We start from the raw sequence: 57,045 nt of genomic DNA on the forward strand, positions 1-57,045 counted from the left end.
CTTGGACTTCTGGACGACCCCTGGAACGACTTGTTCGGTGAACTCTGCACTGTATTTCGATGCCGACATGATCTAATTCTACCTCACGATCATTTCACCCACTGTCCGAAAAACACCAAGCACTCCACCGACCCCCTGCACAAGTCATGGCCACACTGCGCAACCTCGCCATCAGCCTGATCCGCATGGCCTACCACAACACACAATCCATCGCCTCGGCCACCCGAGCCATGACCCGAAAACCCACCAAAGCCATCAAACTCCTAACAACCCCCTAACCACCCACCAACTTTGCCGACCCCCTGGGCACGCCCCATCGGCGCTCCCATTGTCCCGCGTCATGATTTTTGGCAGGCCGGTTGTGAGGGCATGATCGGCGTGTGATTCCAGGAGGCTGGGATGGGTAGACCGCCGAAGTTTTCGCCGGAGACCAAGACGCGGATCGTGCTGGCCGTGCTCGCCGGCGAGGTGTCCGTGGCGGAGGCTGCGCGCAAGGAGAAGGTTTCTGAGCAGTCGATCGGCCGGTGGAGAGCCGAGTTTCTCGAGGCCGGTAGATCCGCGATGGCGACCGGCCGTTCGAGGCCGTCGACGCGGGAGGAACAACTCGAGGCTCAGATCGAGGATCTGACCCAGGCGCTGGGTGAGGCCGCTGTCGAGCTCCGAGTGTGGAAGAAGTCAGCGGAGGGCAGGCTGGGCCCTTCGAGGACCTCGAGGTGATTCGGGTCGAGTCCGGGATGTCGACCACGAGGTTCTGCCAGATGCTTGACATCCCGGAACGCTCGTGGCGACGCTGGCAATCGAAAGCACGAGCAGGTCAGCCGGTGAAAGGGCCGTGGCCGGCACCTGCTCGAGACGCCCATCGCGACGCGGTGACGGCGATGGCGGCGACGCATCCGGCGTGGGGGCACCGGAAGATCTGGGCCATGGTGCGCCATGACGGGCACAGGGTATCGCAGTCCACGGTCCTTCGGATCATGAGCGAGGAGGGCCTGCTACTCAAGGCTGACTACCAGCGAGAACGCCGACAGATGGCCAAACAACGCAAGGCCGCGTTCGCCGCCGCGCCAACAGGGCCGAACCAGGTGTGGCAATTCGATTTCTCGGAGTATGAGACCACCGGCGGGGGCACATGGCGCGTCGCCGGCCTCGTCGACTACTACTCGAAGTACGAGTTCGGCTGGCATTGGTCACCGACGGCGAACCAGCATGACGCGATCACCGCCGTCGAACTCGCCCTCGCCGAGGCCGAACGCCTGCTCGGTGGTCCACGGCTGATCGATCACCTCACCGACCCGGACACCGGCGAGGTCGTCCCCATCACGCTCGTCACCGACAACGGCGGCCCGTTCCGGTCTTTCAGGTTCGGTGCCTTCATCACCTCCAAGCCCGAGTTGCGGCACGTGCGCACCCGAGTGAAGACCCCCGGGCAGAACGGCGTCCGCGAGCGCGCCTTCTGGTCGCTGAAGTACGAGCGGCTCTACCGCGAGCACATCGACGACGCCCTGGACCTCATCCGCGAATCCGACGCTTTCCGCGTTGAGTTCAATACCGAGCGACCGCACGAGCACCTGGCCTGGAACCGACCCGCCGATGTCCACACCGGCCACGCCAACCCCACCATCCCCACCTTTCCCGAACCCAAAACCCTGCCAACAACTTGACGCGGGACACCATCACCTCATTGTTCAGCCGAGTCGGCGCCTGCGGTGCTTCATGAAGGCCGTCGCCGAGGATCCCGCCAGGGCCAGGCCGCCGGTGATCAGGAGAAGATCACGAGCTAGGCCGCCGCCAGTCAGGGGCAGGGAGGGCACCTCGACCTTCTTGTTGACGAAGGCATCGCTGAACTCGTACCGGCGGGTCAGAGGGTCGATCCTGAACTCGTACTCGTTCTTGTCGGTCGCGTAACCGAACGGCGCTCGTGTCTCGGTCAGGTAGAAGGAGACGGAGGGCGTGGCGGTCAGCCCCTTCACCAGGAACGAGCCCGGGGCAGGATCCTGATCCGCATAGGGCTCCTTGCTGCACTCGTCGGCGCTGTCCGCAACGCAGTCGGCCACATCGACGGAGATTCTGTCCGCCCCGCCTCTGATGTGCCAGACCGAGCCGGCCAGTGGCTCCCCGGAGTCATCATTCTTCTTCCACGCGACCGTGCCCTTGGGATAATTGATGATCTGCCCCTGGTCATTGACCAGCGGGATTCTCGGGTTGTTCCCGGTGCTGCGCGGTTCGAGTCTCACGCCCAGCGCGCCGACCCTGATCGAGGGGAAGACATAGGTGGCCGTGGAGAACTTGTCATAGCCCTCGGGCGCGTTCAGCTCCCTGATCCAGTAGTAGTACAGGCCGAGCCCATCGATCCTGAACTTGCCCGATTCGGGGTCCTGGTCGGCGTAGCCCCCTGGCTGGCAGTTGCCGGTGCAGTCCTCGATCGTCGTCCAGTTCTGGGTGTCGTAGCCGCCCTGGATCTGCCATGACGATCCGGCCAGCAGATTGCCATCGGCGTCGACCTTCTCCCAGGAAATGGAGCCGCGGAGTTCGGCGGGGGTGCAGGCGTCGTTGTTCTCCGGGCCGTCGGCGTCGTCCTCCATGGTGACCTTGTTGTAGAGACCCTTGGTCGGGTCCGGGTCGTCCCCATCGGCGCAGCTGCCGAGGGCATTCTGCCCGCTCGCGGTGATCGCATTGGGCTCCACCGCATAGCGCACGGTGACCGTGTACTGCTTCTCCTGCCCCGGATCCAGGTAGTCGCCCGAGCTGAGTCGATAGGCGTCGCCGCCGAGTGGGGCAGCAGGCTGCCCGTCGACGTCGACGCCACTCAGCCGGAAACCCTCGGTGGGGATGCCCGGATGGTCGATGATCTCGGGGAAGTCACCGCCGGCGGTGCCGATGTTGCGGGCAGTCACCGTGTACTGACGTTGCAGCTCGGTGTCACCGCCGCTGATGATCGCCTTGTCCTCGGAGGTCTTCTTCTCGACGGTGAAGATGGGGATGTTCCCGGGGAATGTGTTGACGGCGTAGATCTGCACGTCCGCGGGAGCGTTCTGGGCGAAGCTCAGGGTCGCCGTGTTGTCGCCGTTGTCGGTGACGGTTGCCCCGCTGTCGGGATTGGCCAAGGAGTACCGCACCGTCACTCCGGGGGGAAGGTCCTTCTCGCGGATGGTGCACGTGGCGGAGGACTTCGTCGATGCCTTGTTGGTGGTTTCCCCGACTGCGATGGAGTGGAACGGCATGAAGTCGGTTCCGAGGCACTTGTACTCGAAGACGAACCCCTGGCCGGCCTCTGGCTGGCCGTCGCCGTCGGCGTACTTGATGATCGAGAAGGTCACGGTCTCCCCGATTCCAGAGCCACCTGAGTGCGGCACCTCGGCATAGCCCTCGATGTGGTCCGTCGTCGTGCCCGGATCGAGCTGGCTGGCCTCCTGCGGGCTGTTGTCGACGTCGACCACATTGTGCAGTCGGTCAAAGTCCTTGTAGTCGGCTGTCAGCCGCCCATTGATGACGATCAGCAGTGTCTCGTTCCACCGTATGTATCGACCGAAACGATCCGGGTTGAAGGTGATGGTGACCCCGCCGTTCTCCTCCTGGCAGGACCAGCGGTCGGTATCGATGTAGTTCTCGTCATCGATGCTCGTATACGGCGAGGGAGTGCGATCGGCGATGGTCATATCGTCACAACTGAGCACATAACCGTCGCCGCCTTGGTCGTGGATGACGGTCGGCTCGTAGACGTCGCCGGCGGTGGCGCTGTTGAGGCCGAGCCACCAGATGACGTTGGAGTCGACCTCGCTGACCGAGCCGTTCTTTCCGCTCTTCTGGAAGTAGCCTGGCGGGGGATCCTGCAACAGATGTGCGGGCAGGGTGCCGCCGCTGCCGTCACAGCCCTGGAAGTTCAGCTGATAATCTCCGGGGTCGGTTTCGGCCTGCCAGTCGACGCTGAAGTTCGCGTCTCCGGAGACATTGCTGTGGTTCTCGACATATTCCGTCAGGGTGAACTTCGTGGTCTGTCCGTCCCAGGTCACGTAGGCGATGTGCTCACCGGTGGGCGAATCCAGCCAGAACGGGGCGAGTGTCTGCTCGCGTCTGATGGGGGCGGGTATCTCCAAGGTGAAATAGTCGCCTGCGCGCGATCCCTCCTTGACCGACCAGTGGAAGGTGACCGTGGCGACCCCACCGCGGCGGCTCTCGAAGACGCCGTTGCTGGTCACATTGGGCCCCTCGCGCCAGGCGAAGTTCGAGAACGAACCGGCACAGGACTGCTCCGCGACGGCGGGCTCTCGGTGTCCCGGGAGCACGGCGAGCATGGTCACGAGGAGCATGACGCCGAGTGCAGCAGTCAGGAGGCGACGCGCCGATCCGAGGATCCCGCCACGAGGACCGTGCCCGATGGCGAGCGAATCGGTTCCGACCCTCATCGCCCACCCCCAGCAGATGCAGGTAAGGCGCTGATCGGTCTCCATCGCGAGTTCAGCCGGCAATGAGTTCGCAGGCACCTTGTCGATCCAGGGGGCATGATGCTCGGTCCTCCTTCAGGAAAATTGAGCCTTCAATCGATCTGACCTACAAAGATTCCCTGAATCAACCCTGACTGTCAAATGATTTCGCCCCTGATACAGCAAAAACCTAAGAAAGTGTGGAATCCCTTATGAAACCCATAACATGACGCTGCGGACATCCCCTGACGGACACCGACATGTCACACGAATGGGCACGCGTCAGCCGCTGGGGGCGTCCTTCGGCGATGAGACATGGCGACCGGTACCGCATCTGGGACGAGTGCAGAAGGGGCCCGGTGCTCACGCACCGGGCCCCTTCTCAGTTCAGATGATCGACGACTGTCGATCAGGTGTCGCGTGACTGGCGGCCGCGCAGCACCGAGCGCCAGCGTTCCTTGTTCACCGTGGCGATGGCGGAAAGCGAGATGTCGGCGGGGCAGGACACCGCGCACTCGCCGTACACCGAGCAAGGACCGAAGTTCTCGTCGAGCATGGCGACCATCTTGCGGGCCCGGCGGCTGCGCTCCTGCTTGCCCTGCGGCATCTTGGCCAGGTGGGCGAGCTTGGCACCGGCGAACAGCATGGCCGCGCCGTTCGGGCAGGCCGCGACGCAGGCGCCGCAGCCGATGCAGATGGCGTAGTCCATGGCCTGCTCGGCCGTCAGGTGGTCCTGCGGCACGGTGTCGGCGTCCGGAGCGGTGCCGGTCATGACGTTGACGTGACCGGCCGCCTCGACGAGCTCGTCGAGAGCCGTCCGGTCGACCGCGAGGTCGCGGATGACCGGGAAGGCCGCCGAGCGGAAGGGCTCGATGGTGAAGTGCGTGACCTCGGGGAACGAGCGCAGGTGCTGGCGGCAGGCCGGCGTGTTGGCCAGCGGGCCGTGCGGCTTGCCGTTGACGAGGAAGCCGCAGCAACCACAGACGCCCTCGCGGCAGTCCGACTCGAAGACGATCGGCTCGCCGCCGGCCTCAACAATCTCGTCGTTGAGCTGGTCGAGCATCTCGAGGAGGCTGAGTTCGGGCTCGACGTCCTCCATGACGTGGGTCTCGAAGTAACCCTCGGCGTTGGGGCCGTCCTGACGCCAGATATCGAGTGTGACCTTCATCGGTAATCCCTCACCTGCAGATCGATCAGCGAGAAGTTGAGCGGCTCGCTGTGGCGGACATGGGTGCCATCGGGACGAGTCTCCCATGCGGAGACGGCGCACCAGTCGTCGTCGTTCCGCTTGGCCTCACCCTCGGGCGTGGCGTACTCGGTACGGAAGTGCGCGCCGGAGGACTCCCGGCGGTCCAGGGCGTCGAGGACCATGACCTCGGCCAGCTCCAGGAAGTCGGCCACCCGGCCGGCCTTCTCGAGTTCCTGGTTGAGCCGGTTGTCGGACCCGACGACCTTGACCTCGCGCCAGAACTGCTCGCGGAGCTCGCGGATCTCGCCGAGGGCCTTGACGAGACCTGCCTCGTCACGGCTCACGCCGCAGCCCTCGTAGAGGATGTCACCAAGACGGCGGTGGAACCACTCGGGACGGCGGGTGCCCTTGTTGTTCATCAGCTTGTTGATGCGTTCCTCGACGTAGGCGATCGACTCGCGCACCTCGGGGGCCTCGGTCGACAGGACGGGCTTGCCGACGAAACCGGCGAGGTAGTTCGGCACCGAGAGCGGCAGGGTGAACCAGCCGTCGACGCTGGCCGACAGGAGCGAGTTGGCGCCGAGCCGGTTCGCGCCGTGGTAGTTGTTCGATGCCTCGCCGCCGACGAACAGACCGGGGATGTTGCTCATCTGGTCGAAGTCGACCCACAGGCCGCCCATGGCGAAGTGGGCGCCGGGGGCGATGCGCATCGGCACCTCGTACGGGTCCTCGCCCGTGCAGTCGAGGTACATGTCGAACAGGTTGCCGTAGCGCTCCTTGATCGTCGCCTTGCCCAGCCGGTTGATGGCGTCCTTGAAGTCCAGGTACACCGAGTTGTGCAGCGGGCCGACACCATGACCGGAATCGATCTGGGTGCGGGCGTTGCGGGAGGCCACGTCACGCGGCGTCAGGTTGCCGAACGAGGGGTACTTGCGCTCCAGGTAGTAGTCGCGCTCGTCCTCGGGGATCTCGTTGGCGGGACGGTCGTCGCCGGCCTTCTTCGGCACCCAGATGCGCCCGTCGTTGCGCAGCGACTCCGACATCAGCGTGGTCTTGGACTGCCAGTGCTGGCTGACCGGGAGAGCGGTCGGGTGGAACTGCAGGAAGCAGGGGCTGGCGAAGTAGGCGCCGTGGCGGTGCGCGCGCCAGGTCGCGGTGGCGTTGGAGCCCTTGGCCAGCGTCGACCAGTGGTAGACCGAGCCGTAGCCGCCGGTGCAGAGAACGACCACGTGGGCGGTCCAGCCGCGGATCTCACCGGTGAGCAGGTCGCGGGTGACGATGCCCTGTGCGCGGCCGTCGGCCACGACCAGGTCGAGCATCTCCATGCGGTTGTGCATCTTCACGGTGCCGGCGTCGATCTGCTCCTCGAGCGCCTGGTAGCAGGCGACCTCGAGCTGCTGACCGGTCTCGCCGCGCGTGTAGTAGGTACGCGAGACCTGCACGCCGCCGAACGAGCGGGTGGCCAGCTGGCCGCCGTACTCACGGGCGAACGGGGCGCCGATGGCGTACATGTGGTCGATGACCTTGACGGACTCGATACCGAGACGAACGGCGTCGGCCTCTCGACCACGGTAGTCACCGCCCTTGACGGTGTCCTTGACGAAACGCTTGAGCGAGTCGCCGTCGATCTTGCGGGCCCGGGCCGAGTTGATGCCGCCCTGGGCTGCCACCGAGTGGGCGCGGCGCGGGGAGTCGTGGAAGGAGAAGCAGTCGACGTCGTAGCCGAGCTGCCCGAGGGTCGCCGCAGCACCGGAGCCGGACAGGCCGGTGCCGACGACGATGACCTTCATCTTGCGGCGGTTCGCCGGGTTGACGAGCTTGTACTCGTCCTGGCGGCGCGCCCAGGCAGTCAGCGGGTCGCCCTCGGGGACCTTGGCGTCCAGCTCGGGACCGACCTCGTAGCCGGCGGCCTTCTGGGCCGGGCCGAGGATGTCGCGGTTGCGCGGCGCGTCGTTGGGGCGGACGAAGGGCCGAGTGGAGGCACTGCCGGACGGTGCGGGAGCAGCGGGGGCCGCGGCCGGAGCAGATGGCACCGTGACATCAAGCTTGTCCGCAACAGCGCCGATGACGTTCTTGATGATGTTGGTCATGAGATCACCCCAGACAGGACGAGCATGGGCAGGGCGCCATTGCAGATCACGATGATCAGCGCAATGAGCAGGAAGGCGACGAGCCAGATCTTGCGCAGACGCGGTCCGGTACCACCGAAGTCGTTGATGGCGTTCCATCCGCCCTGTCCGATGTGCAGGGCGGCGACGACCATGAGGAGCGTGTAGAAGGCCGCCATCCACGGGCGGTTGAAGCTGAGGACGAGGTTCTCGTACGCGTGGGCGTGGACGACCATCTGGTTGCCCACCATCTCGTACGTGGCCTCCTCGAACTCTGAGACGGCGAGACCGCGGCCGATCGTGAGGTCGAGCAGGTGGACGATGACGAACGCGAGGAGCAGGACACCCTCGATGACCATGTACTTGGCGAACCACGCCTTCTTCTGCATGCCCTTGCGGGAGAAGCTGCCGCGAGCCCTGCGGCCGCGGAAGTGGATCGTCAGGCCGGCCCACACGTGCAGGACCAGGCTGGTCGTGAGCGCCAGGCGCATGACCCACAGCAGCCCCTCGTAGGGCAGGAACGGGAAGAGGAAGGTGCGCAGGAAGGCCGCGTAGGCGTTGTAGTCCTCGGCGCCAAGGAACAGCTTGAGGTTACCGACCATGTGGACAAAGACGAAGAGAACGAAGATCGTGCCGGTGACAGCCATGATCAGCTTCAGGGTCACGTTCGACGGATGCTGGTTCAGCTTCTGCCGGACGACCGCGTCCCCCTGTCCTCGCGCCTTCTCGATGACGCTCATGAGTTACTCCAATCGGGTGATGAATTGGTCTTACCATATGCCCTTCACCGGGGGCTCGCAGCACTGGGGCGCACCTTTTGGGACGATTCGCAGACCTATTTTGCCGAGCCGGTCGGATTACCGGGTCTGAGAACCGCAAACGGGTCCGTCACGCAGTATCTGGATGACCCAAATCTATAGGTGCGGGCGGGGCGCCCACCACCGACCCCCGGCGTCGTGAGGCGCCCCGTCGCGACGATCTGACCACGCCTGCTCAGGACCCGCCCCAGGTTCGTCGCGTCGACGTCGTGACCGAGCACCTCGATGTACAGATCGCGCAGCTGGGCCAGCGTGAACTCGGCCGGAGCCAGCGCATAGGCGATGTTGGTGTACGACATCTTCGCCCGCACCCGGTCCAGCGCCTCGTCGACGATGCGGCGATGGTCGAAGGCCATGCGCCCGAGCCCCGCCAGCGGCACCCACTGCCCGGCCGAGCCCTCCCCCGGCTCCACGTCGGGCCCGACCAGTCCGACGTAGGCCGTGGCGATGGTGCGCTCGAAGGGATCGCGCTCTGGTTCGGACAGCGACACGAGCTGTTCGCAGTGACCCAGCCGGGTCAGATCGAGTTTGGTCGCCAGGTGCCGCTCCAGGGCCGCGTCCATCGTCTCGGCGGCGTCGACCGGACCACTGGGCAGGGCCAACTCACCGGTGAACGGCTCACGGGCACGCCGCCAGGTCAGCACCTGCAGCCGACTCTGCCCCGGCGCCACGCGCAGGATCGCGGCGATGACCTCGTGACGGAACTTGGCCACGCCTCGGTCATCCCTGAACGGCTCACTCGACACAAGCAGATGCTACCGGTCGCGCACCATCCAGGTGAGCAGATGGCGCGCGACCGGTACCGCCCGGTGATCAGGCACCAGCACCGGGCACGGGATCGCCCCTCGGGAGTTCCTCAGCAGCCGGCCAGGCGCGTGGCCAGGTAGTCCTTCACCTGTGAGATCGCGATGCGCTCCTGCTGCATGCTGTCGCGCTCGCGCACGGTCACCGCGTCGTCGTCGAGGGTGTCGAAGTCGACGGTCACGCAGTACGGCGTGCCGATCTCGTCCTGGCGCCGGTAGCGCTTGCCGATGGCCTGGGCGTCGTCGAAGTCGATGTTCCAGTACCCGCGCAACTCATCGGCCAGGGAGCGCGCCTTGGGCGAGAGCTTCTCGTTGCGGCTCAGGGGCAGCACGGCGGCCTTGACGGGGGCCAGGCGAGGGTCGAGCCGCAGCACGACGCGCTTGTCGACACCGCCCTTCGTGTTCGGCGCCTCGTCCTCGGTGTAGGCGTCGACGAGGAAGGCCATGAGGGAACGAGTCAGGCCCGCCGACGGCTCGATGACGTACGGCAGATAGTGCTCGTTCCTGGCCTGGTCGAAGAAGGTCAGGTCGGCTCCCGAATGCTTGGCGTGGGTCCCCAGATCGAAGTCGGTGCGGTTGGCGATGCCCTCGAGCTCACCCCAGTCCCCACCGACGAAGCCGAACCGGTACTCGATGTCGACGGTCCGCTTGGAGTAGTGCGAGAGCTTCTCGGCGGGATGCTCATAGAAGCGCAGGTTCTCCTCGGCGATCCCCAGGCCTGTGTACCAGGCCTTGCGGTGGTCGATCCAGTACTGGTGCCACTCCTCGTCGGTACCCGGCTCGACGAAGAACTCCAGCTCCATCTGCTCGAACTCGCGAGTGCGGAAGACGAAGTTGCCGGGCGTGATCTCGTTCCTGAAGCTCTTGCCGGTCTGCGCGACGCCGAACGGGGGCTTCATGCGCGTGGTGTTGAGGATGTTCTTGAAGTTGATGAAGATGCCCTGAGCGGTCTCGGGACGCAGGTAGTGCAGCCCGGACTCGTCCTGAACCGGCCCCAGGTAGGTCTTGAGCATCATGTTGAAGTCCCGGGGCTCGGTGTACTGGCCCCGGGTCCCGCAGTTGGGGCAGGGCACATCGGCGAGGTCGACCGCGTCGGGATCGGCGAGATCCTTGCGGTTCGCATACTCCTCCTGCAGCTGGTCGGCGCGGAACCGCTTGTGGCAGCTGAGGCATTCGACGAGTGGGTCGTTGAAGACGGCGACGTGACCGGACGCCACCCAGGTCTGCGACGGCAGGATGACCGAGGAGTCCAGACCCACGACGTCCCCGCGGCTGGTGACGGTGGAGCGCCACCACTGGCGTTTGATGTTCTCCTTGAGCTCGACGCCCAGGGGGCCGTAGTCCCACGCCGCGCGCGTACCGCCGTAGATCTCACCACAGGGGAAGACGAATCCACGTCGCTTGCACAGGCCGATGACCTTGTCGAGTTTGCTCTCTGCCACAGATGGCTCCTTCGTCACGCCGGATGACCGGCTGCGGGCCGATACCTGGCTGGCACCGACTGTGGGCCCACTGGCCCCGCCCCATCATGCCCGAATCACCCCCACGCCATGTCACCGCCTCACTGCACGGACGCAGGCCCACGCCCGACCATTTCCCGTCATGAATCCGGGCAGAATGAGGACAACCTAAGTTTTTGCGAATCATTTGCATTTTGGAGGCGATCGGTTCAGACTCGTTCTCATGAAAGATCGACTCGTCCACGCTCCCCTGCGAGCCACCGTCATCGTCATGGCCGGGGCTCTCGCCCTGACCAGCTGCTCAACGAGTTCGCCGGGAGGCGGGACGGACACCGACACGGTCAGCGTCGTCGCCGCCTTCTACCCGTTCCAGTTCATTGCAGAACAAGTCGGAGGTGACCATGTGCAGGTCTCCAATCTGACCCAGCCCGGCTCGGAGCCACACGATCTGGAACTCACGGCTCAGCAGACCGCCTCGATCGGCCAGGCCGATCTGGTGCTCTACCAGACCGGATTCCAGTCAGCGGTCGATGAAGCAGTGGCGCAGAACACCCCGAAGAGCGCGCTCGACGCAGCCTCGATCGTGGCCCTCCAAGATCCCGTCGGGTCCACCGAGTCGACAGACGAGGAGGACTCCGATGAAGACCACGACCACGGAGACCACGCAGATCACGACCACAGTCACCACGCAGATCACTTCGCCAAGGATCCTCACCAGTGGCTCGACCCCCAGAACATGATCACGATCACGAACGCCGTGCGCGACCGGCTCAGTGAGCTGGACACCGAGCATGCCGAGCGGTACGCGTCGAACGCCACGACGCTCGTCGAGAAGCTCCAGCAGCTCGACTCCGACTACTCGGTACTCGGCAGCTGCCAGCAGAAGAACTTCGTGACGACCCATGCCGCCTTCGGCTACCTGGCCAGCCGCTACGGTCTGAACCAGATCAGCATCGCCGGCCTGTCCCCCGACGAGGAGCCCTCACCCGCGCGCATCGCCGCAGTGCAGCAACTGGCCAGGGACAACGGCGTGACGACGATCTTCTACGAGGCCCTCGTCTCGGACAAGGTCGCCAGCTCCATCGCCGGTGACCTGGGCCTGACCACCGACGTGCTCGACCCCCTCGAGGGCATCACCGACGAGTCGAGGGGCAACGACTACATCGAGGTCATGCAGTCGAACCTGACCGCGCTCAAGACGGCGAACCAGTGCGGCTGAACCCACCCCACGGATCCCACCCACAGCGTCCTGGCACCCACCCACGGTGGGCCGCCAGGACGCTGTCCCCGTTTCTCCGGCGGACCGGACGGGGACAGCGAGCTCTCAGCAGGAGGAGGCATCGTGACCACTCAGACCGAGGAGGTCCTGACCTGCCGTGACCTGTGCGTCACTCTCGGCGGTCACCAGATCCTCGTCGACATCGACGCGCAGGTGCACCGCGCCGAGGCGGTGGCCCTGCTCGGCGCCAATGGATCGGGCAAGTCGACCCTCGTCAAGGCGCTGCTCGGACTCGTGCCCATCAGCGCCGGCAGCGTCCGGCTGTTCGGCGAGCCCCTGTCGGGGTTCACGCAGTGGCAGCGCATCGGCTACGTGCCACAGCGGGGACAGTCATCGGTGGCCAACGCCACCGTCCGCGAGATCGTGTCCACCGGGCGGCTCGCCCATCGCAGGCCGTTCCGCCGGTTGAGCGCCACCGACAAGGCCGTCATCGACGAGTCCCTGGAACGCGTCGGCCTGCTCCACCGCGCCGGTGACCCGATCGGCATCCTCTCCGGCGGTCAGCAGCAGCGGGCCCTCATCGCGCGGGCCCTAGCCAGTCAGGCCGAGCTCCTGGTGATGGACGAGCCCCTGGCCGCCCTCGACCTGGACACCCAGAAGAACCTCACGGAGTTGTTCGGCGCCCTCACCTCGGACGGCCTGTCGATCCTGGTCGTCCTGCACGGGCTGGGGCCGATGGCCGGGATCATCGACCGCTGCATCATGCTCCACGCCGGTCACAAGGTGCATGACGGCCCGTTCGAGCCGAGCGGCGCCAACGGGGGCGGCGACCACCACCCCGACACGCCCCGGCCGGGCCCCTATCTGCTCAGCCCCAGTCTCATGAGACAGCTCGACACCAGGAAGAGGAGCTGAGATGTCGATCATCACCCTCGCGTTCATGCAGCGCGCGCTCCTCGCAGCACTGCTGTCGGGCATCATGAGCCCCGCGGTCGGCACCTACATCGTCCAACGGCGCCTGTCACTGCTCGGCGACGGACTCGGCCACGTGGCCATCGCCGGCGTCGGCCTGGCCCTGGTCACCGGCTGGGCACCCACTCCCGTGGCGATCATCGTCTGCGTCATCGGGGCGGTGGCCATCGAACTGGCTCGCCAGAGCGGACGAGCACCCGCCGATGTGGGCCTGGCCATCCTCTTCTACGGCGGCCTGGCCGCCGGTGTCCTCATGGCCGGTATCTCGGGCAGGGGTTCCGGGGTGCTCTCCCAGTACCTCTTCGGCTCGCTGACGACGGTGAGCGCCTCGGACGTCATCGTGGTGGCGGTCATGACGGCCATCATCGTGACGCTCTGCCTCGGTCTGGCGCCCCAGCTCTTCGCCGTCTGCGCCGATGAGGAGTACGCCCGCAGCCAGGGGCTGCCGGTGAGGGCGCTGGAATTGTGCATCGTCGTCATGGCCTCGGTGGCCGTCGCGGTCTCGATGCGTACCGTCGGGCTCCTCCTGGTGAGCGCCATGATGGTCGTCCCGGTTGCAGCCGCGAACAACCTGGTGACAGGTTTCCGCCGCTCGCTGGCGGCAGCGATGGGCATCGGCCTGGTGGTCAGCGCAATCGGCGTCATCGGCTCCTACTACTGGAACACCGCCCCCGGCGCGACTATCGTCGTGAGCGCCATCGTCGTGTTCATGGTCAGCGCGCCGATCGGGACCTGGCTGCACCGCAGGAGGTCGCTGATGAGCGAGGATGACCTTATAGTGAGAGCAGCAGATGGGCAATGACTCCGTTGGACACACCGACCCAGCCACCAGCTCACGACCAGCTGGAACAGCACGGACACGATGTGGTGCGTGCACCACGGAGACCATGCGAACCATTCATCCATCGCTGACCCGGGACTCTGGGAGCAGGGCCCGAACCTGTGACACGACACCGCGGACGGAGAGAAAGGCCGATGAGCGCTGAGAGGTCCACGACCCAGGACACCAAGACGCCCCCGCGCAATACACGGCAGCGTCGGCTCATCAAGCAGACCCTCGGCGAGGGCCGGGACTTCAGGACCGCCCAGCAGCTGCACGCCGAGCTGGTCACGGCCGGCGAGCACGCATCGCTGGCCACCGTCTACCGTGTCCTCAACTCGCTGGCCGACACGGGCGAGGTGGACACCTGGCGCACGCCGGAGGGCGAGATGGCCTACCGGCGTTGCCTGACGATCCGCCACCACCACCACCTGATCTGCCGTGACTGCGGCCGAACCGTCGAGGTCAGCGGCGGCCCGGCCGAGAAGTGGGCCGAGTCGATCGCGTCCGAGCACGGTTTCATCAGGCCCGAGCACCACGTCGAGATCTTCGGCACCTGTACCGAGTGCGCCGCCCGGGAATCCGGCGCGGGGTGAACCGCTGGGTGCGCACCAGCGCCACCAGCGAACCGGGCCCGTCGATCGCCCTCGCCCAACGGGGCATCCGATGCGGGAGCCCCCGAATGGGGCCGTCGTGCCCGCCGTGGGACGCCAGGGGATAAGGGGATAAGATCAGCACAACAGAACACATCACCTTTGCGAGGGAAGCCGGTGAGAAACCGGCGCTGACGCGCAACCGTGAGCCAGGCTCCGCCCTGGCGAGTCGGAATGCTCGCTCTGGTGATCCGGCCCTTCTACCGCTGTCGCGAATGCATCGGTGACCGTGATGTCACCGTGCTCTGCAGCGAAAGGATGACATCATGAGCGCCACGACCTGGCAACTCGACGAACCCCGCGAAGGCGGGTCGGGTTCCGCACCGTCCCTCCATCTCCTGCCGGCCACGCAGATGTCCCACCGCCTGGACAGCTATCTGCACGTCTGGCTCGCCACCCGCGCCGGAACCGTCGCCGACAAGACCCTCCGCACCGATCAGGACCTGCTCCGCCTGATCCCGCAGTCCTGCCTGAGCCAGGACCCCCGCGCCCTCACCCAGCCGGCCGTGAGCCGGCTTCTCGCGCACTTCCGTTCCCGTGGTCTCAGCGAACTCTCGGTGCGTCGCTACCGCGCCAGCCTGTCCTCCTTCTTCAGCTGGCTGCGCAACCAGGGTGTCATCGACAGCTCGCCGATGCCCCAGCAGTCATCCGATCAGCCGGCCAGGCAGACCACCACGGCGATGCCGTTCACCGCAGCCGAGCTGCACGCGGCCTTCCGGCTGTGGCAGGCCCGGGACCGCCGCCTCGCACTGGTCATGCTCGTCCTGGCCCACACCGGTCTGCGCTGGGCCGAGGCACGCGCCCTGCTCGTCTCGGACGTGCATCTGCGTGAGGGCCGTCTCATCGTGCGCCGGTCCATGCCCGAGGGCGTGAGTACTCGTGAGTTCAGTCCCGAGTTGATTCGCCGTGTGCCGCTGTCGAAGTGCGCGACCCGTGCGCTGGCCGAGCTCACTGCCGGGGCCCGCCCGGACCAGCTGGCCATGACGACCGACCGGGGCTGTCAGCTGCACCGCACCTCGGTGCTGCGCGCCCTGGACTGGCCGCACACCGGGCAGGGCCGCCGCCTCGTCGACCTGCGTCACACCGCGGCCCAGCTGTGGCTCGACTGCGGTCACTCCCCCGCTCAGGTGCGCGGCTGGATGGGGCACAGCCTCATCACCGGCTGAGTTCCCGCATGACCGCACCCGGAGATGCCGGGGCCGGTGCGCAGAACGCACCGGCCCCGGCCATCGTGGTGACTGGTCATTCGACCATGTCCTGGCTCCTGAGCTCGGGCAGGAACAGGGCGGAGACGGCCGCGATGACGAAGCTCACCGCGAAGACGACGAAGACCAGTGCATAACCGCCCTGCAGGATGAACGGCACGACGAGGGGAGCGATGATGCCAGCCACCCGGCCCACGGCCGAAGCGGCTCCCGTCCCGGCCCCGCGCAGTGCGGTCGGGTAGATCTCGGGTCCGATCGCGTACAGGGCGCCCCAGGCACCCAGGTTGAAGAAACTGAGCGCGCAACCGGCGATCATGATGCCAGACGCGCCGGATTGCAGGCCGAACGCCACGGCCGAGATCCCCGATGCCAGGAGGAAGCTCGCGAGGGTTGGGCGCCTGCCCCAGCGCTCGATGAGCCAGGAGGCCACCGCATAGCCGGGGAGCTGGGCGAGTGTGATGACCAGTGTGTACCCCATGGAGTGGACCAGTGAATGTCCCTGGCGGTAGAGCAGGGTCGGCATCCAGGTGAAGGCGCCGTAGTAGCTCAGGTTGACGAAGAACCAGACCAGCCACAGCGCGATCGTCGAGCGGCGATGGGCCGGTGCGAGCAGCGATCGGGCGCCCACCCCCTTCGGGGACGTGCTGAGCGGCGTGCCGGTGATCGCCCTCGCCTCATCCGTCTCGGGCTCGACGCCGGCCGACCGCTCGAAGACACGCACCGAGGCCTCCGCCTGGTCGAGGCGACCAACCGACTCGAGGAAGCGCACGGACTCGGGCAGGCCGTGTCGGACGACGAGCGCATAGGCGGTCGGGACGATGCCCACCAGCAGGGCCCAGCGCCAGCCGGGCCAGCCACCGATGCTCCGCGGCACGAGGAAGTAGCCGAGCAGGGCGGCCAGGATCCAGCCCAGTGCCCAGAAGCTCTCCAGCCAGACGACCATGCGCCCTCTGATGCGCTGCGGGGCGAACTCGCTGACCAGGGTCGAGGCGACGGGCAGCTCGGCGCCCAGGCCGAGTCCGACGATGAGGCGCAGGACGATGAGCATGGCCACGCCGGTGGAGAAGGCCGCGGCACCGGTTGCGATGCCGTAGACGAGCAGGGTCATGGCGAAGACGTTCCGCCGCCCCAGCCTGTCGGCGAGCAGGCCGCCGACGGAGGCACCGATCATCATGCCGACGAAACCGATCGAGCCGATCCAGCTGAGTTGTCCGTTCGAGAGCCCCCACTGAGCGGCCAGGGCTGTCATGACGTAGCTGATGAGGCCCACGTCCATCGCGTCGAGGGCCCACCCGATGCCGGATCCGACGAGCAGCTTGCCGTGCTCGGGCGAGAAGCGCAGGCGGTTGAGCCGTTCGGCTCGTGTCGGTGGTTCTCCGGTGGTCATGGTGACTCCTTCGGATCGGGCGGGTCCCACCCGCCCCAGGTTTTCGACGATTAGACGATAACATGGGGCGGGTGCCCCCACCCGCAGCACACCATCTATTTTTCGATCTGACAGCGAAAACTTGTCATCCCCGAAACGAATCCGCCCGCCCCTCAATAGCTGAGAGGCGGGCGTTCCGTACACACCGCGGCGAGGACCTCGTTCCGATCAGACCGCGCGTCGTGGTCAGTCGTCCACCGGGGCGGGCTCGGTTCCTTCCTGCTCGACGTCCTGGTTCCCGCCCGCCGAGGGCAGGGACTTGCCGAAGAGGAGCAGCACCAGGGCGACAGCGGTGATGCCGCCGACGGCCTTGCCGACGATGACCGGGACGATCATCGTGCGTTCCGCGCCCGCGACGAAGCCCAGGTGGTCGCCGAACATGAAGGCCGCGCTCACTGCGAAGGCCGCATTGACCACCTTTCCGCGGGCATCCATGTCCTTGAAGATCTGGAACATCGGGATGTTGTTGGCCAGGGTGGCGATGAAACCTCCGGCCGCCGACTCGTTGATCCCGATGAGCCGGCCGATCCTGCCGAGCGGTTTGCCGAGCAGCTTGATGATGAGGTGCACCGCGGGGAAGGCGCCCATGAGCATCATGGCGATCGAGGCAACGATGGAGAAGCCCTCCGTGACGGGAGTGAGTTCCCAGCCCGCGGGCATGACCTGCACCCCGGTCATGAACTCGAAGACGCCGATGGCCAGGCCGATGGTGATGACGACCACGAGGATCCTGCCGAAGACCTCGAACCCGCGGGTCATCTTGTCGGGGAAGCGCCACAGGCCGAGGGCGATGAGGATGGCGAAGATGATGATCGGCACCAGGTTTCGCAGGATCATGACGGGGCCGTACCCGGCGACGACACCGCCGACGAAGACGCCGACCGGGACGGTGACGACACCGGCAAGAATGCCCTTGGACAGATAGCCGCGGTCCTCCTTCTCGATGATGCCCAGCGCCACGGGGATCGTGAAGACGATCGTCGCGCCCATCATTGAGCCGAGGATGAGGCCGGACAACTCGGCGACCTCAGGAGTGGCGGACATCTCCTGCGCCAGTGGCCAGCCGCCCATGTCGATGGCGAGCAGTGTCCCGGCGAACATGCCGGGATCCGCGCCGAACAGCTGGAAGACGGGGTTGATCACCGGGTTCAGGATCTTCGCCAGGTCAGGCGCCAGGCACACGATGCCGACCATGGAGATCGACAACGGGCCCATTGCGTTGAGACCCTCCTCGAACTGCTCGCCGAGGCCGAGCTTGTTGCCGATCATCCGGTCGATTGCGCCGAGCAGCATGCAGATCATCAGGATCCACACGATGACTTCATTGGCGTCCATGTGTCATCACACTCCTCACATCATCTGTGTCGCGATGGGAATCAGGTCTGCCGGGTTCTCGGCCCGGACGGTGGCGAGCGCCACCGAATCGGCGGCCTCGATCGCTGCGCCGCCCCGAGGGCGGGCCGTCGACGCAGCGTTCACCGCCTCGTGGGCGGTGTTCCCGGCCGACAGGTCCGGGAATGGTCGGGACAGGACACGGGGAGGGAGGATCCGTCCCGCCGAAGATCGTCACCGCCCCTCCGACCAGTTGGAGGGGAAGGTGACGTAGACGAACTTGGCCCACGATGGTGTGCCGAAGGTGATGGCGGAGCCCTTGGGGACGTAGAGGACGTCACCGGCATGCCCCACCTGCACGTCCGTTCCCGTGCCGATGCGCAGCTCACCCTCGAGCACGATCTGTACCTCGTCGTAGCTGAGGGTCCAGGGGAAGGTGCCCGCGGTGAGGGTCATGTAGCCGGCGGCGAGTGGACCGTCGTCGCTGGTGACCACGTCGACGGCCTGCACCCTCTGGTCCGGGCCGGGGCCGTCGAACGGGAAGTCCTCCAGGACGGCCTCGGACGCGCGGCACAGCTTGACCCGGCCGGCCCGCCCCCGGGTGGGGACGGTGCCGCCTCCGCCCTGGGTGAGAACGGACGTGACGACGGACCGGACGAGGGCCACCAACTCGTCATCGCCCGGGGATGGCTTCCGAACCGCCGGGCCGGCGACAGGGGGCGCCGCCCGCTGCTCGCCGACTCGCTCGATCCTGATGCCCCTGGTGGCCGCCTCCTCGGCCGCCAGGGGCGTGACGAGGTCCTGCTCACCGATGACGAGACGTCCGTCGCGGGCGCCCTCGAGTTCCCGCACGGAAATGACGTGACGACTCATCTCACTCACTCCGATCGCTCACTGGCCGGGGATGGAATCACTCGGTGGCCTTCTCGCCGGCGTGCGGGAGGATCATCTCGACGTCGGAGTGCGGGCGCGGGATCACATGGACCGAGACGAGTTCGCCCACGCGGCTCGCTGCGGCGGCGCCTGCATCGGTGGCGGCCTTGACCGCGCCGACGTCACCACGGACCATGACGGTCACGTAACCGGCCCCGATCCGTTCCTTGCCGATGAGCCGCACGTTCGCGGCCTTGACCATGGCGTCTGCGGCCTCGATCGCTCCGATCAGGCCCTTCGTCTCGACCATGCCCAGCGCGGTCATCTGGAAATCAGCCATTGTGGTACTCCTTCTCCTGTGTGCCGAGGGGCGGCCCACCGCCCCTGTCGTCTGCTCTGTTTCGTTCGTCTGCGCCGCGGACGGGTCCCCTCCGGCCGGAGAGATTCCCGCCGCCTGGGACCCGGGGTCTTGCCCCGAGGCCTTCTCGGCCGCAACGACCCCCGAGCCGTCCGCAGCCGCGTCCTCACCGGGCTGCCTGGGTCTACCCGTCCTCTGCCCGGTGAGCCCGGTGGACGGCGGTCCTGGATCGGTCGTCATCGGTTCTCGACTCCCCCACGCTTACTGGCGGGCCAGTTCCCTGAGCACCCTGGACACGATGTCGTCGATCGAGGAGACGTCGAAGCCCGCGGACAGTCCCGGGAGCTCGCCGTCGACCCTGCCGCCGTAGGCCCTGGCGGCTGCGGGTGCGTCGTTGAGGTGGTAGGCGATCCGCTTCACGTTGAACAGGTGCTCGACCGAGACGTTGTCGCTGATCACGGCGCCACCGACGCCCCCGGGGGCGAGGGTGAAGGAGGGCGTGAGCCCGGTGGTGAAACCGACCGCGCCGAGCGATCCCCACGTGTTGACCATCATGCGGAAGGCGGGCTTCTGCAGGGCGAAGGCCATGACGACCTCCTCGTCGGTCGCGTGCACCGAGACGCTGTGGCCGGCACCGAACTTCAGGAGCTCGGATGCCTTCTCACAGCCCTCGCGCCAGCCATCGACCGTCGTGAAGCCGAGCAACGTGGTCAGCTTCTCCTGGGAGATCGGGTGCTGCTTGCCGATCTCGGTGAGCGGTGCCACGAGGATGCGCGCATCGGACGGGACCTCGATCCCGACCTGGCCGGCGATCTGCTGGGGAGTGCGTCCGACGAACTTGGCGTGCATGAGACCGTTGGAGCGGAACATGCCGGCGGTGACCGCCTCGGCCTGCTCGGCACTGAGCCAGTAGGCGCCCGCGGCCTGCATGCAGGCCTTGAGTTCCTCGGCGATCGGCGCGTCGGCGAGCACCGACTGCTCGGTCGCGCAGATCGTCGAGCAGTCGAAGGATTTCGACTCGACGATCATCTCGGCGGCCCGCCGCACGTCCGCGCTGCGGTCGACGTAGCACGGGTTGTTGCCCGGTCCCACCCCGATGGCGGGTTTCCCGCAGCTGTGCGCGGCGGTGACCATGCCCGGACCGCCCGTCGCGAGGATGAGCGAGACCTCGGGGTGGCGCATGAGTTCATTCGTGCCGGCCAGGCTGATCTCGGTCATGCAGCTCACCAGGCCATGGGGCATGCCGGCGGCCTCGCCGGCCTCGACCATGACGCGCACCGCCTCGGAGGTACTCCTGATGGCCGTGGGGTGGGGCGCGATGACGATGCCGTCCCTCGCCTTCACGCTGATGAGGATCTTGAAAATGGCCGTCGAGGTCGGATTCGTCGAGGGAGCCAGCGCGGCGACGACGCCCACCGGGTAGCCCACCTCGATGATCCGTTTGGCTGTGTCGTGGCGGAGGACGCCGCAGGTCTGGACGTCCTTGATGGCGTCCCAGCAGCCCTGGGCCGCGAACTCGTTCTTGAGTCGCTTGTGCTCGGCGAAACCGAATCCGGTCTCGTCGTGGGCCATCTGCCCCAGGCGGGCGGCGTTCTTCATCGCCGCATCGACCATGGCCCGGCAGATCCGGTCCACGTCGGTCTGGGCGGTGTACTGGAACGACCGCATGGCCTCCTTCGCGGCCGTCACCAGGTCACGGGCCTGCTGAACGGACACCAGGTCCGAGTCGAAGTGTCTCGTCATGTCATCACTCCTTTGCACCCGGACGCCTCAGTACTGCCTGGGGTTTGCCGCAACGTCCAGGACCGCCTGCTGGAACGCGGCGCAGGCGGCCTGGCAGGCGCTCTGGGAACCGGTCAGCAGCCCACCCGAGAAGTTCGTCTCCGACGGCGGCTCGTACCACACCCTCATCTCGACCTCGGCCGCCTTCAGCGCGAGATCGAGAGCGTAGGTGGCCTCCAGCGGAGGTGCGATGAGATAGGCGAGCGGCTGGCCCTGCGGGATCCCAGCCTGAGCGCTGAGATAGGAACCCGTGCTGGAGATCAGGTGCGGGAAGAACGTGAGATCACCGGTCTCGTCGGCACTGTAGAACCAGGCCTCCTGCTCCGCGTAGGAGATGCAGGCGTCGAGCCCCGAACGGGCCTCGGCGGGGTTGGGCCCGGCGAGGATGCCGATGATCTCGCCCGACAACGGCCCCGAGGGATAGCCGGAACCGGCGTAGAAGCTCTTCGCGTAGACGACCTCGACCTCGGCGAACTTCGTCGCCTCGTCCAGGGCCGTGTACAGGGCGTCGTCGATGTCGCAGGTGACGATGGCGATGGAACGCTGGTCGGGCCGCAGGTTCAGTTTCTCTGCGAAACCACGGTCGACGTTGGCGATGACCTTCGTCGCGAGAATGTTTGGTTTGACTGGATCAAGAATTGCCATGATGAGGTTTCTCCTGTCGGCTCACTCGCCGGACCTGTTGACGATTTCGCGCAGCTTGATACCACTGGCCGAGTACTGGATCATCCGCTTGACGTAGTCGACGATGTAGGCGCCCGCCTCCAGCGGGTTGGTGCCGCCGTGCACCGTGATCATGCAGATGAGGTCCCGGTCCGCATCGCTCTTGCCCGGCTCCGGATCGAAACCCATGTAGGCGCTCATGGCATCGGCGATACCAAGGCCCGGACGTTCACCGAGCAGCAGCACGAGCACTTTCGCGTGAATGATCGAGTTGATGTCGTTCATGATGCCCACCCGGCAGTTCTCCACGAAGAACGGCGTGCCAAGACTCAGGCCTGCCGCCTCGAGCCCCTGGCTGAGCACCGGGAGGATGTTGGGCAGGTTGTTGGTCACGGCGGCCGCGGACAGGCCATCCCCCACGACGATCTGCACGTCGGGGTTCTTCGCGCAGCGTTCTGCGACCACGCGGCGTCCCTCGTCGCTGAGCCGACGTCCGAGATCGGGGCGCAGCAGGTAGACCTCCCGGTCGACGGCGGCCGACTGCACCGTGAACAGGTCGAACTGCTCCTTGACCTCCTCGCCGACGACACCGTAGATCGCGTCCTGCGTCACCCCGTGGTCCGCCTGGAAGAGCAGCAGGGTCTCGGTGCGCGGGCGCGCCCCCGCACGCCCCACACAGATGCGGGCGTTCGTCGAGGCGATCAGATTGCGCGCCCCCTCAAGATCAGCCGGGTCCTCGATGCCGCAGCGGGTACGCATCTGCGGTGTGGTCGGATCGGGTACGTCGATGACGAGATCGGAATCGGCCTTCCCGGCCTGCTGGGCCAGGGCGACACCGCCGGAATAGCTGACGTCATTCGCCGCATCCAGCCGCCGCAGTTCCGCGACGATCCTGGCAACGATCTCTTCCACGTTGTCCATGTCGTTCACCACCCTCATTTCCCAAGAAAGATTGTCGCGTCGCCCGCCTTGGCGGTCAGCTGGCCGTTCTTCCACAGGCCCATGCCCTCCATCCACGCCTCGAACTCGGGCAGCGGACGGTAGCCCGTGGCCTGGCGCAGCGATGCGATGTCGTGATAGCTCGTGGTCTGGTAGCTCAGCATGGCGTCGTCGCCCATCGGGATGCCCATGATGTAGGAGCCGCCGGCGACGGCGAAGAGCACCATGAGGTTCTCTATGTCGTTCTGGTCGGCCTTCGCGTGATTCGTGTAGCACACGTCACAGCCCATCGAGATGCCCATGAGCTTGCCCATGAAGTGGTCCTCGAGGCCGGCCCTGGTGATCTGGACCGAGTCGTAGAGATACTCAGGCCCGATGAAACCGACCACCGTGTTCACCTGATAAGGGTCATAACGCCTTGCCAAAGCGTAATTACGGGCCTCCAGGGTGAGCTGGTCGGCACCGAAGTTCGCATCCGCGGACAACGCCGAACCCTGTCCGGTCTCGAAGTACATGTAGTTCGGCCCGGGCACCCAGCAGTACTTCTTCGCCAGCTCGTGGGCCTCGTCAAGCTGCTCGACGCTCGTACCGAAGCTCTCCATGGCCTTCTGGGAGCCGGCGATCGACTGGAACACGAGCCCGACCGGCGCCCCGCGCCGCAGGCACTCCATCTGGGTCGACACATGAGCCAGCACGCAATTCTGGGTCGGGATCTGCCAGTCATCGATGACTTCCTTGGTCATCTCGAGCAGCCGACTGACACTGCCCACCGAGTCGTCGGACGGATTGATACCGATCACCGAGTCCCCCGAACCGAACGAGAGGCCGTCGTAGATCGCCGCACGGATTCCGTCGACGGAGTCCGTCGGATGATTGGGCTGGAGCCGTGAGGCGATCGTGCCGCGCAGACCCATCGTGTTGTTGCAGTGGGTCACGACCTCGATCTTCCGCGCCGCGTAGATGAGGTCCATGTTCGACATCAATTTGCAGACGGCGGAGACGATCTCCCCCGTCATCGCATTACTGATGCGATGGATCATCGCACCGGTTGTCTCATTCGAGAGAATCCACTCCCTGAACTCGCTGACCGTCCAGTTCTTGATCTCACCGAAAATCGTCTCGTTCACGGCATCATCGATCACCCGGGTGACCGAGTCCTCCTCGTACGGGACGACCGGATTCTCCCTCAGAACACCGAGCGGAACCTGGGCCAGGACTTCTTTCGCCGCGACCCGTTCCGCCGCGGAGCCGGCCGCGATACCGGCCTGCTCATCACCCGACTTCCTCTCGTTGGCCTTCGCCAGCAGCTCCTTGATCGAGCTGAATTCATAGGACTTGCCGAACAACTTGGCTCGGAGCAGCATCATCCCACCACCTTGGCACTGACAAAATGACTTGTTTTCCTCATGGTTTTTCACCCTGTTCGGTGTAGAACACCAGTGTTTTGACGGAGACCGGAACGACCCTGCCGTCGAACATCGGTTCACCGATGTCGATGAAGTCGCCCTCACCCAGGTCCACCTGGTCGACGACGATCACTGGCAGGTCCGGTGCCCTGATGTTGATGGTCTGACCGATCACCTGAGCGAAGTCGTGCTCCGTCACCAGAACGAGGGGCAGACCGGTCCTGATCAGCTTGGTCGCGAAATCCGCGCAGCCCTGAGCCACAGCGACCATCTCCGCGTAGTCCAGCCCCGCCGGCAGGTCGAGGTTCACCGCCCAGGGAATGTCCGGGTCCTGACCCGACCAGCGCTGGACGGCAGCGGTCAAGACGTTCTCGACCTGACCGGCATCGGCCAATGAACTCACCGAATCCACCAGGTGCGGCTCGATGACCGGTAGGCTCCTCAGCGGCAGGATGGCGCGGTCCGCCCAGATCGTGGATCCCGACAGGGTCACGTGCTGGCTGGCCGCACCGAGCACCGTCGCGCGCAGGGTCTGCGCCGGTTCTCGCACCACCAGCCGCTGCAGCCGCTGGTTCTCCCGCAAGGATTTCGCCAGCAGGGGGCCGACATCGCCGTACCGGGCGATGTCGGCAAGACTCTCGGCAGGGCACTTCTCGTAGTAGAGACGACCCACACCCCCGGAGAGGAAGTACGCGGCGATGTGATCTGGAAGTTCCATGGGCGGGCTCAGGGCCAGGTTGTTCCCCATCGGCGTCGTGACACCGGTGATGAGGTCGACGATGACGTCGGCCATCGCATCGGTGAGCCTGCGCAGGGAACGGATCGACGGGCGACGCCCCTCGACGAGATCGTCCAGGTGCAGGGCATCGGCGATGATCCGCCCCGATGGAGCCACGTGAACGAGTGTCCCGGTCTCGGGATCGAGCATCACCTGACGGCCGCCCACCATGGCCGCCGAGGAGCTGACATGGTTTCCGGCTGAGAAGACGGCCGCATTGGCCGAGCCACCGCCGATGTCCACATTGACGACAGCGCAGTAGTGCGAGGCCGACCAGTCACAGGCCCCTGACCCGCGCCCCGCGATCTGGGACTCGAGATTGGGACCGGCCACGGTGACGACGAAGTCACCCGCGACATCGGCAAGGCCGCTGAGGATGGCCTCCGAATTGTGCTTGCGCGCGGACTCGCCCGTGATGATGACGGCGCCGGTCTCGATCCGGTCGAGAGGAATCCCGGACCGGGATATCTCGTTGCGCACAAGTCCCAGCAGCGCGTCGACATCGATTTCCTCGGGACTGATGAGCGGAGTGATCGCCGGCTCGCTCTGGTAGAGGATCTCACTGGAACCGACGTCGAGACGGGGAATCGCGCCCGTCCGGCCACGCTGGGTGACCGTCAGCCGCGACAGGACCACCTGTGTCGTTGTCGTACCGACGTCGATACCGATGCTCACCACGTCATCGAGCTGCTGCATCGCCCCTCCCATCGAGTGGCATGCAGCGACGCCCCCCACGGCTGAGTGGCCGTGCATGGCTGCGCCGGAGGAACGAACCGGCCTCCGGCGCGAGACTCCGCGGCGAATGGCGCCACGAACCCACCGGGAGCACCAGGAAAAACCGCTGTGCACTCGTCTTCCGGAAACGACTCCAGAAATGCATCGGGGAACGTTCACCGAACCAGTTCCAAGGGGATTCCCCGAGTACGCACACCGAACCCGCAAGGGATTCGGCCCGGTTCGTCGCGACGGCCTGACCGTCGGCTCTGGCGATTCGCACTCGGCCCCCTTCACGAGGATGAAAGTGTGTTCAGCGGGCTATCGTGAATGATCGTCTGTCAACAGTTGTCAGCATCCCGGTGTTACCCGGGCTGAATCATTCTGAATGACCTCCTCACTCGATTAGGGAAATATACCCTACGATCTTCCGCAGGTCCAATCCGGAACATGGGCGAGGCAGCGCGAAAAACCCGGCAATGCTGCGGGCATGCCGTCGCATTACCGGGAAAACAGTCCGCTTGTCAAGCGGGGCCTTGCCGTTTCGGCAAGGCCCCGCTGGGTGGAAATCTGCTGGTCTAGGTCAGCGCACGGACAGGCTGCCCTTGAGAACACAGCGGCGGCGGCGGGCGAAGTTCCGGGCCGAGGTCAGGCCCTCGCCCGTCGGGCCGGCGATGGTGAAGGTCGGGTAACCCTCACCCCCGATGCCGATGCCGTTGTAGGACGGGCCGTTCTTCACGAAGATCGTGGTCTGGATCCTCTTGCCCATCTTGGTCAGGGCCTTGACGTCGAGCGAGTGCATGATGGCGGTGTGGCGGTTGCCGTGCTCGGCCTCGACGGCCTTGTCGATGGCCTCGTCGACGTTCTTGACACGGACGACGCCGAGGATCGGCATCATGAGCTCGGTCTGGACGAAGGTGTGCTCGAAGGGAACCTCTGCGATGAGCAGGCGGGTGCTCTCGGGCACCTCCATGCCCGCCTCGGCGGCGAGCACGCAGGCCGGCTTGCCCACCCACTTGGCGACGGCGTGGCCGTCCTTGGCGACGAAGGAGGCGAGCCTGGCGATGACGGCGGGGTCCTTGACCTCGACGGCACCGTGCTTGAGCATCTCGAACTTGAGCAGATCGGCGATCGAGTCGACCGCGATGACCTCCTTCTCGGCGGTGCAGGGCAGGTTGTTGTCGAAGCTGGCGCCGTCGACGATGTCCTTGGCGGCCTGCGGGATGTCGGCTGTGGCGTCGACGACGACCGGCGGGTTGCCGGCGCCCGCCCCGATGGCCTTCTTGCCACTGGACAGGACCGACTTCACGATGCCGGGACCACCGGTGGCGACGAGCAGGCGCACCTTGGGGTGCGCCATCATGGCGTTGGTGTTCTCGATCGAGGGCTTCTCGACGGTGGTGATGAGATTGGCGGGGGCGCCGACCTCGGCCAGGGCCTTGTTGATCCTGCGGATCAGCCAGTGGGTGAGCCCGGTGGCACGCGGGTGCGGACTGAAGACCACGGCGTTTCCGGCGGCCAGCATGCCGATCGAGTTGTTGATGACCGTCTCGGACGGGTTGGTGGTCGGGGTGATCGCGCCGATGACCCCGAAGGGCGAGAACTCGATGGTGGTCAGGCCGTCGTCCCCGCTCCAGGCCTCGGTGACGATGTCCTCGACGCCGGGGGTCTCCAGGGCGGCGTAGCGGTTCTTGAGGTACTTGTCATGGGCGTTGCCCATGCCGGTCTCCTCGACGGCGGCCTCGGCCATGTACCTGAGGGCCTCGTCATCGGAGCAGACGTTGCGGATGGTCTGGATGTAGCACTTGCGGTCGCGCATCGAGCAGTCGAGGTACTGGCGCCAGGCCTTGTCGGCCGCCTCGACGGCGTCGTTCATGTCGGCGAAGATGCCATCGCCGAGACAGTTCCCGGTGACGATCCGCCCGCTGGCCTGCCGCGCGACGACCTCCTGCACGGTCTCACGAACGACCTTCGAAATGAGTTCAGGGCTGATGGTCATGAACGGCTCTCCTTCTGGGCTGTTGCTAGTGCATGCGTGATGATCGACTCGTCCTGGTCCGGCGTGCCGCCGGAGGCGCCGATGCCCCCGGCCAGCTCGCCATCGACGAAGACCGGGAAGCCTCCCCCGAAGACGACCACGCGACCGTCGTTGAAGTTCTGGATCCCTGGGATGGGCCCGCCGGGTCCGGAGAGATCCTTGAGTTCGGCGGTGGGCTGCCCGAAGGCGGCAGCGGTGAACGCCTTGTTCTGGGCCGCCTCGATGCTGACGAGCAGCGAACCGGCCATGCGTTCCAGCAGCATCAGGTTGCCGCCCGCATCGACCCCGGCGAAGACGCAGGGCACACCGATCTCGGTGGCCTTCTGCTCAGCCGCCTCGGCCATGAGCTTCAGCGTGGCCAGGTCGTACCGCGGCAGGTCGTGGGGACCCAGGGTGCCGCTTCCGGCCGGGGTGGTGGACCCGGCGAGGACGGCAGCGCCCTCGGGCGTACCGAGCGCACGCGCGACGGTCTCGAGCACGACCTGTTCCACACGGTCCATGTCGTGGTGGTGCTCGGCCAGGCGGGCCAGCGCGAAGAGCGCGTCGGACAGACGATTGAGGTAGGTGATGATCTCGGGGCGGATGCTGTCGGACTCGGTGGCTATCAGCACGCGGCGTTCGGCGCGCCGCACGACGGTGCGGGCGCGGTGGAGGATGCCGGAGATCGGGTCGCGGCCGGGGACGACGAAGTTGCGCTGGGGGCCGGTGACGGCCAGGCACTCGTCGATGAGGCGCTCGAGTTCGGTGACGTCGTCGGCGCCGATCTTGTTGTCGAGGATCTCGCGGCCTGCTGCGTCGCTGGCCAGTTCGGCGGCCAGCGTGAACATGCGCTGCTGGATGTGGTGCAGCGTGGCGCGGATCGCGGGATCGGTCATCGCAGCCTTGGCCTCGCCGATCGTGGAGTTGGCCTCGTCAACGGTGCCGTAGGCCTCGACGAGCGGAGACTGCTTGGCGACCCGGGTACCGCCGAACAGGCCTGTCATGCCCTTGTCCCCGCTGCGGGTGTAGATGTTGGGCATGCTGATCAGGCTCCCCCGAGTTCGACGGTGTCAACGATGCCGACGATCGTGGAGTCGATCGGCGAGTCGGCGCGGGATGCCGCGAAGCGGGCCGAGGAGCCCTTGGTGACGATGACGGTGGCGCCGATGCCTGCGCCGACGGTGTCGACAGCGATCTCGGGACGGCTGATGGGCTTCTCGTCGGCGTCGATGGGTTGCACCAGGAGCAGTTTGAAACCGACCAGGCGTTCGTCCTTGCTGGTCGAGACGACGGTGCCGCGCACCGTGGCGAGGAACATTGTCAGGCCTCCCTGATGATCGTGATGGAGCGGGCAGCAGCGATGTCCGCGGCCATGGCGGTGATCTTCGCGGTGGCCGGGACCCGGAGCGCCGTGCCCTCGGGCAGGCGCTGGACGACGCGCTGGCTGATGAGCTGCTGCTGGACTGCGACGGCGCCGGACGCCGAGACGGGTACCGGGACGGTCGGCGCCGGGGGCTTGGCGGCCGTGGCGGCGGGTGCCGGGCAGGCGCCGAGCCGGCGCAGCAGCTCGTGCCGGCTCATCCGGCAGGCCGTGGTGATCGGGGAGATCCTCGCGTGATCGATGCGCTCGTAGGCGGCAAGCACGGTGCGGGCCAGGGCGCTGGCCCGAGCGGTGCGCACGCCGAAGCTGCGGAGCGTGCAGAGATTCTCCCGCATCATCTGGGCGTAGCCCTCCGGAATCGCGCCGAACCACCGCTGCTTGTCGGGGTCATCCGGATCGCAGGCGGACGACGAGACGACGACTGGCTTGCCGGCCAGCAGATAGTCGTTCATGAGATTGCTCCCCAGGCAGTCCGCCACGCCGTGCGCCGTCTTCGCCGCGATGTTCTGGGTGAGGGTCGGCACGATGAGCATGTCGTGGCTGCCGGTCAGCTGCCTCGTGGCGGCGCTCATCCCCAGAGCACCGATCAGCTCCTGGTCGAGGATGCGTTCGGCGCTCGGTGTCTGGACGAACTCGAGCGCGACGCCCTCCTTGAGGAGCATGGCGAGTTCGGGGATCGTCTTCTCGAAACCGATCAGCGCTCCGGTGAACAGCACGAGGGCACGGCGGGGAGCCGGGGTCACCAGCTCGGCAAGAGTGCTGCGGATGACTGCGCGCAGATCATCGGCGTTCATCAGTGAATCTCCTTTGCCGTCATCGGAATGCCCAGCGGGGTCACGAACAGGGGTTCGACCGGCCGCAGGACCGGTCGGCCCAGACGCGCGGCGAAGACATCGGGGGCGTTGGGGAAGGAACTGGAGCCGCCCACCAGGTAGACGATGGGCACGTCGATCCCCTCGAGGGCGCACTCGGCGATCGAGGCCATCTTGTCGAGCGTGGGGCGGATGATGCCCACCACCTCGTCACGGCGGGACGGGTCCTTCTTCATGACCTCGGCCTCGTCATAGGGCATCTGGTAGGCGCCCGACAGCACGAGTGTCATGTGGTGCCCGCCGGTCGGCTCGTCGACGGACAGGCTCACCCGGCCCTGCTCCAGGACCGAGACCCCGGTGGTGCCGTGACCGATGTCGATGACGCAACCATCGGTGATGCCGAGCGCACGGGCCGCGGCGACCGGCTCGTCGACGACCTCGGCGACGTCCAGGTCAGCAGCGACCACGACGTTCTCGAAGACCTTGACGTCACCCGCACCGATACCCGGCGGGATCGACACCGAGGCCTTGTCGAAGCGGTGTCCCAGACGGTCCTGCACGTCCCTGGCGAGCTCGCGCACCGCGCTGGTGGCACCGAGCCAGTCGACGACGACACCATCCCGGACGACCGTCGAGTGCACCCACCCCCCGGCAACGGGACGGTCCGCGGCGTCGACCACAGACACGACGATGTTGGCGGTGCCGAGATCGACGCCGAGCCGCAGCTCGCCCTCGTAGTCCTCGACATCGCCCGTGCGCACGAGCTCGGCGAACCGCTGGATCAACCGTTCTCGTTCCGACAGTGCCGTCGTGTCCGTGGTCATCGTTGCCTCATCTGATCCGTTGGGTGGGACCGCGGCCGTGTTCGGCCGGTGCACCGGTCGCCCCTGCGTTGAACCGCCTCAGGCGGGCTGGCTTCTCATCCGTCCTCGATGGTCGGCCTCAGCCCTGCTTCGGCAGCAGCTTCTCCACGTCGCTGTGCGGACGCGGGATCACGTGGCGCGAGATGACTTCCTCGCCCACGTTCGTCGCTGCCGTGTACCCGGCGTCGACGGCGGCCTTGACCGCACCGACATCGCCGCGCACCATCACGGTCACCAGCCCGGCACCGACCTTCTGGTAGCCGATCAGCGTCACATTGGCGGCCTTCGTCATGGCATCGGCGGCCTCGACGGCTCCGATGTAACCCTTGGTCTCGATGAGACCGAGTGCTTCACCCATGGTTCTTCCCTCCTCTGGTTATTTCTTCTCGGCCTGCGGCTTGTCGTCGCCGGCAGACGTCTTCCTCTGACTGGACGAACGGCTGCTCGTCCGCCTGGCGCCGTCCTTGCCCGCCGCAGCAGGCGACTTCTTCACATCGGCGGCCACCTCGTGCTCGGCGGCCTGCTCCGATGGCGCCTGGCCGGTCTCGGCGGCCTGTTCCGGTTCGGCAGCAGGCTCCGGCCCGGCGGGCGGTGTGCTCTCGGCAGCAGGCTCCGGCCCAGCCGCCTGCTTGCTCTTGGCGGCCTGCTTGGCGGCCTGGTCCACCGAGGTGGGGGCACCGAGGCCGACGGTGGCCGGGGACAGCACGACGCCGCCGAGCTGCGGATTGGGACGCGGGATCACCGAGACAGCGAAGACCGTCGACACCCGTGCGGCGGCCGCCCGGGCAGCGGCGATGGCCGACTGGACGGAGGAGACCTGGCCCTCGATCTTGACGGTGACCATGCCGGCCCCGTCCGTGGTCTCGTAGCCGATGAGCCGGACGTCCGCGGCCTTCACCGCGACATCGGCGGCCTCGATGGCCGCCGGGAGACCGAGGACCTCGATCTCGCCCAGGGCGTTCGTGAGCATTGTGTCTCCTTCACTCATTGGTGACCACGATCAGTGGCATGCGTTTGACGAGTCGTGCCGCATTCGCGCCCATGTCGCGGACGTGTGTCCGGGCCGCGTCGACGTCGAGCGTGATGTAGGGCCTGGCGGGGTCGAGTTTCTCCGTCGTGATGACGATCTGCCGGGTGCTGAGGCCGACGCCCACACCCAGCCGGGAGGCCAGCGCGGCCTCGTGGGCCAGCACGGCGGCGTCGGAGGACTCGCCGCGTGTCACCAGGTGCGGGACGCCCTCCTCCTCCATGCCGAAGCCGATCTGCTCGATGATCTCGGCGCTCGCGCTCGAACTGGCTCTGATGCCGATGGTCGGCCTCTCCTGCTCGACGGGTCTCATGACTGGTCCTCCCAGGAGAGCACCAGTCCGGTGGCAACGGCGTTGCGCGGGCCCTCGGTGCCACGGATGTTGGCCCGCCCTGCGACGACGCGGTACTCGCCGAGCGCCTTGGTGACGAGCTGCGGGATCTCGAAGTCCAGGGCCGAGCCACCGACCAGGACGACATGGGCGATGTCGCGCACGTTGCGAGTGGGGCTCACCGAGGCCAGGGCCCGCAGGGCATTTGTCACGAAGACGCGTTCCTTGGCGCGGATGCGAACCTGGCGGATGACCTCCAGCGGCTGCCGCAGGGGCAGCGGGATCATGCCCTCGGGATGAAGGATGACGGTGCGCGCGAACAGCTCGGGTGCGAGCGGCTCGTCGAAGAACTGGGCGGTGCCGTCCTCGTGACGGATGTTGAACAGCGTCTCGACACGGGCCAGCGGGTAGCGCTTGATGTTCTCGGCGACATCGGTGCCCTCCAGCCCGAGTTCGGAGGCGATGAGCAGCGTCACCATGTTGCCGGCGCCGGCCAGGTGGATCGAGGTGGCCCTGTCGCCGTCGCGCAGCACCGAGGCGTCGGTGGAGCCGGCACCCATGTCGAGGATGGCGATGGGCCTCGACGTGCCGGGCGTGGTCAGCGCACCGCGAATGGCCATGTCGGCCTCGACCCCGCCGATCTCGACGCGGATGCCGAACTGCTTGGCCATGTCATCGGCAATGCGCTGCATCTGCAGGCGATCGGCCTTGACCATGACGGCGATGCCAACGGCGGCCTCCAGGGAGAACTCGCCGGCCAGGCCGCCGGTGACGGACTGGGGAACCTGGGTGTCGACGGCGAGGAGGTCGGTGATCTCGACGCCGGAGGGGTCGCGGTCGGTGAGCTGGCCCATCGTGACGCGGACCTTCTCCATCATGCCGCCGATGTTCGTGCCCGGCTCACCCTTGATGTCCTGCAGGAGCCCAGCCTGAGCGCCGACGCGCATGATCTCGTCGGCACCGGCCTCGACGTCGACGTCCGTGCTGCGTTCGCCGATGAAGTGCAGGGTGCCCGCCGGGATGTGCCGTTCGGTAACGTCACCGGCCGGGGTCTTGATGACCACGGCGGAGCGGTTGCCGACCAGGGCGCGCGCCATCGGGACGACCGAGGCGGTCTCGGACGGGGAGAGCTCGAAGAGCGTGGCGATGCCGTAGGGGTTCGACAGCGTCTCGATCACGCGGCCGGCCTCGGCCACCTCGATCGCCGCCGGCATGCCCGTGGGCACCTTGTCGATGAGCCTGACCTCGTCGATGATGGGGATCTTGCGCTCGAGACGGTTGTTGACGAGGACGCCGTCGTCGAGCTGCAGGATCGCACCGGTGATCCTGACGCGACCGGCGTGCGCGTTGATGAGTTCGGCCACGGCTCGGAAACCGTGGGTGCGGTCGGCGACGACGATGTACGACTCCCCCGCCCTGGCGAGTTCGAGGTCATCGACCCTGATCGTCGTGCCGACCGCGACACCGAGCCCGCCGGGCGTGGCGGGATTGTGCCCGATCATGGTTGACTCGGTGATGATCGTCTCGGAGATCGTCTCCATGGCCACATCGCCGATCACCGGTGCGGCCTCGTTGATGCGGATCAGATCGAGTTCGCCGATCTCCCGACCCGCCTTCTTGAGGGCGACGGTGAGCGCCTGGAACACGCCCTGGGTGTTCTGGGGCGTGCCCTTGATCCCTGTCGTCGGGATGGTCGACGCGGACAGGAACCGCGGGGTGGCACCGTCAGAGACTTCTGCCAGTGCCACCTCCGTGGTGGCGTTGCCGATGTCGACGCCGGCGATGAGGGCCATGGGACGAATCTCCTGTGACGTTGGGGTGACCTCGGCGAGCAGCTGTCACTCGCTGTCCTTGAGGCGGCCGCGCTTCTCGTAGACGTCGGCCCCCTCTCGGATGAAGGCCGCGTTGATGGTGCAGCCGTAGTCCTTCTCCAGCTTGTCGGCGATGGCGTACAGCTCGGCCTTGGTCGAGCGGTACGGACGCAACGCGTTGTAGACCTCGAGCAGCTCGTCGTCGGGGACGGCGATGAGCTCGGCGGCACGCCGCATGTTGCGCGCCAGTGAGTCACGGCCGTCGGACTCGGCCACCTGGGCCTGCAGCTCGAGGGTCTCGGGTGCGATGCGGAAGTCCTCGGCCTTGAGTTCGCCGTTCTTCACCTTCTCGAACGAGAACTCGGTGAGCGGGCGACCATTGGCGGCCTTGATCTTCTCCGGCACTTTCTCGCCGAGCGGGTACTGGGACTTGTCGACCCGGTCGGCCCGGGCCGGGGACGGTGCCGCAACAGCCGCGGCGGTGTCCTTCTTGGCGAAGGTCACGTTGTCCTGATTGAGGTTCGCCATGACCTCGCTCATGATCTGGCGGATCAGTTCTTCCGAATCCATGGCTTCTCCTATCGGTACTCGACCCGAAGGGCCTGGGGCTTCTTGCTCAGATCGCAGAGGCCGGCTTCCTTGAGGTGGAACAATGCTGCGATGGCCTGGTACTTCGGACGGGCCATCTGGTCATTGCGCACCGGCACTGGATCGGGTGACTCGCCCTTGGCGTAGCGGGCGGCGTTCTTGCCGATCGCACGGAACGTCTCCAGGTCGATCAGGGGCGCCTGGCTGAACAACTCGAGGTTGGACAGCGGAGGCAGATCCTTCTGGTGGATCACCGTGGTACCGCGGGACTGGATACCGATGCCAACGCCTGAACCGGAGTACTCCGCTGCGTCGTGGGCGATGAAGCCCACGTCGGCCGTGCGGAAGATCCGGATGAAGCGGTAGCTCAGCCCCTCCTCCTCGATGCCGGCGCAGACCTCACGGATCACGTCGGCATGCGGCAGGTCGATGATCGTCTTGTTCATGACGCCGCCGAAGGCGGGCGCGAGGGCGATGACGACCTCACGAGGATTGGTGCCACGCTCGGCCGGACCATCCTCGGTGACGACCAGTTCCTCGCCGTCGCCGAGCGGCTCGGCCGATGCCACGGTGGTGGCAGCGGCAGCCCGGGCCGGTGCGGACGCGACGGGGACCTGACCGCTGGTGAACTCGCTGACGACCTGTTCGATGATGCTACGGAGCGTCTTCTCATCCATGGTGCTCACCTCAGATGCTCTCAGGGCTGATGGCCTGGCGGATGTTCGACAACTGAGCCCACTTCTCGTCGCTGATCTGGTAGCCCGTGAGCGGACCAGCGTAGGTGTTGGGGTAGTTGACGGCGCTGATCACATGGAAGTTCTCGTCCAGGATCGCCGAGGTGTGCAGGTAGTCGCCGGCGACGCGCTGGGTCAGCATGCTGTAGACGTACTCGGCGACGTCCTCGAATCCGCCGCGGATCAGGGCCTGGACGATGTCGACACCGGTCAGGCCACGATTCATGAGATCCTCGGCGGCCTTGAGGTCCTCGACCACGTTGCGGACCGGCATGTCCTCGGAACCGCGGGCGTAGGTGGCGGCCTCGACCTCCTCGTCGGTGATCTCGGTCAGGCCGAGCTCACGGAAGATGGCCTGGATGGCACGAGCGGCCTTGTTGCGAACCCGGACGACCTCCTCCTCGGTGACGGGCACGAGGCCGCCATCGATCTTGAGATCGCGCTGGATGACCAGCCAGTCGTCGAAGTCGTCGGCGTCCCAGTTGGAGCCGGCGAACATGTTGTCGTAGTTCGGCGTGGCGGAGTAGCCCGAGCAGATGAAGTCCGTGCCGGGCACGAACTGCATGAGCGAGCGGGCGACACGGCGCAGGTCCGAGTGCGTGAAGGTCTGGTCGTTGGACGAGGCGCACTCCAGGTCGAGGCTGACCGCGATGAGGTTCTCGGCCAGGACCGCGCGAATACCACCGGGCACGGCAGCCGGAACGCCGATGCAGGACACCGAGCCGTTCTGGATGCCCTGCGAGCCGGCGCCCTTGGTGAAGTAGAGGCAGCGGGCCTCGAGGTACAGCATGGACTTGCCCTCGGCGTAACCCATCTGGACCTCGGAACCGGTGCCCGAGGTGAACCGCATCTTCAGGCCACGGGACGCGTAGCAGGAGGCCAGGAAGGCCTTCGACCACGGGGTGTCGTCGCCGTCCATGAAGACCTGCTCGGTGCCGTACACCGACACGGTCTCGGCGTAGGCGGTGAAACCGCGCATGCCGAGGGCGAGCTCGGTGGCCTCCTCGACGGAGCACTGGGTGAGGATGCCCGGACGACCCACCTGGGAACCCACCATGTTGGCGATGGCGTTGAACGGCGCGTAGCGCACGATGCCGACCGTCGTCTCCTCCTCGGCGAAGCCGCGCAGCGAGCCCTCTGCGGCGTCGGCGGCGATCTGCACCGGGTTGTCCTTGACGTTCGTCACGTGGGCCTGGTTCGCCGGGAACAGCCGTGAACGCATCTTCGTCACGGCCATCATCATCTCGAGCACGTTCATCGTCCCGACGACCTCGACCATCTTGGCGGGGGTCATGGCCGTCGTCAGCTTCACGACCTCGGAGCGCGGCACGCGGAAGTCGACCATCTTGCGGGCCAGCTCCAGCGAGGGGGTCGCGTTGACCTCCACCGCGTTCTCCAGACGAATGCCGTAGTCGGCGATGAAGGTGTCGATCATGTCGAACTCTTCACGCTTCTTGCCGTCGAGCTCGACGACCACACCGTTCTCGATCTTGATCGAGGGAGTGGGATCGGCCGGCGAGTTCATGGCGATGAGGCCCATCTCGGGCCACTCTTTCACATAACCGTCCTGGCTGACTGGACGTGCGTCCAGCGCCTCGAAACGCTTGCTTCTCACGAAAGACGCCTCGTTTCTCAGATGTACGGGGTGGTGGTCGACACGGGAGTATCGCCCATGGCGCCGAGCAGCCCGAGGCCGACCTCACGGGCGGCGACGATGGCCTGGCGCACGGCGCCGGAGTCGCCGGTGAAGGCCGAGATGACCTCGTTGGAGTAGCTGGTGCCGCCGTTGCCCGGGCTGGAGTAGCCGATGACGTCGATCGTCGAGGCCTTGACCGCGGTGTCGGCCAGGACGACGCCGATGGCCGCCGGAGCCCCGACCGTGATGCCGAAGGACTTGCCGAGCGGTGCGCCGAAGGCCTTGTTCAGGGCGTAGGACGCCCGGGCCGTGTACTGGAACTCCAGGTGCCCGGCATCGTTGCCGTAGACGTCACCGAAGGTGCGCTCGAGTTCGCCGAGGGTCACCTCGACGGCGCGGCGCGCGTCGGAGACGTCCTCGGCGCCGAAGACGATGAGCGAGCCGTGGCCGGCGCCGCCCTTGGTGTCACGCGGGAGCTCGATCGAGATGATCTCGGTGTTGGTGGCCTTGACACCCTCGTCAGCGGCGAAGATGTGCGGACCGGCACCGGTGCGGTCACCGATGATGCCGATCGAGCGGAACTTGGGGTCGATGCCCATCAGCTTGTGCAGCTGCGGGTCGACGTTGGGGATGACCAGACCGATGGTGTCGCCGAGCTCGGTGGCCCCCACGAACTGGGTGGCCTCGGGAACGGTGAGCTGACGCTGGACGGTGGGCGCCGCAGCGGGTTTGTCAGCGGAGATCTTGTTCATGACGGCCGACATGATCTGGTCGACGAGCTGATCGTTAGCCATTTTCGGTCAACGCCTCACTTCTGGTCGACGGACGGGAGGATCTTCTCCACATCGGTGTGGGGACGCGGGATGACATGGACCGAGACGAGCTCGCCCACGTTCTGCGCTGCGACGGCACCCGCGTCGGTGGCTGCCTTGACGGCACCGACATCGCCGCGGACGAGCACGGTCACCAGGCCGGAACCGACCCGCTGGCTGCCGATGAGTACGACGTTGGCCGACTTGACCATTGCATCCGCGGCTTCAACAGCGGCGACGAAACCCTTCGTCTCCACCATGCCAAGGGCTTCTTGCATTCTGAACTCCTCCGTTGGACTTGATACGAGCCGCCATTGGCCACCCGGCCACGGGCGGGACATACCAAAAACTTTAGGGCATGAATCCAGAGAGAAGGTCATTCAGCGCTCTACATTTTGGCCCGATGTCGACCGCGGGCCGATGACCAAAAAATCCCCCTCGGAACCAAAAAGGTCAACAACTCGTGACACATCGCACGGCTCGGGGCGGTGCGGACAGATTCATGTCCGAAGGCTTGACAGCAGCGCCCCTCGCCGCGCAAGAATAAGCTCTTGCGTGGTCCCGCCGACCGCGGGTGGTCGGCCTCGGAGTACCCGCCCGAGGCAGCCGACCGGTCACCGGATCCTCGACCCGCCGCACCGGGAACACGTCCACCGCACAACTGGCCCCCTCGTGGCGGGGCCGGCCGGATGAGAGGCGATGATGGCCGAGAAGCAGCGCATCATCCAGGAGTTCGTCCCGGGCAAGCAGGTCACGCTCGCGCACGTCCTGTCGAATCCGGACGACGGCCTGTACGCCAAGATCGGCCTGCCGAACGACGGCAGCGCGATCGGCATCATGACGATCACCCCGAGCGAGGCCGCGATCATCGCCGCCGACGTGGCGACCAAGGCCTCGAGCGTCGACCTCGGCTTCGTGGACCGGTTCTCCGGTTCCCTGGTCGTTCTCGGCCGGCTCGCCGATGTCGAGGCCTCGATCGGCGCGGCAACCGAGACCCTGTGCAGCGATCTGGGATTCGCCCCCGCTCCCCTGACCCGCACATGAAGCGCCTGCTCATGATCGGCAGCGTGGGCTGCGGCAAGACGACCCTCATGCAGCGCCTGCACGGGCGTGAGATCAGCTACGAGAAGACCGAGACGATCAACACCGAGGACAACGTCGTGGACACTCCCGGCGAGTACCTCGAGCTGCCCTTCTACAAGCACGCCCTGCGCCTGGCCTCCTTCGATCGTGACCTGGTCGTCATGCTCGCCTCGGCCACCGTGGCCGAGGCGAAGTTCCCGCCCGGTTTCTCGACCTTCTTCACGGTTCCCTCGATCGGTGTCGTCACGAAGATCGACCTCGCCGAGCAACCCGCGATCGACATGGCGGCCGCCCACCTGCGTGAGGCCGGCGCCACCGAGATCTTCTTCGTCTCGGCCATGACCGGGGAGGGCATCCCCGAGCTCGAGGAACGCCTGAGCTGAACGAGCCGGGGCGGGCTGCCGGCCTCGGGCCGACCTCGGCCACCGGGTGATCGGGGCAGACCCCACGACAGACGGGCCGCGCGGGCCCGCGCGGCCCGTCGGAGAACCATCAGACCAGTTTGCGCAAGATCGCCACGATGTCCTCGCGGGTGGGCTCGACGGGGTTCCCGCTGCTGCAGAAGTCGGCCAGGGCGGCACTGGCCAGGTCGGGGATCGCCTCGAGGAATTCGCGCCTGTCGACACCGGCCTCGGTGATCCTGGCGGGCATCTCGATCTCGTCCCGCAGTCTCTCGACGCGACGGATCAGCTTGAGGACGAGGTTGCGCTCGTTGGTGGCCTGCATGCCGGCATGGAAGGCCAGCTTGTAGTACCGCTGGGCCACCTCGGACATGGAACCGCCGATCGACAGGTCACCCGCGTTGAAGGCCATGACGTGCGGCATGATCATCGCGTTGAGCCGGCCGTGGGCCACGTGGAAACTACCGCCGATCGAATGAGAGATGCCGTGAACGATGCCCAGGCCCGCGTTCTGGAAGGCGACGCCCGCCATGGTGGCGGCGTTCTGCAGGTGATCGCGCGCCACCAAGTCGTCGCCGTCCCGATAACTGCGGGGCAGATAACGGAAAACGATGCGCACCGCCTTCTCGGCAAGGGCGTCGGCCAGATCGTTGTGGCCCTTCGCGACGACCGCCTCGATGGCGTGGCTGAGGGCATCCATGCCCGAGTCGGCGGTGAGCCTCGGCGGGCAGGTACGCACCGCCTCGGGGTCGAGGATCGCCACGTCGGCGATCATGCTCGGGTCGGTGAGAGGAACCTTGGTACGGGTTCCGGGATCCGTGACGACCGAGAAGGAGGTCACCTCGGATCCGGTACCGCTGGTGGTCGGGATGATGATGAAACCGGCCGGCAGTTCCCTGCCCTGCTGCCGGGCCATGTGACGAACGGCCTTGGCAGTGTCGATGGGCGAACCGCCCCCGAGACCGATGAGCGCCTCGGGGTCGAACTCGAGAAAGGCCTTGACGCCGGCCGCGACGGCATGGGTGTCGGGATCTGGATGAACCTCGGAGAAGACGCTCACCTCGGCATCGCCGAGACGTGCCCGCACCTGGTCCATGAGCGGGGCCGCGGCCATGAAGGCATCGGTGATGATGAGGACACGACGGCCGCTCAGGGTGCTCAATGCGCCGAGCGCATCAGGCCCGGAGACGACCCTTGTTGGAACCTGGAACTGCAGCACCGGCATGCCTTTCCTCGCGCGACAGACAATGACGCCGGTACTCACTCGGAGACATTCCAGTACTCGCCCGGAAAACCCTGGAGAAATAATTCACCTGACTGAAGTCAAGCTCGGCAGAAATTTTCTGAACCGGCATCTGGGTCGACGCTAGCATCAGCTTCGCCCGTTCGACCCTGCGACCGGTGACATACGACACAAATGTGCACCCGGTGACTGATTTGAACAACTTCGACAAGTGCCCGGGCGACCAGTGCAAGGAATTTGCGGCCTCGGTGAGCGAGATCGCCTGTTCCGGGTGGCGGGCGATGTCGTTGAGCAGGTCACCGATCTCGCGGTGCCGGCGCGGATGCTGACGCTGGTACTCGTCGAGGACCATGCAGATGAAGCGTTCGGCGGCCAGCTGCGCCTCGTAGCGGTCCAGATCACCGCGTTGCCGCTCACGGACCATGAGCTGACGCAGCTGGACGACGATGCGAGGTGAGCAGACCTTGGCCGCGGCCAGGATCATCTCGTCCAGGCGAGTGCGTCCCTCACGGACCTGGTCGAGGACGCCGTGCGCGTACGCGGCATCGAGGACCGTCACGGCCTCGAGAAAGGCCGAACGCAGGTCCTCACGTCGGATGGCGGCGGTGATCACCTCGGTGGGATTGTGCCGCTGGGTCTCGGGGGAGCGCTCGTCGGCCGCTGTGCTGCGCGCAGGTGGCACGAGGGACAGTGCCCGCTTGGACGACTCATCACCGCCGACGGCCCCGACGTCGCCCAGGCCGAGCTTGTTGTGGATGGCCAGGTCGACGATGTTGTGCAGACCGAGAAGGGTCGCGGCGGCCGCCTCGAGCCTGCGGCGGCTCACCACCGGCACCTTGTTGTAGAGCTCCTCGAGATGAGGATCACCGTGCCAGTCGGACTGGGCCAGGAGGGGCTCGGGCATCTCGTGCTCGGACATCCTGACCTGCCCGCAGAGGATGGCACCGACGTAGGCGTCGCCGTCGGTGAGCGGGATCGAGAAGTCGACCAGGCCGGCATGGCACCGGTAGACCTGGGGGGTGCCCTCGAGGAGGGCCTGGAGCCCACCGTGAGCGTCACAGCCATGACAGGCCTTGGAGCGGAGGGGGTCGGAACGCATCGCACGGCAGAACTCCGTGAAGGCGCACAGCTGCGTCACCGGGACACCCTGGGTGTCCACTGCGACCGTTGCCAGCCCGGTGGCTCCGGAGAAGCCCTCGAGGACTCTCTGCAGCTCTTCGGGATTCGGTCGTCTCGGCATCCTGGACTCGGACATCAGCGACCTCCGGGACTCAGGGTATCCCAAGTGAGAAGGTCGTAAAAGATGACTCATCGTGGGAAATTTCTCACCCAGCCCGCGCCCAGACCGAGAAGACCACTCGATACCGTCCTGACAAGTGAGAACTTCCCGCCACTGGTGGGAGCGGGGACCCTAACCGTGGCCCCACCCCCACCAGGGCGACACGCGGGGAGCTCGTCACGCGCGGGCAGCGTGGCGTGTCGGATCGTGAGGTCGGCACCCGGTGCCTCCTGCGTGCATGGCGATCGCCGGCGACGTCACAAAGTCGCTGGGCCACGCCGCATGCGGCGAGCAGCGCCCGGCCGCACGCATCCACGCCCATGCCGACAACGTCGTGACCAACGACGACTGGGTGAGGCCGGTGGAGGAGATCGTGCAGTTGCCGGACGGCTCCCGCCGCCGATCGGCTGCCGTCGGCCCGGCGGTTGGTCCGGGGGCCGCCACGATGCCCGGTCGCATCCCGCCCGGTGCCCGGATCACCCGTACGGGACCATCTGGAGGGCCCGCAGGCCGTGGTCCATGTGCCAGGTGGTGAAGGCCGAGACCAGGCCGGCGGTCCGGTGCTCCACCTCGGCGCCGACCCCCCTCGTCGCCGGCCAGTCACCGGTGCTGAGCGCACCCATCAGCTCCCAGCAGGCCCTGTCGGGACGGGCCGAGCCGGGCGGCCGGCACGCACTGCACACCATGCCCCCGGCGGCGGGTGCGAACCACTCGTGGGGACCGCCCAGCCCGCACCGCGCGCAGGATTCCAGCACCGGCGCGTATCCGGCGGCCGCCAGCGAGCGCAGCAGATAGGAGCTGAGGATCATCGAGGCCGGACGGGGCCCGTCACTCGTCCCCTGACCCAGGACGCGCAGGGCGCCCTGGAGCAGCAGGTACTGGCGCTGGGAGGGTTCGTTCTCGACGGCCATGAGCCGGTCGGCGACCTCGAGCATCGTCTCACCACTGGCGTACAAGGTGAAGTCCCCGACGAGGGCGGCACCGTAGTGATGCAGGGACTCGGCCTGGGTGACCACGTCGAGACTGCGGCCGACCGCCAGTTGCACGTCGACGTGGCTGAACGGTTCGAGCCGCCCGCCGAACTTGCTGGAGGTGCGCCGCACTCCCCTGGCCACTGCGCGCACCTTGCCGTGCCGTCGGCACAGCAGCGTGACGATGCGGTCGGCCTCACCCAACTTGTGGGTCCTCAGCACGATGGCTTCATCACGATACGTGGGCACGGCCCCATTGTGCCGCTGCGCCCGCCCGCATCCGGGCAACCGGGCCGGCCGGCATGTTCAGGCGGCAGCGAACGCCCCACCACTAGGCTGGTGCTCGTGAACGCATCGTCCCCTCGCCCAGCGCGCCCGCCCGATCCGCATCCGAGCGGCGCCAGGCCCCCGCAGATCCCGGCCGAGCTGCTTCCTCGCCACGTGGCGATCGTCATGGACGGCAACGGGCGCTGGGCGAAGGCCCGCGGCATGGCCCGGACGAAGGGTCACGAGGTGGGTGAGAAGGTACTTATCGAGGTGCTGCAGGGCGCCATCGAGATGGGTATCGGCACCTTGTCGGTGTACGCCTTCAGCACCGAGAACTGGCGCCGCTCCCCCGACGAGGTCCGCTTCCTCATGGGCTTCAGCCGCCGTATGATCCACACCCACCGGGACTTCATGGACGAGCTGGGCGTGCAGGTGATCTGGGCGGGACGCAAGCCGAAGCTGTGGACGAGCGTGCTGCACGAGCTGCAGGCCGCCGAGGCCCAGACCAGGGGCAACACCGTGATCAACCTTCAGCTGTGCCTCAACTACGGGGGACGCGCCGAGATCGCCGACGCGATGGCGGCCATGGGCCGCGACGTCCGGGACGGCAGGCTCAACCCCGACCGGATCAGCGAGAAGACGGTGCAGCGATACCTGTACCACCCGGAGGCCGGTGACGTGGACCTGTTCATCCGCACCTCCGGCGAGCAGCGGACGAGCAATTTCCTGCTGTGGCAGAGCGCCTACGCCGAGCTGCTGTTCAGCGACAAGCTCTGGCCCGACTGGGACCGCCGCGATCTGTGGGCCGCCGTGGAGCAGTACGCCCGCCGGGACCGCCGGTTCGGTGGGGCCCAGGCCTGAGCAGGAGCCCTGCCGTCTGACCCGTGCGGCGATCCGGTGCGCCCGCAGCTTCCGGCACCCGCCGAGGTCAGGGACGAGCTGCGGACGGTCCTGGCCGGGATCGCCGAGGCCATGGTGGGCTGAGGCCTGGCCAGGGCGGGACCCACCGCACCGCCGGCCTGTCCCGTGCTAGACCGGGTGCATGGAGTTCGTCGTCAAACGCGTGTACGACCGCCCTGATGCCCGGGACGGCTACCGGGTGCTCGTCGACCGGTTGTGGCCGCGCGGCGTGTCGAAGGCCAGGGCCGAGCTCGACGAGTGGTGCAAGGACGTCGCGCCCAGCAGTGAGCTGCGCGCCTGGTTCGGGCACCGGGCGGACCGCTTCGAGGAGTTCGGGCAGCTCTACACCACCGAGCTCGAGTCCTCGGACGCCCCGCAGGCCCTGCTCGGGCGCGCCGGCGGCGCGGAACGGCTCACCCTCGTCTACGCGGCGAAGGACCCCCAGGTCAACCACGCCCTCGTCCTCGCGGACTACCTGCGACGGCTGATCTGAGGGTCCTTTCCGGGCCGCTCGGCCGGCTGGTCAGACGCGGTTCACGGCGCTGACCGCGGCCTTGAGGGTCGCGGTGGTGATGTCGGGGTCGATGCCGACGCCCCACAGGACGACCGAGTCGGTGCCGCGTTCGATCTCGGCCTCGACGTAGGCGGCGGCGTAGGCGTCGCCGCCCTCGGTGAGGGCATGCTCGGTGTAGTCGAGCACCTTGACCGACAGGCCGACCTGGCCGAGCGCGTCGATGAAGGCGGACAGCGGGCCGTTGCCCTCACCGCTGATGCGGCGTTCCTTGCCGTTGAAGATGATCGTCGCGTCGATGTTCGTCCGGCCCTTCGTGGCCCCCACGGTGAAGTCGAGGGCCCCGATCGGGGTGGTGCGCTCGAGGTACTCGTCGCTGAAGATCCGCCACAGCTCGTCGGAGCTGACCTCGCGGCCGCTGGAGTCGGCGTGGTCCTGCACCGCGCGGCTGAACTCCATCTGCAGACGGCGCGGCAGGTCCAGGTGCCGGTCGTTCTTCATGACGTAGGCCATGCCGCCCTTGCCGGACTGGCTGTTGACGCGGATGACGGCCTCGTAGGTGCGTCCGACGTCATGCGGGTCGATGGGCAGGTAGGGGGCGAGCCAGTCGATCTCGTGGATGGTCTTGCCCTGTTCCCTGCCCCTGGCCTCCAGGTCCTCCAGGCCTTTCTTGATGGCGTCCTGGTGGGAGCCGGAGAAGGCGGTGTAGACGAGGTCGCCGGCGTAGGGCTGGCGGGCCGGGACCGGCATGCCGGTGCAGTACTCGACGGTACGGCGGATGTGGTCCATGTCGGAGAAGTCGATCATCGGGTCGATGCCCTGGCTGTAGAGGTTCATGCCGAGGGTGACCAGGTCGACGTTGCCGGTGCGCTCGCCGTGGCCGAACAGGCAGCCCTCGACGCGCTGGCCGCCGGCCATCATGCCCAGCTCCGTGGCGGCGACGGCGGTGCCCCGGTCGTTGTGGCAGTGCATCGAGACGCAGACGTGCTCGCGGCGGGAGATGTTGCGGCTGAAGTACTCGATGCGGTCGGCGTAGACGTTCGGGGTGGAGACCTCGACGGTGGCCGGCAGGTTGAGGATGATCTCGCGCTCACCGTCGGGCTGCCAGACGTCGGTGACGGCGTCGCAGACCTCGATGGCGAAGTCGATGGGTGCCTGCGTGAAGATCTCGGGGCTGTACTCGTAGCCGATGGGCGTGTTCGGCAGGTACTTCTCGATCGAGTTGATCACCCAGCCGGTGCCGCGCTGGGCGAGGTCGACCGTCTCCGCCTCGGTGTTGCGGAAGACGACGCGCCGGAACAGTTCCGAGATGGCATTGTACATGTGGATGACGCCGCGATGCACGCCGACGAGCGACTGCGCGGTGCGCTCGATGAGGTCCTCGCGGGCCTGCGTGAGCACCGAGACGGTGACGTCCTCGGGGATGGCGTCGTCCTCGATAAGGGACCGGACGAAGTCCCATTCGGTCTGGGATGCCGAGGGGAAGCCGATCTCGATCTCCTTGTAGCCCATCTGGACGAGCAGGTCGAACATCTTGCGCTTGCGGTTGGGGGTCATCGGGTCGATGAGGGCCTGGTTGCCGTCCCGCAGGTCGGTGGACAGCCAGCGCGGGGCCTTGGTGATCTTCTGATCTGGCCATGTGCGGTCCGGCAGGGTGATCGTCTCGGCCGCCTGGTAGCGGCCGGCGTTCATTCCGCTGGGCTGCTGGACCGGGGCCGTCAGCGGGCATACGTGGGGTACGGGGAAAACAGTGGTCATGAGGGATCCTTGTCCAGGAGAAGATTCCGAGGCTGAGCTCGGCGCCGGCGCACGACAGCACTCCGCAATGGGATGGGCCGACTACTCGGAACGGATCCCATTGCGGCACAGAAGTAGCAGCCCGTAGCGGGCGACACTGTCATCGGCCACGGGCACATGGTATCCCACGGTGGGAAATGACGCGACAGCCTGTCCGGGAAGCCCGGACAGCGCGGCCCCCGGCTGTACGGGAAGGTTTGATGGTCGCCATGAGACTTCGCAACGCCAGGATGCTCGATCTCACGAGGGGCGTGGCGGGCCGTCCCCATGACATCGTGGTCAGCGGGTCCCGCCTCCACCGCTCCGAGGTGACCACGACGGGTGCCGGTGACGACGGAGCCGAGATCGACCTGCAGGGCCGCTGGGTCATGCCAGGCCTGTGGGACGCGCACGTGCACGTCGACCTGTGGGCCATGGCCTGCCGCTGGCCCGACGCCGGCACCGCGGACAGCGCGGCGGAGTTGTGTGCGCAGCTGGGCGGTATCGACGCGCAGGACCCCGGTGCCGAGCCGATCGTCGCGATGGGCGCCCAGCACTGGAGGTGGCCCGATGAGCTGGACGGGGCGATGCTCGACGCGATCAGCCTGACCCGCCCCGTTGTCGTCGTGGCGGCGAATCTGCACACCGCCTGGGCGAACCGTGCCGCCCGCCGCCACTGGGAGATGGACCGTGAGGAGTTCGCCGACGGCATTCTCCGTGAGAAGGACGCCTTCATGCTGGAGGACCGGTTCAGCGTCGTGGACGAGGCCCTGCTCGACGGCTGGGTCGCCCGGGCGCAGGAGCAGGCGGCAGCACGTGGCATCGTCGGCGTCACCGACATGCAGCACGGCGCCGGGCGGGTGCGGACCTGGCGCCGCCGTGCCGCCCGTCCCGATCAGCTGCTGCGCGTCGTCATCGCCTGCTGGGCCGACAGCCTCGACGAGGCCATCGAGTCGGGGATGCGCACCGATCACCCCATCGACGAGGCGGGCTGGCTGCGCGGTGGACCGCTCAAGATCATCAGCGACGGCTCGTTCACCGCCCAGACCGCCTGGTGCACCCATCCCTATGGGGATCCTGGTCGCGGGCCCGGCCCGTACGGTGCGCCGAGCATCACCCACGAGGAACTCGCCACCTTGATGAGCCGCGGCGAGCTGCATGGCCTGCAAACCGCGGTGCACGCCATCGGGGACCGGGCGATCGGCATGGCGCTGGACTGTTTCGCCGAGACCGGCGCCACCGGCAGCATCGAGCACGCCGCCGCGCCGAGCGCATCGGACATCTCACGCATGGCCGAGCTCGGCCTGCACGCCAGCGTGCAACCCGTGCACATGCTCGCCGACCGCGAACTCGTCGAGGAACGCTGGCCAGCCGGGACCGAGCGCTTCTTCCCCCTGCGTTCGATGCTGGATTGCGGGGTGCCGCTCGTCTTCGGCACGGACGCCCCGGTCGTACCGGTCGACCCATGGCTGACGATCCAGACCGCCGTGCTGCGAGCGCTGCCCGGGCAGGAGGCCTGGCATCGCCGCGAGGCGCTGAGCATCGCTCAGGCGCTGCGCGCCTCGACCGGTCGCATCGGCACGCTGGTGCCGGGCGGGCACGCCGATCTCATCGTCCTCGACGAGAATCCGCTGGAGACCGCACCCGAGCGGCTCGCCCGCACCGAGGTCTTCCTCACCATGTCCAACGGAAGGCTCACCTGGTGGGCGGACGCCGCCGTTTAGGCGGCGGCCGGGCACCACCACGATCGGCACGAGGGCGGACGCCGCCGTTTAGGCGGCGGCCGGGCACCGGCGTCCATGCGGCTCGGGGTGCTGAACGTGAGGGGACCGGCCCCAACGGGCCGGCCCCCTCACATGTCGATCGCGGTGTTCGAGTTCAAGTGATCCTCGGCACCCCCAGGGACGAGCGGTCAGGCGCCCTCGCCGTCGCCCGTACCCGGACGCCCGAGATAGGCCACCGCTGCGACGGCCCCGCCGACGAGAACCGTGCAGATGAGCAGCTTGCGCAGGCAGCGGCCGAGGAACGAGCCCTTCTTGGCCTGCTTCTTCGCAGCCTTGGCGGCCTTCCTCTCGGCCTTCCTGGCAGCGCGCTTCTTACAGATCGCCATGATTGCCTCCTAGTGCGTTGTGCTTTTTCATCGTCTCATGATGGGCCCCGTACCCCGACGAGAGCTCGCGGGGATCGGGCTCATCGCTCGTTCGCGTCCTTGATGAAGTCGATGACACGGTAGCGGATCTCCTGGTCCATGCCCGACAGCAGGGCATCCTCACCCGTGACGAGCACCGCCGTCAGGCCGCCCTGCTCGCTGGAGACGATCTGCTCGGAGACGACCGTGTAGCGCCGGCGCAGTACCCCGTCGAGGGTCCAGGTGATGATCCCGGGCTCGGTCCAGGCGAAGGCCGCCTCGTGGCGTTCCCCGGTGATCTCGTCGATCATCGTGCAGCTGATCGGTGCGTGCGCGGGCTTGTCCGCGAGGTAGTGGGCGATGCCGTACTCGGCCCAGACCGGCACGCAGGGACTGGGCATGTCCGGGGTGCGTTCCAGGTCGTGGAGCCGGTCGTCGATCCGGGTCAGGGCGTGGGTCCAGGTGAAGGGGTTGGCGTTCCTGCACTCGATGCGCGAACTCACCTCGACCAGTGTGCCGTCGATGGGCATGACCGCGAACGTCAGGACGTTGGTGGCGCCGAGATCATGCACGACCGCACCCACCGTGGTGCCCTGTGCATTGGTGAGACGCTCGAAGATCCGCCGGGTACCGAATGCGGCACGACGGTCACGTCCGGAAAAGGCCATGACACTCCCCCTCAGAATCCCAGTCGGTTCAGTTGTTTCGCGTCGCGCTGCCAGTCCTTGACCACCTTGACCCTGAGGTCGAGGTGCACGGGAGTGCCGAGCAGCGAGGAGATCTGGCGGCGTGCACGGGTGCCGATGCGCTTGATGCGCTCACCACCCCTGCCAACCATGATGCCCTTCTGCGAGTCGCGTTCGACGATGAGGTTGGCGTAGATGTCGAGCAGCGGGTGGTTCTCGTCGCGTCCGTCCCGCAGTCCCATCTCCTCGATGGACACGGTGATCGAGTGCGGCAGTTCGTCCCGGACCTCCTCGAGGGCCGCCTCGCGGATGAGTTCGGCCGCCAGGGTCTCGTCCGGCTCATCGGTGATCTCACCGTCGGGGTAGAACGGCGGGCCGGGTTCCATGAGATCGAGCAGCACGTCGGCGACCTCGGTGACCTGGTCGCCGTTGAGCGCCGAGCACGGCACGATCTGCTCGAAGGTGATGCCGACCTCGGCCTGCAGGGCGTCGATGCGGCTCAGGTGCTGCGCGAGGCGCGCGGGGCTCACCAGGTCCGTCTTGGTGGCGATGGCCATGATCCGGGGGCCGTTGCGCAGACCGGCCAGCTGCTTGGCCAGGTAGCTGTCCCCGGGACCGATGCGTTCGTTGCTGGGCAGTACCAGGGCGACGACGTCGACCTCGGCCCAGGTGTCGCGGACGAGGTCGTTGAGCCGTGTCTGCAGCAGTGAGCGGGGTTTGCTCACACCGGGTGTGTCGATGATGACGAGCTGCCCGTCCTTGCGGTGGACGATGCCGCGCACCGTGTGCCGGGTGGTCTGCGGTTTCGAGCTGGTGATGGCGATCTTTCCGCCGACGAGGGCGTTCGTCAGCGTCGACTTGCCGGCGTTGGGCCGCCCCACGAAACACACGAAACCGCTGCGGAAGTCCTCGGGAACGTCGGGGAAGTTCATCACTGCCTCACTGCTCATCGGCGGGCTCCTGGTCGTCGCCCGCCGCCACGGGCAGACGTGAGACGACGATGGTGTCGATCTGGTGGCGCCGGCCGGTGGCCCGCTCCGCGGTGAACTCCAGGCCCTGCCACTGCACGTGCGCCCCCGGGATGGGGACCCGGTTGAGGAGTTTGGCCATGAGGCCGCCGGCCGTGTCGACGTCCTCGTCGGCGAGTTCGAGGTCGAACAGGTCACCGACCTCGTCGAGCGGCATGCGGGCCGAGACGCGCCAGCGGTCTGGCTCGATGCTCTCGGCCAGGTCGGGTTCGGCGTCGTACTCGTCGGTGATCTCACCGACGATCTCCTCCACGAGGTCCTCGATCGTGGCCAGTCCGGCGGAGCCGCCGAACTCGTCGACGACGATGACCATGTGGTTGCGGCTGGCCTGCATCTCGGTGAGCAGTTCGTCGACCGGCTTGGAGTCGGGGCAGAAGGCCGCCGGGCGCATGTGCTGGTCGACGGTCTCGGTGCGTTCGGCGCCGGGCTCGTCGAAGACGCGCTGGGTGATGTCCTTGATGTACATGACGCCTCGCACGTCGTCGAGGTTCTCCCCGATGACGGGAATCCTGCTGAAGCCGGAGCGCAGGGCCAGGCTCATGCCCTGGCGCAGGGTCTTGCCGGACTCGATGAAGACCACGTCGGTGCGGGGCACCATGACCTCGCGCACGAGCGTGTCCCCCAGCTCGAAGACCGAGTGGATCATCTCGCGTTCGCCGTGCTCGATCGCCTCGGCCTGCTCGGCGATGTCGACGAGCTGGCGCAGTTCCTCCTCCGAGGCGAAGGGCCCGTCGGCGTAACCACGGCCGGGGGTGACGGCGTTGCCGACGAGGATGAGTGCGCTGGTCAGCCAGCCCAGGAGCGCTGTGCACAGGCGCAGCGGCCCGGATGCGCGGACGGCGACGGTCTCGGCGCGCTGTCGTCCGAGCGTGCGGGGCATGACGCCCCAGAGGATGAAGGCGATGACGGTGAGGACGAGCACGGGGACGACGAACCGCGCCCAGGTGCGGTCCAGGTGCGCGAAGAGCACCCAGAAGACGACGCAGGCGGTGACCATCTCGCAGCCGATGCGCAGGAGCATCGCGGTGTTGATGGCCGGGGCCGGGTCCGCCTCGATCTCGGCGACACGGGCGGCACCGGGCACGCCGTCGTCGACCATGTGCTGGGCGCGGGAGGGCGTGATGACCTGCAGCGCGGTCTCCCCGGCGGCGAGCAGGCTGGCGAGGACCGTTGCGACGAGGGCGACGGCCAGCGCGATCCACTGGCCGGAGGTCACGTGGCCGCCCGCCAGCCGGCGATGATCCGGTCGTTGAGACCGAACATGACGGCCTTCTCCTCGGGCTCGGCATGGTCGTGGCCGAGCAGGTGGAGCAGGCCGTGGATGAGCAGGTACTCCATCTCCTCCTGGTTGGTGCGCTCGTTCTCCGGGGCCTGGGCGCCGGTGAAGGCCGGGCAGATGACGATGTCCCCGAGCAGGCCCTGCGGTGGTTCCTCGTCGGCGGCCGGCGCGCGCAGCTCGTCCATGGGGAAGCTCATGACGTCGGTCGGGCCCTCCAGGTCCATGAACTGCTTGTGGTAGGCGGCCATGGTGTCCTCGTCGACCAGCAGGATCGACAGGTCCGACTGGGGATGGATGCGCAGCTCGTGGAGGGCGTAGCGCGCCAGGCGGACGAGCGCCTGGGTGTCGACCTGTTCGCCGGACTCGTTGTTGATGTCGATCACTGCTGCTCCTGACGGCGCCCTAGGCGGGGCGGATGGGTGATGTCGTAGCGGTCGTAGGCTGCGACGATACGTCCCACGAGCCTGTGCCGGACGACGTCGTGGCTGGTCAGCCTGCAGAAGGCGATGTCCTCGATCCCGTCGAGGATCTCCCCCACCTGGCGCAGGCCGCTGGGGGTTCCGCCGGGCAGGTCGACCTGGGTGATGTCGCCGGTGACGACGATCTTCGAGTTGAAGCCCAGCCGGGTCAGGAACATCTTCATCTGCTCCGAACTCGTGTTCTGGGCCTCGTCGAGGACGATGAAGGCGTCGTTGAGCGTCCGTCCCCGCATGTACGCGAGCGGGGCCACCTCGATGACGCCGCTGGTGATGAGCTTCGGCACGCGGTCCGGGTCGAGCATGTCGTGGAGGGCGTCGTACAACGGGCGGAGATAGGGATCGATCTTGTCCGAGAGGGTCCCGGGCAGGAACCCGAGCCTCTCCCCCGCCTCGATGGCCGGGCGGGTCAGGATCAGCCGGTTGACCTGCTTGGACTGCAACGCCTGGACGGCCTTCGCCATGGCGAGGTAGGTCTTGCCGGTGCCAGCAGGGCCCACGCCGAAGGTGAGCGTGTGGGTGTCGATCGCATCGACGTAGCGCTTCTGGTTGAGGGTCTTGGGGCGGATCGTGCGGCCGCGGTTCGACAGGATGTCCTGGGTGAGGATCTTCGAGGGCCGCACGTCGGTGTCGTCCGACTCCATCGCGACGATGCGCTCGACGGCCTCACTGGTCAGGCCCTGACCCGTGCGGGCGATCGTGATCATCTCGGTGAACACCCGCCAGGCCATCTCGACCTCACCGGCCGCGCCGGTCATGGTGATGCGATTGCCGCGGACCATGATGCCCGCCTCGAGACGTTCCTCGAGCAGGCGCAGGAACTCGTCGCGGGGGCCGAGCAGATTCACCATGTCGAGTGAGGCCGGCACCGTGATGGTGCGCACGCCCTGGTTGTCCACGTCGTCGGCGCTGTCGCGCCAGATATTCATGCTGCTCAGAACAAGGCCTTTCACGGGAACGGTTCGTCTGCGACCGGTGGTGCTGACTCCGATCCTACGCGCAGTCCCCAGCGCCCCTCCCCGTGACCGGCGTGCCCGTGCCAGGGCCCGGGGGAACGGGCCCTGGCACGGGCGTTCGCCGATCCGTGGGTCAGACCGTCGCGGGTTCGCCGACGAGTGAGTCGTCGGTGCTCATGGTGTCCAGGTCGAGGCTCCTGGTCTCCTTCATGGTGACCAGGGAGGCCAGGGTGCACAGGGCCATGACGATCAGGTAGAGACCGACCGATCCGGGGCCGAAGCGACTGGCGAGCCAGGCGGCGATGAAGGGGGCCACCGAGGCGCCGAGGATCGAGGCCACGTTGTAGCTGATGGCGGACCCCGTGTAGCGCACGTTGGTCGGGAACAGTTCGGGCAGCAGGGCCGACTGGATGCCGAAGGTCAGGCCCATGAGCGCCATGCCGATGAGCATGAAGACCGTCATGCGCACCAGGTTGGCGTCCGTGCCGGTGCCGATCTTGTCGGGATTGAGGAAGAATCCGAAGGTGGCGCCGAAGAGCACGATGGCGACGGTCACGATGGTCAGGAAGCGCTTGCGGCCCCAGCGGTCGCCCAGGATGCCCGAGACGGGGATGGTGAGGGCGAAGGCGCAGATCGTGATGAGCTGGACGACGAGGAAGTCGTGGTACGGGATGCCCAGGAAACCAGAGCCGACCTTGCCGATCGAGTAGGACAGGATCCAGGTGGTCATCAGGTAGAAGAGCGTGTAGGTGGCGACCATGAGGAAGGTGCCGCGGACCAGCGGCCCCCACGAGCTCCTGAAGACCTCGACGACCGGGGCCTTCACGACGTCGCCCCGCTGCTGGGTCCTCTTGAAGCTCGGGGTCTCGTCGAGCTTGAAGCGCACCCACAGGCCGAGGACCACGATGACGGCCGAGAACAGGAAGGGCAGCCGCCAGCCCCACGTCAGGAAGGTGTGATTGGTGGTGGCAGTGGTCGAGTCGTAGCCCATCACCGCGGTGAGGAACAGGAAGAAGCCGTTGGCCATGAGGAAGCCGATCGGCGCGCCCAGCTGGGGCCACATCGAGTCGAAGCCGCGTTTGCCCGGGCGGGAGTTCTCGCCGGCCAGCAGCGAGGCGCCCGACCACTCGCCGCCGAGGCCGAGTCCCTGGCAGAAGCGCATGAGGGCGAGAAAGGCGGGTGCGGCGATGCCGACGGCCTCGTAGGTGGGCAGCAGACCGATGATGACGGTGGCGATGCCCATGGTCAGCAGCGAGGCGACGAGGGTGGCCTTGCGGCCGGCGCGGTCGCCGAAGTGCCCGAAGAGCACGGATCCGATGGGCCGCGCGACGAAGGCGACACCGAAGGTGGCCAGTGAGGCCAGGAGCGCCCCGGTGTCGGTCGAGGTCGTGAAGAACAGCAGCGGGAAGACCGAGATGGCGGCCGTCGCGTAGGCGTAGAAGTCGTAGAACTCGATGCTCGTCCCGACCAGTGAGGAGACGATGATGCGCCACTTCGAGTTGCCGCCGTTGTGGCCGGCCGTGGCGTTTCTGGTGCTGTCGAATGCAGTTGTCACGCCACCAGACTAGGAATTTCTCATGGAGTAAGACGATTGTCTCTTCATTCAAGACGGCTCTGGTGCGCGGCTCGGCCAGGAGGCGGCCACGGCCCGGCGCGCCGCAGGGCACTGCCGGCCGGGACGCCGCAGGTTCGTCTGGCCAGGATTCAGTCGGTGCGCCCATCCCTGGTGTCCACCGGCTCGTCGTCCTCGTCGCCGTGACGCGCCAAGTCCTCCTCGTTGATGATGTGCATCGCGGCCTCCTCGGCGCTCGCCGCGCCCCCGGAGATGCCCACGTCCGAGGCGACGGCCTGGGACTCGGTGTCGGCACCCATGGCGTCGCCCGGGGCCACCAGGCGTCCGGCCCGCTTCGACCCGACCTGACGTTTCTCGCCGTTGGGGTTCCAGTCCGGTTCCGGTTCGCTGCTCGGTTCGGGTTCCTCCTGGGCCACCCGCTGGTCGATGGTCTCGCCCTGAGCCATCTCGGCGGGCGTGTTGCCGAAACGCTGGGCCGCCGACCAGTGGTCAGGGGTGACGAAACCCTCGTCCAGGGGATCCGCGACACCACGGTCGATGAGCGAATCGGCCTGGGAGAGCTGGGCCAGGTCGCTGTTCTCCACACCCTCGTCGAGGGTCAGATCCTCGTTGATCTCACTCATGCCCCGATCCTGCCACGGCGAGGGCGCCCGTGGTGGGATTGCGGGGACGATCCGGGCAATCGATCACGATCCCCTGCCCGCCGAACCGTCCTCAGGGCCGTTCACCGGGTTCTTCTTCCGGTGGCGTCGTACCGGCCCAGCCACTCGGCGCGGAAGTCCTCGAAGCTGCCGTCCTCCATGGACTGGCGGATCTGGTCGACGAGGCGGACGGTGAAGCGTTCGTTGTGGATCGTGGCGAGCACCTTGCCATCGATCTCGCGGGCTTTGAACAGGTGGTGCAGGTAGGCGCGAGTGCAATGCGTGCAGGTGTAGCAGTCACAGCCGTCCTCCAGGGGGACGAAGGCACGCCGGTTGGCGGCCGTGGTGACGTTGTAGCGGCCGTCGGCCGTGTAGATCGCCGCATTGCGGGCCACTCGGCTCGGGTTGACGCAGTCGAAGGTGTCTGCCCCAGCGGCGCAGGCCGCGAACAGGTCCTCCGGCTCACTGATGCCGAGCAGGTGCCGGGGCCGGTCGTCGGGCAGCTCGTCGGCGCACCATCCGACGATCTCACCCAGCCTGGCCTTCTCCATGGCGCCGCCGATCCCGTACCCGTCGAAGGGCCTGTCCCCGTCGGCTGAACGCATCGTGGACAGGTCACGGCAGGCCTTGCGGCGCAGGTCCTCGTACTGGGCCCCCTGGATGACGCCGAAGAGAGCCTGGTAGGGCCGGTGCCGACGAGAGCCGGTCAGGCGCACGTGCTCGTCGAGGCAGCGCTGGGCCCAGCGCCGGGTGCGTTCGAGGGCCTCGACCTGGTACCCCCGGGTGTTGAACAGTGTCGTCAGCTCGTCGAAGGCGAACATGATGTCGGCACCCAGGCCGTGCTGGACCCGCATGCTCACCTCGGGTGTGAAACGGTGCCTCGAGCCGTCCAGGGGGCTCTTGAAGTTCACGCCGTCATCGTCGACGTGGGCCTGCCGCTCGTGGCCCTCGGCGATGACGTCATCGTTCTGCAGCCCGGAGACGTCCATGGCGAGGGTCTTCTTGAACCCCGAGCCGAGGCTCATCACCTGGAAGCCGCCCGAGTCGGTGAAGGTGGGCCCGGTCCAGGCCATGAAGGAGCCGAGACCGCCGGCCTCGTCGACGATGTCCGCGCCCGGCTGGAGATACAGGTGGAAGGCGTTGGCGAGCACGGCCTGACCGCCGACCGCGGCGACCTGGTCGGGCAGCATGGCCTTGACGGCGGCCTTCGTGCCGACGACGACGAACGCCGGGGTCCTGATCGTCCCGTGAGGCGTGGTGATCACGCCCGTCCTACCCCTCCCGTTGGACAGGGTCGTGCGCACGGTGAACCCGAAGTGATCAAAAAAGGCCATAGGGACGATTGTGGCAGGGGCCGGCGCCCCCAGTGCGGTCCTCAGCCTTGGGATGGAACACCAACGCCGGCTCTCCACCCGGCGCAGGATCAAAGAACTGGGGCGTTCCTCGCACGGAGGGAGAGAAATGGTGGCGAAACTCCCCGTCTCGCACGATGTTTGTCGAGTCATTTGAAACGTAATCTTTCTCGACGTGAACGCAGAACCCGGTTCTCGTCCACCAGCCAATGCACTGCCGTCGTCCCTCTGCGGACGCCGCTAACTCTGAAAGGGAGCCTGCCCGCATGATGAGAACGTCCACATCTAAACCCTCGCTCACGCGCCGTTCCGTCTTGGCGGCCATGATGGGCACGGCACTTCTGTCCCCGCTGGTCGCCTGCACCCGCGGCGGAGGTGACGGCACGAGCGGCGCCCAGAATCCCGGAGACGGCTCTGCGGACGGTTTACAGGATCAGCTCGGCGGGCTGGGCGGGAACGCACCCTCGCTGTCGCCCGAGGAGTACGAGGCCATTGTCGACGGTCTTGCCGAATGGGTGTCCCGCGTCTGGCCGCTCATGGGATC

Annotated in this window: 55 protein-coding genes (1 of these 55 only partly in view); 13 read left to right on the top strand and 42 right to left on the bottom strand. The window is 66.9% G+C overall.

The window, feature by feature from the left end; genetic code table 11:
• Nucleotides 1-399 precede the first annotated feature (399 nt).
• Nucleotides 400-717 carry a transposase gene (locus D9T14_RS04005; protein ID WP_119162207.1) on the top strand — a complete coding sequence of 106 codons (318 nt, stop codon included), beginning with the start codon at nt 400-402 and terminating at the stop codon, nt 715-717.
• 41 nt (nt 718-758) lie between these two features.
• On the top strand, nt 759-1,661 hold the full coding sequence (locus tag D9T14_RS04010) for an IS3 family transposase (protein ID WP_197720551.1): 903 nt from the start codon (nt 759-761) through the stop codon (nt 1,659-1,661).
• A 24-nt stretch (nt 1,662-1,685) separates the two neighbouring features.
• Here D9T14_RS04010 and D9T14_RS04015 read toward each other — a convergent pair whose 3' ends face one another.
• The 6 genes from D9T14_RS04015 to D9T14_RS04040 form a co-directional block, all read right to left on the bottom strand.
• Nucleotides 1,686-4,403, bottom strand: coding sequence for a SpaA isopeptide-forming pilin-related protein (locus tag D9T14_RS04015; protein WP_126464223.1), 2,718 nt, complete (start codon nt 4,401-4,403; stop codon nt 1,686-1,688).
• 427 nt (nt 4,404-4,830) lie between these two features.
• Complete coding sequence (locus D9T14_RS04020; protein ID WP_119162210.1) at nt 4,831-5,589, bottom strand: succinate dehydrogenase/fumarate reductase iron-sulfur subunit; 759 nt, start codon at nt 5,587-5,589, stop codon at nt 4,831-4,833.
• Nucleotides 5,586-7,700: a fumarate reductase/succinate dehydrogenase flavoprotein subunit gene (locus tag D9T14_RS04025; protein WP_119162211.1), complete on the bottom strand. Its 2,115-nt coding sequence runs from the start codon at nt 7,698-7,700 to the stop codon at nt 5,586-5,588. Before D9T14_RS04025 ends, D9T14_RS04020 begins: the two co-directional genes overlap by 4 nt.
• On the bottom strand, nt 7,697-8,458 hold the full coding sequence (locus D9T14_RS04030) for a succinate dehydrogenase cytochrome b subunit (RefSeq protein WP_119162212.1): 762 nt from the start codon (nt 8,456-8,458) through the stop codon (nt 7,697-7,699). Before D9T14_RS04030 ends, D9T14_RS04025 begins: the two co-directional genes overlap by 4 nt.
• Before the next feature lie 95 nt (nt 8,459-8,553).
• Entirely contained in the window at nt 8,554-9,249 is a 696-nt protein-coding gene (locus D9T14_RS04035) for an NUDIX hydrolase (RefSeq protein WP_170175710.1), read from the bottom strand.
• 143 nt (nt 9,250-9,392) lie between these two features.
• Nucleotides 9,393-10,781 (bottom strand): glycine--tRNA ligase, encoded by a 1,389-nt coding sequence (locus D9T14_RS04040; RefSeq protein WP_119162214.1) that lies wholly within the window; start codon nt 10,779-10,781, stop codon nt 9,393-9,395.
• Nucleotides 10,782-11,022: 241 nt separating this feature from the next.
• Here D9T14_RS04040 and D9T14_RS04045 point away from each other — a divergent pair, with 241 nt between their 5' ends.
• From D9T14_RS04045 to D9T14_RS04065, 5 genes are all read left to right on the top strand, one after another.
• The gene (locus D9T14_RS04045; RefSeq protein WP_119162215.1) at nt 11,023-12,018 is read left to right on the top strand and encodes a metal ABC transporter substrate-binding protein; all 996 of its coding nucleotides are present in this window, start codon (nt 11,023-11,025) and stop codon (nt 12,016-12,018) included.
• Between the two features lie 123 nt (nt 12,019-12,141).
• On the top strand, nt 12,142-12,933 hold the full coding sequence (locus D9T14_RS04050; RefSeq protein ID WP_119162216.1) for a metal ABC transporter ATP-binding protein: 792 nt from the start codon (nt 12,142-12,144) through the stop codon (nt 12,931-12,933).
• 1 nt (nt 12,934) lies between these two features.
• The gene (locus D9T14_RS04055; protein WP_119162217.1) at nt 12,935-13,792 is read left to right on the top strand and encodes a metal ABC transporter permease; all 858 of its coding nucleotides are present in this window, start codon (nt 12,935-12,937) and stop codon (nt 13,790-13,792) included.
• Nucleotides 13,793-13,965: 173 nt separating this feature from the next.
• Nucleotides 13,966-14,406 carry a Fur family transcriptional regulator gene (locus D9T14_RS04060; RefSeq protein WP_119162218.1) on the top strand — a complete coding sequence of 147 codons (441 nt, stop codon included), beginning with the start codon at nt 13,966-13,968 and terminating at the stop codon, nt 14,404-14,406.
• Between the two features lie 323 nt (nt 14,407-14,729).
• The gene (locus D9T14_RS04065; protein ID WP_119162219.1) at nt 14,730-15,629 is read left to right on the top strand and encodes a tyrosine-type recombinase/integrase; all 900 of its coding nucleotides are present in this window, start codon (nt 14,730-14,732) and stop codon (nt 15,627-15,629) included.
• Between the two features lie 76 nt (nt 15,630-15,705).
• Here D9T14_RS04065 and D9T14_RS04070 read toward each other — a convergent pair whose 3' ends face one another.
• From D9T14_RS04070 to pduA, 23 genes are all read right to left on the bottom strand, one after another.
• Nucleotides 15,706-17,055, bottom strand: a complete 1,350-nt coding sequence (locus D9T14_RS04070) for an MFS transporter (RefSeq protein ID WP_119162220.1) — start codon at nt 17,053-17,055, stop codon at nt 15,706-15,708.
• A gap of 225 nt (nt 17,056-17,280) precedes the next feature.
• Nucleotides 17,281-18,429: an ethanolamine utilization protein EutH gene (locus D9T14_RS04075; protein WP_119162221.1), complete on the bottom strand. Its 1,149-nt coding sequence runs from the start codon at nt 18,427-18,429 to the stop codon at nt 17,281-17,283.
• Nucleotides 18,430-18,660: 231 nt separating this feature from the next.
• A complete protein-coding gene (locus tag D9T14_RS04080; protein WP_119162263.1) occupies nt 18,661-19,299 on the bottom strand; it encodes a EutQ-related cupin domain-containing protein in 639 nt (212 codons plus the stop codon).
• A gap of 37 nt (nt 19,300-19,336) precedes the next feature.
• Nucleotides 19,337-19,639 carry a BMC domain-containing protein gene (locus tag D9T14_RS04085; RefSeq protein ID WP_119162222.1) on the bottom strand — a complete coding sequence of 101 codons (303 nt, stop codon included), beginning with the start codon at nt 19,637-19,639 and terminating at the stop codon, nt 19,337-19,339.
• 279 nt (nt 19,640-19,918) lie between these two features.
• Nucleotides 19,919-21,400, bottom strand: coding sequence for an aldehyde dehydrogenase family protein (locus D9T14_RS04090; RefSeq protein ID WP_119162223.1), 1,482 nt, complete (start codon nt 21,398-21,400; stop codon nt 19,919-19,921).
• Between the two features lie 27 nt (nt 21,401-21,427).
• Nucleotides 21,428-22,084, bottom strand: coding sequence for an ethanolamine utilization microcompartment protein EutL (gene eutL, locus D9T14_RS04095; RefSeq protein WP_119162224.1), 657 nt, complete (start codon nt 22,082-22,084; stop codon nt 21,428-21,430).
• A 21-nt stretch (nt 22,085-22,105) separates the two neighbouring features.
• Nucleotides 22,106-23,023 carry an ethanolamine ammonia-lyase subunit EutC gene (eutC, locus tag D9T14_RS04100; RefSeq protein WP_119162264.1) on the bottom strand — a complete coding sequence of 306 codons (918 nt, stop codon included), beginning with the start codon at nt 23,021-23,023 and terminating at the stop codon, nt 22,106-22,108.
• A gap of 14 nt (nt 23,024-23,037) precedes the next feature.
• Nucleotides 23,038-24,408, bottom strand: coding sequence for an ethanolamine ammonia-lyase subunit EutB (locus D9T14_RS04105; protein WP_269471260.1), 1,371 nt, complete (start codon nt 24,406-24,408; stop codon nt 23,038-23,040).
• 37 nt (nt 24,409-24,445) lie between these two features.
• Complete coding sequence (locus D9T14_RS04110) at nt 24,446-25,921, bottom strand: ethanolamine ammonia-lyase reactivating factor EutA (protein ID WP_119162225.1); 1,476 nt, start codon at nt 25,919-25,921, stop codon at nt 24,446-24,448.
• Nucleotides 25,922-26,522: 601 nt separating this feature from the next.
• Nucleotides 26,523-27,938, bottom strand: coding sequence for an aldehyde dehydrogenase family protein (locus D9T14_RS04115; RefSeq protein WP_119162226.1), 1,416 nt, complete (start codon nt 27,936-27,938; stop codon nt 26,523-26,525).
• A complete protein-coding gene (locus D9T14_RS04120) occupies nt 27,935-28,996 on the bottom strand; it encodes a cob(I)yrinic acid a,c-diamide adenosyltransferase (protein WP_119162227.1) in 1,062 nt (353 codons plus the stop codon). Before D9T14_RS04120 ends, D9T14_RS04115 begins: the two co-directional genes overlap by 4 nt.
• 5 nt (nt 28,997-29,001) lie before the next feature.
• On the bottom strand, nt 29,002-29,274 hold the full coding sequence (locus D9T14_RS04125) for a EutN/CcmL family microcompartment protein (protein WP_119162228.1): 273 nt from the start codon (nt 29,272-29,274) through the stop codon (nt 29,002-29,004).
• Nucleotides 29,275-29,276: 2 nt separating this feature from the next.
• A complete protein-coding gene (locus D9T14_RS04130) occupies nt 29,277-30,131 on the bottom strand; it encodes a flavoprotein (RefSeq protein ID WP_119162229.1) in 855 nt (284 codons plus the stop codon).
• Nucleotides 30,131-30,973 (bottom strand): ethanolamine utilization protein EutJ, encoded by an 843-nt coding sequence (gene eutJ, locus D9T14_RS04135; RefSeq protein WP_119162230.1) that lies wholly within the window; start codon nt 30,971-30,973, stop codon nt 30,131-30,133. The genes D9T14_RS04130 and eutJ overlap by 1 nt, the downstream gene beginning before the upstream one ends.
• Before the next feature lie 118 nt (nt 30,974-31,091).
• Nucleotides 31,092-31,370 carry a BMC domain-containing protein gene (locus tag D9T14_RS04140; RefSeq protein ID WP_119162231.1) on the bottom strand — a complete coding sequence of 93 codons (279 nt, stop codon included), beginning with the start codon at nt 31,368-31,370 and terminating at the stop codon, nt 31,092-31,094.
• Between the two features lie 18 nt (nt 31,371-31,388).
• Nucleotides 31,389-31,982 (bottom strand): BMC domain-containing protein, encoded by a 594-nt coding sequence (locus D9T14_RS14340; protein WP_119162232.1) that lies wholly within the window; start codon nt 31,980-31,982, stop codon nt 31,389-31,391.
• A gap of 10 nt (nt 31,983-31,992) precedes the next feature.
• Nucleotides 31,993-32,352: a glycerol dehydratase reactivase beta/small subunit family protein gene (locus D9T14_RS04150; protein ID WP_119162233.1), complete on the bottom strand. Its 360-nt coding sequence runs from the start codon at nt 32,350-32,352 to the stop codon at nt 31,993-31,995.
• Nucleotides 32,349-34,163 (bottom strand): diol dehydratase reactivase subunit alpha, encoded by a 1,815-nt coding sequence (locus D9T14_RS04155; RefSeq protein ID WP_119162234.1) that lies wholly within the window; start codon nt 34,161-34,163, stop codon nt 32,349-32,351. The genes D9T14_RS04150 and D9T14_RS04155 overlap by 4 nt, the downstream gene beginning before the upstream one ends.
• A 45-nt stretch (nt 34,164-34,208) precedes the next feature.
• Nucleotides 34,209-34,751, bottom strand: a complete 543-nt coding sequence (locus D9T14_RS04160; RefSeq protein WP_119162235.1) for a diol dehydratase small subunit — start codon at nt 34,749-34,751, stop codon at nt 34,209-34,211.
• 8 nt (nt 34,752-34,759) lie between these two features.
• The gene (locus tag D9T14_RS04165; RefSeq protein ID WP_119162266.1) at nt 34,760-35,446 is read right to left on the bottom strand and encodes a propanediol/glycerol family dehydratase medium subunit; all 687 of its coding nucleotides are present in this window, start codon (nt 35,444-35,446) and stop codon (nt 34,760-34,762) included.
• 10 nt (nt 35,447-35,456) lie between these two features.
• Entirely contained in the window at nt 35,457-37,118 is a 1,662-nt protein-coding gene (locus D9T14_RS04170; RefSeq protein ID WP_119162236.1) for a propanediol/glycerol family dehydratase large subunit, read from the bottom strand.
• Between the two features lie 17 nt (nt 37,119-37,135).
• Nucleotides 37,136-37,933, bottom strand: coding sequence for a propanediol utilization microcompartment protein PduB (gene pduB / locus D9T14_RS04175; protein ID WP_119162237.1), 798 nt, complete (start codon nt 37,931-37,933; stop codon nt 37,136-37,138).
• Nucleotides 37,934-37,947: 14 nt separating this feature from the next.
• Complete coding sequence (gene pduA / locus D9T14_RS04180) at nt 37,948-38,229, bottom strand: propanediol utilization microcompartment protein PduA (protein WP_119162238.1); 282 nt, start codon at nt 38,227-38,229, stop codon at nt 37,948-37,950.
• Nucleotides 38,230-38,650: 421 nt separating this feature from the next.
• On the opposite strand from pduA, the gene D9T14_RS04185 reads away from it, so the two are divergent.
• Together D9T14_RS04185 and D9T14_RS04190 are read left to right on the top strand one after the other, a co-directional pair.
• Complete coding sequence (locus D9T14_RS04185) at nt 38,651-38,995, top strand: BMC domain-containing protein (protein ID WP_232012271.1); 345 nt, start codon at nt 38,651-38,653, stop codon at nt 38,993-38,995.
• Nucleotides 38,992-39,417: a EutP/PduV family microcompartment system protein gene (locus D9T14_RS04190; protein ID WP_119162239.1), complete on the top strand. Its 426-nt coding sequence runs from the start codon at nt 38,992-38,994 to the stop codon at nt 39,415-39,417. The genes D9T14_RS04185 and D9T14_RS04190 overlap by 4 nt, the downstream gene beginning before the upstream one ends.
• 109 nt (nt 39,418-39,526) lie before the next feature.
• Here D9T14_RS04190 and D9T14_RS04195 read toward each other — a convergent pair whose 3' ends face one another.
• From D9T14_RS04195 to recO, 3 genes are all read right to left on the bottom strand, one after another.
• Nucleotides 39,527-40,660, bottom strand: a complete 1,134-nt coding sequence (locus D9T14_RS04195; protein ID WP_119162240.1) for a 1-propanol dehydrogenase PduQ — start codon at nt 40,658-40,660, stop codon at nt 39,527-39,529.
• Nucleotides 40,611-41,933: a PocR ligand-binding domain-containing protein gene (locus D9T14_RS04200; RefSeq protein ID WP_170175711.1), complete on the bottom strand. Its 1,323-nt coding sequence runs from the start codon at nt 41,931-41,933 to the stop codon at nt 40,611-40,613. The genes D9T14_RS04195 and D9T14_RS04200 overlap by 50 nt, the downstream gene beginning before the upstream one ends.
• A 500-nt stretch (nt 41,934-42,433) precedes the next feature.
• A complete protein-coding gene (gene recO / locus D9T14_RS04205; protein ID WP_119162242.1) occupies nt 42,434-43,177 on the bottom strand; it encodes a DNA repair protein RecO in 744 nt (247 codons plus the stop codon).
• A 96-nt stretch (nt 43,178-43,273) separates the two neighbouring features.
• On the opposite strand from recO, the gene D9T14_RS04210 reads away from it, so the two are divergent.
• Nucleotides 43,274-44,056, top strand: coding sequence for an isoprenyl transferase (locus D9T14_RS04210; protein ID WP_182482073.1), 783 nt, complete (start codon nt 43,274-43,276; stop codon nt 44,054-44,056).
• A gap of 181 nt (nt 44,057-44,237) precedes the next feature.
• On the top strand, nt 44,238-44,588 hold the full coding sequence (locus D9T14_RS04215) for a DUF488 domain-containing protein (RefSeq protein ID WP_119162243.1): 351 nt from the start codon (nt 44,238-44,240) through the stop codon (nt 44,586-44,588).
• A 30-nt stretch (nt 44,589-44,618) separates the two neighbouring features.
• Here D9T14_RS04215 and leuA read toward each other — a convergent pair whose 3' ends face one another.
• Nucleotides 44,619-46,298, bottom strand: coding sequence for a 2-isopropylmalate synthase (gene leuA / locus D9T14_RS04220; protein ID WP_374955795.1), 1,680 nt, complete (start codon nt 46,296-46,298; stop codon nt 44,619-44,621).
• Between the two features lie 314 nt (nt 46,299-46,612).
• Here leuA and D9T14_RS04225 point away from each other — a divergent pair, with 314 nt between their 5' ends.
• On the top strand, nt 46,613-48,106 hold the full coding sequence (locus D9T14_RS04225; protein ID WP_170175712.1) for an amidohydrolase: 1,494 nt from the start codon (nt 46,613-46,615) through the stop codon (nt 48,104-48,106).
• A gap of 188 nt (nt 48,107-48,294) precedes the next feature.
• On the opposite strand, the gene D9T14_RS04230 is transcribed toward D9T14_RS04225, so the two are convergent.
• From D9T14_RS04230 to tgt, 9 genes are all read right to left on the bottom strand, one after another.
• Complete coding sequence (locus D9T14_RS04230; protein WP_119162246.1) at nt 48,295-48,492, bottom strand: hypothetical protein; 198 nt, start codon at nt 48,490-48,492, stop codon at nt 48,295-48,297.
• 80 nt (nt 48,493-48,572) lie between these two features.
• Nucleotides 48,573-49,178, bottom strand: coding sequence for a hypothetical protein (locus D9T14_RS04235; protein ID WP_119162247.1), 606 nt, complete (start codon nt 49,176-49,178; stop codon nt 48,573-48,575).
• A gap of 11 nt (nt 49,179-49,189) precedes the next feature.
• Nucleotides 49,190-50,146: a GTPase Era gene (gene era, locus D9T14_RS04240; RefSeq protein ID WP_119162248.1), complete on the bottom strand. Its 957-nt coding sequence runs from the start codon at nt 50,144-50,146 to the stop codon at nt 49,190-49,192.
• Entirely contained in the window at nt 50,136-51,440 is a 1,305-nt protein-coding gene (locus D9T14_RS04245) for a hemolysin family protein (protein WP_119162249.1), read from the bottom strand. Before D9T14_RS04245 ends, era begins: the two co-directional genes overlap by 11 nt.
• Nucleotides 51,437-51,886: an rRNA maturation RNase YbeY gene (ybeY, locus tag D9T14_RS04250; RefSeq protein WP_119162250.1), complete on the bottom strand. Its 450-nt coding sequence runs from the start codon at nt 51,884-51,886 to the stop codon at nt 51,437-51,439. The genes D9T14_RS04245 and ybeY overlap by 4 nt, the downstream gene beginning before the upstream one ends.
• The gene (locus tag D9T14_RS04255; protein WP_119162251.1) at nt 51,883-52,908 is read right to left on the bottom strand and encodes a PhoH family protein; all 1,026 of its coding nucleotides are present in this window, start codon (nt 52,906-52,908) and stop codon (nt 51,883-51,885) included. Before D9T14_RS04255 ends, ybeY begins: the two co-directional genes overlap by 4 nt.
• A gap of 160 nt (nt 52,909-53,068) precedes the next feature.
• Nucleotides 53,069-54,490: an MFS transporter gene (locus D9T14_RS04260; protein ID WP_119162252.1), complete on the bottom strand. Its 1,422-nt coding sequence runs from the start codon at nt 54,488-54,490 to the stop codon at nt 53,069-53,071.
• Nucleotides 54,491-54,639: 149 nt separating this feature from the next.
• Nucleotides 54,640-55,131, bottom strand: coding sequence for a DUF5709 domain-containing protein (locus D9T14_RS04265; protein ID WP_119162253.1), 492 nt, complete (start codon nt 55,129-55,131; stop codon nt 54,640-54,642).
• A gap of 101 nt (nt 55,132-55,232) precedes the next feature.
• Nucleotides 55,233-56,483 carry a tRNA guanosine(34) transglycosylase Tgt gene (gene tgt / locus D9T14_RS04270; protein ID WP_119162254.1) on the bottom strand — a complete coding sequence of 417 codons (1,251 nt, stop codon included), beginning with the start codon at nt 56,481-56,483 and terminating at the stop codon, nt 55,233-55,235.
• Nucleotides 56,484-56,827: 344 nt separating this feature from the next.
• Between tgt and D9T14_RS04275 the strand changes: the two genes are divergently transcribed.
• Nucleotides 56,828-57,045: the 5' end (the start) of a hypothetical protein gene (locus tag D9T14_RS04275; protein ID WP_126464224.1), read on the top strand. The gene runs 1,240 nt beyond the window's last position; the window shows 218 of its 1,458 coding nt (coding positions 1-218); its start codon is at nt 56,828-56,830; its stop codon lies beyond the right edge, outside the window.

This window comes from Propionibacterium australiense, assembly GCF_003666605.1.
In the GTDB taxonomy this organism is placed as follows: Bacteria; Actinomycetota; Actinomycetes; order Propionibacteriales; family Propionibacteriaceae; genus Propionibacterium; species Propionibacterium australiense.

Coding starts and splice junctions, on each gene's coding strand:
- D9T14_RS04030 (WP_119162212.1), bottom strand. CDS start 8,458: ATGAGCGTCATCGAGAAGGCGCGAGGACAGGGGGACGCGGTCGTCCGG.
- D9T14_RS04085 (WP_119162222.1), bottom strand. CDS start 19,639: ATGGCTGATTTCCAGATGACCGCGCTGGGCATGGTCGAGACGAAGGGC.
- eutJ (WP_119162230.1), bottom strand. CDS start 30,973: ATGACCACGGACACGACGGCACTGTCGGAACGAGAACGGTTGATCCAG.
- leuA (WP_374955795.1), bottom strand. CDS start 46,298: ATGAACGCCGGCCGCTACCAGGCGGCCGAGACGATCACCCTGCCGGAC.
- D9T14_RS04165 (WP_119162266.1), bottom strand. CDS start 35,446: ATGGATGAGAAGACGCTCCGTAGCATCATCGAACAGGTCGTCAGCGAG.
- D9T14_RS04185 (WP_232012271.1), top strand. CDS start 38,651: ATGATGGCCGAGAAGCAGCGCATCATCCAGGAGTTCGTCCCGGGCAAG.
- D9T14_RS04125 (WP_119162228.1), bottom strand. CDS start 29,274: ATGTTCCTCGCCACGGTGCGCGGCACCGTCGTCTCGACCAGCAAGGAC.
- D9T14_RS04005 (WP_119162207.1), top strand. CDS start 400: ATGGGTAGACCGCCGAAGTTTTCGCCGGAGACCAAGACGCGGATCGTG.
- D9T14_RS04115 (WP_119162226.1), bottom strand. CDS start 27,938: ATGACCATCAGCCCTGAACTCATTTCGAAGGTCGTTCGTGAGACCGTG.
- pduB (WP_119162237.1), bottom strand. CDS start 37,933: ATGGCTAACGATCAGCTCGTCGACCAGATCATGTCGGCCGTCATGAAC.
- D9T14_RS04045 (WP_119162215.1), top strand. CDS start 11,023: ATGAAAGATCGACTCGTCCACGCTCCCCTGCGAGCCACCGTCATCGTC.
- D9T14_RS04105 (WP_269471260.1), bottom strand. CDS start 24,408: ATGATGCTGCTCCGAGCCAAGTTGTTCGGCAAGTCCTATGAATTCAGC.
- D9T14_RS04110 (WP_119162225.1), bottom strand. CDS start 25,921: ATGCAGCAGCTCGATGACGTGGTGAGCATCGGTATCGACGTCGGTACG.
- D9T14_RS04090 (WP_119162223.1), bottom strand. CDS start 21,400: ATGACGAGACACTTCGACTCGGACCTGGTGTCCGTTCAGCAGGCCCGT.
- D9T14_RS04235 (WP_119162247.1), bottom strand. CDS start 49,178: ATGGCCTTTTCCGGACGTGACCGTCGTGCCGCATTCGGTACCCGGCGG.
- D9T14_RS04075 (WP_119162221.1), bottom strand. CDS start 18,429: ATGGACGCCAATGAAGTCATCGTGTGGATCCTGATGATCTGCATGCTG.
- D9T14_RS04055 (WP_119162217.1), top strand. CDS start 12,935: ATGTCGATCATCACCCTCGCGTTCATGCAGCGCGCGCTCCTCGCAGCA.
- D9T14_RS04230 (WP_119162246.1), bottom strand. CDS start 48,492: ATGGCGATCTGTAAGAAGCGCGCTGCCAGGAAGGCCGAGAGGAAGGCC.
- D9T14_RS04140 (WP_119162231.1), bottom strand. CDS start 31,370: ATGGGTGAAGCACTCGGTCTCATCGAGACCAAGGGTTACATCGGAGCC.
- D9T14_RS04255 (WP_119162251.1), bottom strand. CDS start 52,908: ATGAATATCTGGCGCGACAGCGCCGACGACGTGGACAACCAGGGCGTG.
- D9T14_RS04225 (WP_170175712.1), top strand. CDS start 46,613: ATGAGACTTCGCAACGCCAGGATGCTCGATCTCACGAGGGGCGTGGCG.
- D9T14_RS04155 (WP_119162234.1), bottom strand. CDS start 34,163: ATGGCCCTCATCGCCGGCGTCGACATCGGCAACGCCACCACGGAGGTG.
- D9T14_RS04215 (WP_119162243.1), top strand. CDS start 44,238: ATGGAGTTCGTCGTCAAACGCGTGTACGACCGCCCTGATGCCCGGGAC.
- pduA (WP_119162238.1), bottom strand. CDS start 38,229: ATGCAAGAAGCCCTTGGCATGGTGGAGACGAAGGGTTTCGTCGCCGCT.
- D9T14_RS04130 (WP_119162229.1), bottom strand. CDS start 30,131: ATGAACGCCGATGATCTGCGCGCAGTCATCCGCAGCACTCTTGCCGAG.
- tgt (WP_119162254.1), bottom strand. CDS start 56,483: ATGGCCTTTTTTGATCACTTCGGGTTCACCGTGCGCACGACCCTGTCC.
- D9T14_RS04015 (WP_126464223.1), bottom strand. CDS start 4,403: ATGAGGGTCGGAACCGATTCGCTCGCCATCGGGCACGGTCCTCGTGGC.
- D9T14_RS04065 (WP_119162219.1), top strand. CDS start 14,730: ATGAGCGCCACGACCTGGCAACTCGACGAACCCCGCGAAGGCGGGTCG.
- D9T14_RS04160 (WP_119162235.1), bottom strand. CDS start 34,751: ATGGATTCGGAAGAACTGATCCGCCAGATCATGAGCGAGGTCATGGCG.
- era (WP_119162248.1), bottom strand. CDS start 50,146: ATGAGCAGTGAGGCAGTGATGAACTTCCCCGACGTTCCCGAGGACTTC.
- eutC (WP_119162264.1), bottom strand. CDS start 23,023: ATGGACAACGTGGAAGAGATCGTTGCCAGGATCGTCGCGGAACTGCGG.
- D9T14_RS04060 (WP_119162218.1), top strand. CDS start 13,966: ATGAGCGCTGAGAGGTCCACGACCCAGGACACCAAGACGCCCCCGCGC.
- D9T14_RS04025 (WP_119162211.1), bottom strand. CDS start 7,700: ATGACCAACATCATCAAGAACGTCATCGGCGCTGTTGCGGACAAGCTT.
- D9T14_RS04020 (WP_119162210.1), bottom strand. CDS start 5,589: ATGAAGGTCACACTCGATATCTGGCGTCAGGACGGCCCCAACGCCGAG.
- D9T14_RS04265 (WP_119162253.1), bottom strand. CDS start 55,131: ATGAGTGAGATCAACGAGGATCTGACCCTCGACGAGGGTGTGGAGAAC.
- D9T14_RS04200 (WP_170175711.1), bottom strand. CDS start 41,933: ATGTCCGAGTCCAGGATGCCGAGACGACCGAATCCCGAAGAGCTGCAG.
- eutL (WP_119162224.1), bottom strand. CDS start 22,084: ATGGCAATTCTTGATCCAGTCAAACCAAACATTCTCGCGACGAAGGTC.
- D9T14_RS04150 (WP_119162233.1), bottom strand. CDS start 32,352: ATGAGACCCGTCGAGCAGGAGAGGCCGACCATCGGCATCAGAGCCAGT.
- D9T14_RS04190 (WP_119162239.1), top strand. CDS start 38,992: ATGAAGCGCCTGCTCATGATCGGCAGCGTGGGCTGCGGCAAGACGACC.
- D9T14_RS04080 (WP_119162263.1), bottom strand. CDS start 19,299: ATGAGTCGTCACGTCATTTCCGTGCGGGAACTCGAGGGCGCCCGCGAC.
- D9T14_RS04010 (WP_197720551.1), top strand. CDS start 759: ATGCTTGACATCCCGGAACGCTCGTGGCGACGCTGGCAATCGAAAGCA.
- D9T14_RS04195 (WP_119162240.1), bottom strand. CDS start 40,660: ATGCCGGTGCTGCAGTTCCAGGTTCCAACAAGGGTCGTCTCCGGGCCT.
- D9T14_RS04120 (WP_119162227.1), bottom strand. CDS start 28,996: ATGCCCAACATCTACACCCGCAGCGGGGACAAGGGCATGACAGGCCTG.
- D9T14_RS04070 (WP_119162220.1), bottom strand. CDS start 17,055: ATGACCACCGGAGAACCACCGACACGAGCCGAACGGCTCAACCGCCTG.
- D9T14_RS14340 (WP_119162232.1), bottom strand. CDS start 31,982: ATGCTCACGAACGCCCTGGGCGAGATCGAGGTCCTCGGTCTCCCGGCG.